Genomic DNA, 45,428 nt, shown 5'->3' with positions numbered 1-45,428 from the left:
CCGATGAGCTGTCCCGGCCGGGTTACTGGGTCGACCATGTGCGGCGTCCGGTGCTGTTCGCCGATGCGGTGGTCGAGCTGGAGCGGCAGGGTGCTTCCATGCTGCTGGAGGTGGGGCCGGATGCGGTGCTGACCGCGATGGCCGCCGACTCCGTGACCGACGCGGTCGCGGTGCCGCTGCTGCGCCGCGATCTGCCCGAGCCGCGGGCGCTGTGGGCCGGGCTGGGTCGCCTGCTCGCCCGTGGCGTGCCGGTCGCGCTCGCCACGGCGTACGAGGGCGGCGGCGCTCGCCCCGTGGACCTGCCCACCTACGCCTTCCAGCACGAGCGGTACTGGCTGCTGCCCCCGGCGGGCAGCGGTGACGTGGCCGCGGCCGGTCTCGGCGCGGCCCGCCACCCGCTGCTCGGCGCGACCGTCGAACTCGCCGAGGGCGACACCGTCGTGCTGACCGGCCGCGTCTCCACGCAGACCCATCCCTGGCTGGCGGACCACGCCATCCTCGACACGGTGCTGGTTCCCGGCACGGCCCTGCTGGAACTGGCCACCCGCGCCGGTGACCAGGTCGCCTGCCCCCACGTCGTCGAGCTGACGCTGGCCACGCCGCTCGTGCTGACCGGCGCCGACGCGGTGCAGCTGCAGGTGGTCGTGGGTGCGGCCGATCCGGACGGGCTACGCGAGCTGACGATCCACTCCCGCGCCGACGAGGACCGGCCCTGGACCCGCCACGCCGCCGGCCTGCTCGGCCGGTCGGCCTCGACGACGCCCGCCGGCCTGGGTGTTTGGCCGCCCGCGGGCGCCCGGGAGATCCCGGTCGACGGCCTCTACGAGCGGCTGGTCACGCAGGGCCACGGCTACGGGCCCGCCTTCCAGGGCCTGCGCCGCGTATACCGCGACGGCGCGACCGTCTACGCCGAGGTCGCGCTGCCCGAGGCGGTACGCCCCGACGCGGCCCGGTTCGTGCTGCACCCGGCGCTGCTCGACGCGGCGCTGCACCCGCTGCTGCGCGGGGTGGCCGGCGGCGACCTGCCCGGCGGGCTGCCGTTCTCCTGGTCCGGCGTGACCGTGCACCAGGGCGGCGCGGCGGCGCTGCGGGTCCGGCTGACGCTGTCCGGCCCGGACACGGTGGCCCTGGACGCCTTCGACGAGACCGGCGCACCGGTCGCCACGGTGGACTCGCTGCTGTCCCGGCAGGTGTCGGCCGACGCGCTGCGCGGCGCGGGCAGGACCCTCCACGACCATCTCTACCGGCTGGACTGGGTGCCGGTGCACGCCGACGCGACCCGTGCCGAGTGGACTGAACTCGCGGACGTTCCCGCCACCGGCCCGGTGCCCGCCACGGTGCTGACCGAACTGGCCTCGCCCGCGGACGGACCGGAACCCGAGCGCGTGCACGAAGCCGTCCGGCAGGCGCTCGACCTGGTGCAGCGCTGGCTCGGCGACGACCGTCACGCGGACTCGCGGCTCGTGGTGCGTACCCGGGACGCGGTCGGCCAGACTCCGGACCCGGCCATGGCGGCGGCGCTCGGCCTGCTGCGCACCGCACAGACCGAGAACCCGGGCCGGTTCGTCCTGGTGGACGGCGACGGCGACCTCGCCGCGGCGCTGGCCACCGGTGAACCTCAGCTCGTCCTGCGCGACGGGCAGGTGCTGGCCGGGCGGCTGGTCCGGGTCGAGTCCGAGCCGGCGGCGTCACCCGCCACCTGGCCGGCCGACGGCACGGTCCTGATCACCGGGGCGACCGGCGGGCTCGGCGCGCTGCTGGCCCGGCATCTGGTCACCGCGCACGGGGTACGCCACCTGCTGCTCACCAGCCGCCGCGGCCTCGACGCGCCCGGCGCGGAGCAGCTGCGCGCCGACCTGATCACGCTCGGCGCGCAGGTCACCGTGGCGGCCTGCGACAGCGCCGATCGCGACGCCCTCGCGCAGCTGCTGGCCGGCATCGACCCGGCGGTCCCGCTGCGGGCCGTCGTGCACACCGCGGGCGTGCTCGACGACGCCGTGGCCGCGGGCATGACCGCCGAGCAGCTCGACCGGGTGCTGCGGCCGAAGGTCGACGGCGCGTGGCACCTGCACGACCTCACCCGCGACGCCGACCTCGACCGGTTCGTCCTGTACTCGTCGTCGGCGGGCGTGTTCGGCGGCCCCGGGCAGGCCAACTACGCCGCCGCCAACGCCTACCTGGATGCGCTGGCGCTGGGGCGTCGCGCCGCCGGCCTGCCCGCGGCCTCGATCGCCTGGGGCCTGTGGGCGCAGGACGGCGGCATCACCGCGGACCTGTCCGGCAACGACCTCGCCCGGATCGCCCGCGCCGGCATGTCGCCGCTGCGCGAGGAGGAGGGCCTGTGGCTGTTCGACACCGTGCTCGCCGAGGGGCACGCCGCCGTGCTGCCGATGCGGCTGGAGCTGTCCGCGCTGCGTGCCATGAGCGACCTGCCCGTGCTGCTGACCGGCCTGGTGCGCCGCACCTCGCGGCGCACCGCCGCCGGTCGTGGGCAGGGCGGCTCGGTCGCGCTGCGTGAGCGGCTGGCGGGCCTGTCCGCGACCGACCGCGCCAAGGTCCTGCTCGACCTGGTACGCGGCCAGGTCGCCGCGGTGCTCGGGCATGCCGGTGCCGACACGGTCGATGCGGGCAAGGCGTTCAGGGACGTCGGGTTCGACTCGCTGACCGCCGTCGAGCTGCGCAACCAGCTCAACGCGGTCACCGGGCTGCGGCTGCCCGCCGCGCTGATCTTCGACTACCCGTCGCCGCAGGCCATCGCGGACCTGCTGGACACCGAACTGGGCGGCGCGGCTGCGACGGCGACACCGGTCGTGGTCACGGCCGTGGCGGACGACGACCCCATCGTCATCACCGGCATGGCCTGCCGCCTGCCCGGCGGCGTCGAGAGCCCCGAGCAGCTGTGGGAACTGGTCGCGCGCGGCGGGGACGCGGTGGGCGACTTCCCCGCCGACCGCGGCTGGGACGTCGAGGCCGTGTACGACCCCGACCCGGACGCGGCCGGCAAGAGCTACACCCGGCAGGGCGGCTTCGTCACCGGCATCGACCGGTTCGACGCGGGCCTGTTCGGCATCTCGCCGCGCGAGGCGCTGAGCATGGACCCCCAGCAGCGGCTGCTGCTGGAGACCGCCTGGGAGAGCTTCGAGAGCGCCGGGGTCGACCCGCAGGCGGCCCGGGGCGGCCAGACCGGCGTGTTCGTCGGCGTCAGCAGCCAGGACCACGCCACGATCCTGGCCCGGGTGCCCGGCTTCGAAGGCCAGCTGCTGTCCGGCAGCGCGAACAGCGTCGCCTCCGGGCGGATCGCGTACCACCTGGGCCTGACCGGTCCCGCGATCACCCTGGACACGGCCTGCTCGTCGTCGCTGGTGGCGATGCATCTGGCCGCGCAGGCGCTGCGCAACGGCGAATGCGACATGGCGCTGGCCGGCGGCGCGCTGGTGATGTCCACGCCGACGTTGTTCGTCGAGTTCAGCCGCCAGCGCGGGCTGGCCCCGGACGGGCGCTGCAAGGCGTTCTCGGCCGCGGCCGACGGCACCGGCTGGGCCGAGGGCGTGGCGATGCTGCTGCTCGAACGCGAGTCCGACGCTCGCGCCCGTGGTCACGAGATCCTCGCCGTGCTGCGGGGTTCCGCCGTCAACCAGGACGGCGCGTCCAACGGGCTGATGGCCCCGAACGGCCCGTCACAGCAGCGCGTGATCCGGCAGGCGCTCGCCTCGGCGGGGCTGTCCCCGGCGGACGTGGACGCCGTCGAGGCGCACGGCACCGGCACCAGGCTCGGCGACCCGATCGAGGCGGAGGCGATCCTGGCGACGTACGGGCGGGAACGGCCTGCCGACCGGCCGCTGCTGCTCGGGTCGGTGAAGTCGAACCTCGGCCACACCCAGCACGCGGCAGGTGCGGCCGGCGTCATCAAGATGATCATGGCGATGCGGCACGGGATGCTGCCGCGGACCCTGCATGTCGACGAGGTGTCACCGCACATCGACTGGTCCGGCGGCACCGTGGAGCTGCTGCGCGCCGCCCGCCCGTGGCCTGATGCCGGTGCGCCCCGCCGGGCGGCGGTGTCGTCGTTCGGCGTGAGCGGCACCAACGCCCACGTGATCCTGGAGCAGCCCGCACCCGCCGCACCGCCGCAGCCGCCCACGTCCGACAGCCGACCGGTGCCGTGGGTCGTGTCCGGACGGACCGGAGCGGCGCTGCGGGACCAGGCGGCACGCCTGCTCACGGCGGTCGGGGACCACAAAATCGCTGACGTGGCACTCTCGCTGACCTCCCGGACCGTGTTCGAGCACCGTGCGGTGGTCGTCGGCGGGGATCGTGACGAGCTACTGCCCGGCCTGCGAGCGGTCGCGGACGGCACCGCCGGTGGCGCCGTCGGCAAGGGTGCTCTGGCGCTGCTGTTCACGGGTCAGGGTGCGCAGCGGGCCGGCATGGGCTTAGGTCTTTACGAGGCTTTCCCGGTGTATGCGGGCGCGTTCGACGAGGTGTGCGCTGTCCTGGATCCGCTGTTGGGCCGGTCGCTGCGGGACGCGATCGCGTCCGGGGACGGTCTGGACCAGACCGGTCTGACGCAGCCCGCATTGTTCGCGGTGGAGGTGGCGCTGTTCCGTCTCGCGGGGTCGTTGGGTGTGACGCCCGACTTCGTGGCGGGGCATTCGATCGGTGAGATCGCGGCGGCGCATGTGGCCGGGGTGCTGTCACTGGCGGATGCGGCGACGCTGGTGGCTGCGCGGGGCCGGTTGATGCAGGCGCTGCCTGCCGGTGGGTCGATGGTCGCGGTGCGTGCTTCGCGGGAACAGGTCACGGCTGCGCTGGACGGGCTGGTGGAGCCGTTCTCGGGCCGGGCCGGTATCGCGGCGGTGAACGGTCCGGCCTCGGTGGTGATCTCGGGTGATGAGCAGGCCGTGGACGCTGTCGTGGCGGCGTTGGGTGTGAATGGTCGCCGGTTGTCGGTCAGTCATGCGTTCCATTCGCCGTTGATGGAGCCGATGCTCGAAGAGTTCGCGAAGGTGGTGTCGGGGTTGCGGTTCGAGCCGCCGAGGATCGCGTTCGTGTCCACGGTGACCGGTGGGCTGGTGGGTGCCAGCGAGTTGTCCCGTCCGGGTTACTGGGTCGACCATGTGCGGCGTCCGGTGCTGTTCGCCGATGCGGTGGTGGAGCTGGAGCGGCAGGGTGCTTCCACGCTGCTGGAGGTGGGGCCGGATGCGGTGCTGACCGCGATGGCCGCCGACTCCGTGACCGACGCGGTCGCGGTGCCGCTGCTGCGGCGGGACCGGGCGGAGGAGCACAGCCTGCTGACCGCGCTGGGCGAGGTCTTCGTGCGCGGCGCGGCGGCCGTCGACTGGGTCGCCGTGCTGCGGGGCCGGGGGCGGCGGGCGCCGCTGCCCACGTACGCGTTCCAGCACGAGAGCTACTGGCTCACCGCGCCGGCGGGTGCGGGCGACGCGGCGGCGATCGGGCTCGGCGACGCCGACCACCCGCTGCTCGGCGCGACGGTCGAGCTCGCGGGCGGTGGTCTGGTGCTCGCCGGCAGGCTGTCGCCCGCGACCCAGCCGTGGCTGAACGACCACGCGGTGATGGGCGCCGTGCTGCTGCCGGGCACCGCGTTCGTCGAGCTGGCGCTGCGGGCCGCCCGGGAGGCGGGCTGCCCGCGCATCGAGGAGCTGACCCTGGTCGCGCCGCTGGCGCTGCCGTCCAGCGGCGGGGTGCGGGTGCAGGTCACCGTGTCCGAACGCGACGACAAGGGGCGGCGTACCGTCGAGATCCACTCGCGGCCGGACGGCGACCCGGACGCGGCCTGGTCGCAGCACGCCGCCGGGGTGCTCACCGAGACTCCCGCCGTGCCCGAGGCGGCCGGCGCGGCGTGGCCGCCACCGGAGGTCACCGAGCTGGACGTCTCCGGCGTCTACGACGACCTGGCCGGGCAGGGCTACCGGTACGGCCCGGCTTTCCAGGGCATGCGCCGGGTCTGGCAGCGCGACCGCGAGCTGTACGTCGAGGTCGAACTCCCCGAGGCGCAGCGGGCCGCGGCGGCCCGGTGCATGGTGCACCCGGCGCTGCTCGACGCGGCCCTGCACGCGCTGCTGCCGGGGGTGACCGCCGAGTCGACCACGCCCGGCCTGCCGTTCTCCTGGAACGGCGTGACGCTGCACCGGCCCGGCGTGACCGCCCTGCGCGGCCGCCTGACCCGGCACCGTGCGGAGGCGGGCCTCGACACGGTGCGCCTGGAGCTGACCGACGAGTACGGCACCCCCGTGGTCTCGGTCGAGTCGATGCTGTCCCGCCCGTTCCCGGCCGAGGCGCTCGCCGCCACGCCGCACGACGCGCTGTATCGCGTCGACTGGACCGAGGCGCCCCCGGCGCAGACCGTGGCGGACTGGGCGGTGCTCGGCGACGCCGAGTTCGCGGCGGCACTCCCGGGCACGCGCTACAGCGGACTGTCCGAACTGGCCGACGCCGGCACGCCGGTGCCCGCGCACGTGCTCGTGCCCGTGGCGGCGGACCCGGCGGCAGACGTCGCCGAGCAGGCCCGCGCGGCCGCCCACGAGGTGCTCGACCTGGCCCAGCGCTGGCTGCGCGAACCCCGTTTCGCCGACTCCCGCCTGGTCCTGCTGACCCGCGGGGCCGTCGCGGCGGGCGACGACGTCGCGACCGACCTGCCGTACGCCGCCGCGCGCGGGCTGCTGCTGTCGGCCGCGACCGAGAACCCCGGCCGCTTCGCCGTCGTCGACCTGGACGGGGACGGCCGTTCGGCAGCGGCGCTGCCGGTCGCGCTCGGCTCCGGCGAGACCGACCTCGCCGTACGCGAGGGCAGGGTGCTCACCCCGCGCCTGGCCGCCGCCCCGCGCCGCGAACCGGCCGCGCTCGGCTGGGATCCGGCAGGCACCGTGCTGGTCACGGGCGCGACCGGCGGACTGGGCGCGCTGCTCGCCCGGCACCTCGTCACCCGGCACGGGGTCCGGCGGCTGCTGCTGGTCAGCAGGCGCGGCCCGGCGGCCCCCGGCGCCGGCGAGCTGCGCGACGAGCTCACCCGCCAGGGAGCCGAGGTGGAGATCACGGCCTGCGACGTGTCCGACCGCGACCAGGTCGCGCGGCTCATCGCGGCCGTGCCGGCCGACCGGCCGCTGACCGCCGTCCTGCACACCGCGGGTGTGCTCGACGACAGCATGCTCACCGCGATGACGCCGGAGCAGGTCGACGGCGTGCTGCGGCCGAAGACCGACGCCGCCTGGCACCTGCACGAGCTGACCCGGGACCGGGAGCTGGCGGCGTTCGTCCTCTACTCCTCGGTGTCCGGCCTGCTCGGGCCGCCGGGGCAGGCCAACTACGCGGCCGGCAACGCGTTCCTCAACGCGCTCGCCGCGCAGCGCCGCGCCGCCGGGCTGCCCGGCGTCTCGCTGGCCTGGGGCCTGTGGGCGCAGGAGGGCGGCATGATCGCCCAGCTCGACGAGGCCGACCGCAGGCGGGTCGCCCGTGGCGGCGTCGTGCCGATGAGCGAGGACGAGGGCATGGCCCTGTTCGACGCCGCCGTGGTCCGCGACGACAGCCTGCTCGCGCCGGTGCGCTTCGACACCGCCGCGCTGCGGGCCCTCGGCGGCGGCCTGCCCGGGGTGCTGCGCGGCCTGGTACGGGTCCGCGCCCAGGCGTCCGCCGCCCCGGCCGTGCCGCTGGCGCAGCGGCTCGCCGGGCTGGACGCCGAGCAGCGCGACCGGCTGCTGTCCGATCTGGTCCGCGCCGAGATCGCCGCCGTGCTCGGGCACAGCGGCCGGGACGCGATCGACCCCGACCGGCCCTTCACCGAGCTGGGGTTCGACTCCCTGGCCGCGGTCGAGCTGCGCAACCGGCTCGGTTCGGCCGCCGGGCTGCGCCTGCCCGCCACGCTGGTGTTCGACTACCCGACCGCGGGCGCCGTGGCCGGTTACCTGTCGGCCGAGCTGCCCTCGGCGGGCGCCACCGCTTCGGGCTCGTTCGAGCAGGAGCTGGCCCGCCTGGAGGCGGGGCTGGCGGCGCTGGCCCGCGACGCGGACGCCGCCGCACCGGTCGCGCAGCGGCTGGAGCGGATGCTGGTCGGCCTGCGCGGCACCGCCGTGTCGACCGCGGGGGCGGACTCCGAGCACGATCTGCAGACGGTTCCGCTGGACCGGCTGCTCGACATCATCGACACCGAGTTCGAGCTGTAGGGGCCTGACGTGAGCCAGCACGACACCGAGAAGATCGCCGACTACCTGCGCAAGGTGACGGTGGACCTGCGCCGGGCCCGCCAGCGCATCCAGGAGCTGGAGCAGGTCGAGCCCATCGCCGTCGTCGGGATGGCCTGCCGCTACCCCGGCGGGGTCGCCTCCGCCGACGGGCTGTGGGACCTGGTCACCGCGGGCGGTGACGCCGTCTCGGACTTCCCCGTGAACCGGGGCTGGCCGACCGGCCTGTACGACGCCGACCCGGACAGTCCCGGGCGCACGTACTGCACCCGAGGCGGCTTCCTGCACGACGCCGACGCGTTCGACCCCGCCTTCTTCGGCATCTCGCCGCGCGAGGCGCTGGGCATGGACCCGCAGCAGCGGCTGCTGCTGGAGACCGTCTGGGAGACGTACGAGCACGCGGGCATCGACCCGGCGTCGGTGCGCGGCTCGGAGACGGGCGTGTTCATGGGCGTCATGTACTACGACTACGCCCCGCCGCTGCGCCAGATCCCGGCCGAGCTGGAAGGCGTGCTGATGACCGGCAACGCCGCCAGCGTCGTCTCGGGGCGCATCGCGTACAACTTCGGGCTGACCGGGCCGACCGCGACCGTGGACACGGCGTGCTCGTCGTCGCTGGTGGCGCTGCATCTGGCGGTCAAGGCGCTGCGCGACGGCGAGTGCACGGCGGCGCTGGCGGGCGGGGTCGCGGTGATGCACACCCCGGCGACCTTCGTGGAGTTCAGCCGCCAGCGCGGCCTGGCCGCCGACGGCCGGTGCAAGTCGTTCGCCGCCGAGGCCGACGGCGTCGGCTGGTCCGAGGGCGTGGGCGTGCTGCTGCTGGAACGCCTGTCGGACGCGCGTCGCCTCGGACATCCGGTGCTCGCGGTGGTACGCGGTTCGGCGGTCAACCAGGACGGGGCGTCAAACGGGCTCACCGCGCCGAACGGGCCGTCGCAGCAGCGGGTGATCCGCCGGGCGCTGTCCTCGGCGGGACTGTCCACCTCGGACGTGGACCTGGTCGAGGCGCACGGCACCGGGACGCGGCTCGGCGACCCGATCGAGGCGGAGGCGCTGCTGGCGACGTACGGGCAGGGGCGGGCCGAGGGCAGCCCGCTGTGGCTCGGCTCGTTGAAGTCGAACATCGGGCACGCGCAGGCGGCCGCCGGTGTCGGCGGTGTGATCAAGATGGTGCAGGCGATGCGGCACGGGATCATGCCGCGCACGCTGCACGTCGCCAACCCGTCGCCGTTCGTGGACTGGTCGGCGGGCGCGGTCGAGCTGCTGACCGAGGCGCGCCCGTGGCCCGAGCTGGACCGGCCCCGCCGCGCGGCGGTGTCGTCGTTCGGCGTCAGCGGCACGAACGCCCACGTCATCCTCGAACAGGCCCCGGACACCGAGCCCGCACCGCAGGCCGAGCCGGACCGGGGCGGACGACCTGCCCGGTCCGAAGGGACGCCGGTGCCGGCCGTTCTGTCGTCGACGTCCGAGCACACACCCGCGGCACTTCGCGACCACGCACGGGAGCCGGCGGTGCTGCCGCTGGTGCTGTCCGCGCGCACTCCCGCCGCGTTGCGTGCCCAGGCCGCGCGCCTGCTGCCGCTGACCGGCCCGGACGGTCCCGAGCCGGTGGATGTCGGCTTCTCGCTGCTCGCGTCCCGGGCCGCGTTCGAGCACCGTGCCGTCGTGGCCGGTCGCGACCGGGCCGAACTCGCCGCGGGCCTGGACGTGCTCGCCCGTGGCGGGGCACCGCTGACCGCTCCGGCTCGTGGCGCGCTGGGCATGCTGTTCACGGGCCAGGGGGCGCAGCGCACGGGCATGGGCTCCGGCCTGTACGAGGCCTTCCCGAGCTACGCGGCCGCGTTCGACGACGTCTGCGCCGTGCTGGATCCGCTGCTGGGGTACAGCCTGCGCGAGGCGATCGAGAACGGCGACCGGCTGCAGGAGACCGGCCTGACGCAGCCCGCGCTGTTCGCGGTCGAGGTGGCGCTGTTCCGCCTGGCCGAGTCCCTGGGTGTGACGCCCGGTTTCGTGGCCGGGCACTCGATCGGCGAGATCGCCGCGGCGCACGTCGCCGGGGTGCTGTCCCTGGCCGACGCGGCGACGCTGGTCGCGGCGCGCGGACGGCTGATGCAGGCCCTGCCCGCCGGTGGCGCGATGGTCGCGGTGCGCGCCTCCCGCGAGCAGGTCGAGCAGGCCCTCGCCGGGCTCGGCCAGGAGCACGCCGGGCAGGTGAGTGTGGCGGCCGTGAACGGCCCCGCCTCGGTCGTGATCTCCGGTGCCGAGCCGGCCGTGGACGCCGTCGTCACCGCTCTCGGCGTGGCCGGCAGGCGGCTGCAGGTCAGCCACGCGTTCCACTCGCCGCTGATGGACCCGATGCTGGCGGAGTTCGAGCGGGTCGTCGCCGGGCTGACGTTCCACCCGCCCACGGTGCCGTTCGTGTCGACCGTGACCGGCGAGCCCGTGCAGCCCGGTCAGTTGACCCGGCCGGACTACTGGGTCGAGCACGTACGCCGCCCGGTGCGGTTCGCCGACGCGGTCACCGCGCTGGCGGAGGCGGGCGTGTCGACGCTGCTGGAGATCGGGCCGGACGCCGTGCTCACCGCGATGGCGGCGGAGTCCCTGCCGGACCACGTCCTGGCGGTCGCCGCCCAGCGCCGCGACCGCGACGAGGCGGTCACCCTCCTCGAAGCGCTCGGCGCCGTGTACGCGCGCGGCCACGCCGTGAACTGGCCCGCCCTGTTCGCCGGGACCGGTGCGCGGCGTGTGGACCTGCCGAGTTACGCCTTCCAGCACGAGCGTTTCTGGCTCGTGCCCGCCACCGGGTCCGGCGACGTGGCCGGGGCGGGTCTCGACGCGGCCGGGCACACGCTGCTCGGCGCGGCGGTGCCCCTAGCCGACGGCGGCGGCCTGGTGCTCACGGGCCGGCTGACCCGCCAGACCCTGGGCGACGTCCTGGCCGCCGAGCCGGCCGTGCCCGGCGCGGTCCTGCTGGAGCTGGCACTGCGCGCCGCCGACCAGGTCGGCTGCGGCCGGGTCGCCGAGCTGACGCTGGACGGGCCGCTGCCGACCCCGACCGGGGAGCAGTCGCTGCGGCTGCAGGTCGTCGTGTCCGGCCCCGACGCCGACGCGCGCCGTGCCGTCACCGTGCACGCCCGCCGCGAGGACGTCGACACCGGCTGGACCAGGTACGCCCACGGCGTGCTCGCCCCGGGCCAGGCCGTCGCCGAGCCGGTCGCCGGCGATCCCGTCGAGGTCGCCCTGCCCGATGCGGCGCAGGCGGGATTCCTGCTGCATCCGGCCCTGGCCGAGCAGGCGCTGCGGAACGCGCCCACGGACCCGGATGTGGTGCCGGTGCGCTGGACCGACGTGACCGTGTACGCCACGGGCGCGGCGCGGCTGCAGGTGCACGCCGCGCCGGTCGACGGCGGGCACCGCGTCGTCGCCCTCGACCCGGCCGGGCAGCAGGTCGCCGTGTTCGGCACGGTGGGCTACGCGTCCCGGGCCTCCTGGCAGGGCGTTTCCGCCTCGGCCGACTCGCTGTTCACCCTGGACTGGGTCCCGGTGGAGACACCGGACGAGCCGGTGGACCTGACCGGGTGGGCCGTGCTCACGACCGGCGGCGACGCCTCGGATCTGGCCTGGCAGCTGGGCATCCGGTCGGTGCCGGACCTGGCCGGCCCGGACCCCGCGCCGCAGGTGGTGCTGGTCGAGCTGTTCCCGGACACCGGCCTCGCGATGCCGCAGCGGGTGCGGGCGACCACCGGCAGGGCTCTGGAACTGGCCCAGACCTGGCTGGCCGAGCCGCGGTTCGCGGCGTCGCGGCTGGCCGTCATCACCCGAGGGGCGACCGGGCCGGCGGCCGCGCCGGACCTCGCCGCCGCCTGGGGACTGCTGCGCACCGCGCAGAGCGAGCATCCCGACCGGTTCGTGCTGGTCGACCTCGATGCCGAGAGCACCTCGGCCGCGCTGACCCCCGCGGCGCTGACAGCAGGCGAACCGCAGCTCGCGGTACGCCAGGGGCGGCTGTCAGCCCCGCGGCTCAGCTGGGCGGCCGGGGACCCGGCCCCGGTGGCGTTCGTGCCGGAAGGGACGGTCCTGGTCACGGGCGCCACCGGGGCACTGGGCGGGCTGATCGCCCGGCACCTGGTAAGTAGGCACGGCGTGCGCAGCCTGCTGCTGGTGAGCCGCCGCGGCCCGGGCGCACCGGGCGCGGCCGAACTGGAGCAGGAGCTGACCGCGCTCGGCGCGCGGGTGCGCACCGTCGCGGCCGACGTGTCAGACCGCGCGGCGCTGGCCGCCGCACTCGACGCCGTGCCCGCCGAGCACCCGCTGACCGCCGTCGTGCACGCGGCCGGGGTGCTCGACGACGGCCTGCTCGTCGCGCAGACCGCGCAGCGCCTGGACACCGTGCTGAGGGCCAAGGCCGACGCCGCCTGGCACCTGCACGAACTCACCCGCGATCGGGGACTGTCGGCGTTCGTGCTGTTCTCCTCGGTGGCGGGCCTGCTCGGCGGGGCCGGGCAGGCCGGCTACGCCGCCGCGAACGCGTTCCTCGACGCGCTGGCCGCGCACCGGCACGCCGCGGGCCTGCCCGCGCAGTCGCTGGCGTGGGGCATGTGGGCGCAGGCGGGGGCGATGACCGCCGACCTGTCCGAGGCGGACCTGCGCCGGCTGGCCCGCGCGGGCATCGCGCCGCTCGACGCGGACCAGGGCCTGGGGCTGCTCGACGCGGCACTGGGCCGGGCGGACGCGCTGCTGGCGCCCGTACGCCTGGACCTGCGTGCCCTGCACGGCCAGGACCGGTCCGCGGTGCCGCCGCTGCTGCGCGGCCTGGTCCGCACCGCCACCCGGCGCACGGCGGCCCACGGCGTCGGCGTGCCGCTGGCCGAGCAGGTCGCCGCGCTGCCCGGAGCGGAGGCGTCGCGGCTGCTCACCGACCTCGTCCGCACCGAGGTCGCGGTGGTGCTGGGCCACCCCGGCCCGGCGGCCGTCGACCCCGACCGGGCCTTCCGCGAGATCGGCTTCGACTCGCTGGCCTCGGTGGACCTGCGCAACCGGCTCGCCGCCGCGACCGGCCTCACCCTGCCCGCCGCGCTGGTGTTCGACCAGCCCACCCCGACCCTGCTCGCCGGGTACCTGCTCGGGGAACTGGCTCCCGAAACGGCGGCGACCGTGGACCCGCTGGAGGCCGCCGTACGCGAGTTGCTGGCCACCGTGCCGATGGCGCGGCTGCGCCAGTCCGGGCTGCTGGACCTGCTGCTGCGGCTCGGCGAACCCGACGGCGGGGACGCGCCCGCCGAAGCCGGGTCGATCGACGAGATGGACGTCGACAGCCTGCTGCGGCTGGCCGGCGAGAGCGCGGCCCGCTGATGGCGGCCTCGGTGGAGCAGCTCGTCGAAGGGCTGCGCGCGGCGCTGAAGGAGAACGAGCGCCTGCGGCAGCAGAACCAGAGCCTCGTCGACGCCACGGCCGAGCCGATCGCGATCGTCGGCATGGCCTGCCGGTTCCCCGGCGGGGTGGCCTCGCCGGAGGACCTGTGGCGGCTGGTCGCCGCGGGCGAGGACGCCATCGGCCCGTTCCCGCAGGACCGGGGCTGGCCCGAGGACCTGTACGACCCGGACCCGGGCCGGTCCGGTCACACATACGCGCGCACCGGCGGCTTCCTCGACGGCGCGGACACCTTCGACGCCGCCTTCTTCGGCATCTCGCCGCGCGAGGCGCTGGGCATGGACCCGCAGCAGCGGCTGCTGCTCGAAGTCACCTGGGAGACCCTGGAACGGGCCGGGCTCGACCCGGCCGCGCTGCGCGGCTCCGACACGGGCGTGTTCGTCGGCGGCAACGGCCAGGACTACCCGCTGCTGCTGGCGCAGGACCCGCGACCCGTCGAAGGCCTGCTCATCACCGGCAACGCGGCCAGCGTCGCGTCCGGGCGGATCTCGTACACGTTCGGCTTCACCGGCCCGGCGGTCAGCCTGGACACCGCCTGCTCGTCGTCGCTGGTGGCGCTGCACCTGGCGGCGCAGGCGCTGCGCGCGGGGGAGTGCTCGCTGGCGCTGGCGGGCGGGGTCACGGTGATGTCCACGCCGTTCGGCTTCGTCGAGTTCGCCCGGCAGCGCGGCCTGGCCCCGGACGGGCGGTGCAAGGCGTTCGCGGCCGGGGCCGACGGCACCGGCTGGGCCGAGGGCATCGGGATGCTGCTGGTCGAGCGGCTGTCCGACGCCCGCCGCCACGGGCACGAGGTGCTGGCGGTGGTACGCGGGTCGGCGGTCAACTCCGACGGCGCGTCCAACGGGCTCACCGCCCCGAACGGGCCGTCCCAGCAGCGGGTCATCCGGCAGGCGCTGGCCGCGGCGCGGGTGGCCCCGGCCGAGGTGGACCTGGTGGAGGCGCACGGCACCGGCACCGTGCTCGGCGACCCGATCGAGGCCGACGCGCTGCTCGCGACGTACGGCGCGGACCGGACCGAGCCGCTGTGGCTGGGGTCGGTGAAGTCCAATCTGGGGCACACGCAGGCGGCCGCGGGCGTGGCCGGAGTGATCAAGACGGTGCTGGCGCTGCGGCACGGCGAGCTGCCGCCGACCCTGCACGTCGACGCGCCCACCCCGCACGTGGACTGGAGTTCCGGCGCGGTGCGGCTGCTCACCGAGGCCCGGCCGTGGCCGCGCGGCGACCGGCCCCGCCGGGCGGGCGTGTCCGCGTTCGGGATCAGTGGCACCAACGCCCACGTCATCCTGGAGGAGGCCCCCGCGTCGCCGCCCGTGGCATCGCCGCAGGCGCCCGCGGTGGTGCCGTGGCCGCTGTCGGCGCGTACGCCCGAGGCGCTGCGGGCGCAGGCGGCGCGCCTGCACGAGGCCGTCGCGGCGGGCGCCGACCCGGTCGCGGTCGGCTGGTCGCTGGCCCACACCCGGGCCCGGCTCGACCACCGCGCGGTCGTGTCCGGCACCGGGCACGAGCACCTGCTCGACGGGCTGGCCCGGCTCGCCCGGGGTGAGACCGGCCCCGGCGCGGCCGCCGGGCAGCGCGGTGCGGGCCGGGTGGCGGTGCTGTTCACCGGCCAGGGCGCGCAGCGCGTACGGATGGGCCTGGACCTCGCGGCCGCGTTCCCGGCGTACCGCGACGCCTTCGACCAGGTGTGTTCCGCCCTCGACCCGCTGCTGCCACGGCCGCTGCGCGAGGTCGTCGCATCCGGGACCGGGCTCGGGGAGACCGGGTTCGCCCAGCCGGCCCTGTTCGCGGTCGAGACGGCGCTGTTCCGGCTGCTGGAGTCCTGGGGCGTGCGCCCGGCCGTGCTGGCCGGGCACTCCGTCGGCGAGATCGCCGCCGCGCACGTGGCCGGGGTGCTGCCGCTGCCGGACGCGGCGCGCCTGGTCGCCGCGCGGGGCACGCTGATGCAGGCGCTGCCGGCGGGCGGGGCGATGGTCGCCGTGCGCGCCCCCGAGGAGGAGGTCCTGCCGCTGGTGGCGGCGCACGCCGCGACGGTCGCGATCGCCGCGGTCAACGGGCCGTCCTCGGTGGTGGTCAGCGGCGCGCAGGACGCGGTCGAGCAGATCACGGCCGAGCTGCGCGAACGCGGTCGCCGCACCCGGCGGCTGGAGGTCAGCCACGCGTTCCACTCACCGCTGATGGAGCCGATGCTCGAGGGGTTCCGCGCGGTCGTGGAGTCGCTCGCCTTCGCCGAGCCCCGGATCCCGATCGTGTCCACGGTGACCGGCGCGCTGACCGGCCCCGGCGAGCTGGCCGACCCCGCGTACTGGGTCGGGCAGGTCCGGCAGCGGGTCCGGTTCGCCGACGCCGCGGCCGCGCTGCACGCCACGGGCGTGGACCTGTTCGTCGAGGCCGGACCGGACGGCGTCCTGTCGGCGCTGCTGCCCGAATGCCTCGGCGGCACCGCCGCGCCGGCCGTGCCGATGCTGCGCCGCGACCGCCCCGAACCGCCGGCCGCGGTAGCGGCGTTCGCCGAGGTCGCGGTCCGCGCCGACGTGGACTGGTCCGCGTTCTTCCCGGACCCGGCTCGCACCACGCTGCCGACCTACGCCTTCCAGCGCCGCCGCCACTGGCCGGTTCGCGGCCTGCCCGGCGTGCGGCGGCAACTCGAAGAACCTTCGCCGGGCGCGGAACGCGGCGCGGCGTCCCCGGATGCTGAGACCGGCACGTCGGCGTGGGCGCAGTCGCCGGAATCCGGGGCGGCTCCGGCTGCGCGGCTCGCCGGTCGAAGCCGTGACGAGCTGTGGCAGCTCGTCGTGGGGGCGGCCGCAGCGGTGCTGGGACACCTGGACGGGGAACTGGACGAGTCCGTGCCGCTCACCGGGCTGGGGCTCACCTCGCTGTCCGCCGTGGAGCTGCGCGACCGCCTGCATGCCGCGACCGGGCTGGCCCTGCCCGCAGCGGCGATGTTCGACAACGCCACCGTGCGCACGCTGACCGAGCAGCTCGCGTCAGCGGCCGTCCAGGCGGCGTCCGGGCCGACCGTCGCGGCAGGGGGGTCGCTGGTGGAGGCGTTCCGGCGGGCGTGCCTGGCGGGCCGGGTCGGTGCGGGCATGGAGCTGCTCGCCGAGGCGGCCGCCGCCCGGCCGTGGTCGGACAAGCCGGTCGTCGGTGATCCGGTGCCGCTGGCCGAGGGACCGGCCGGGCCCGCGCTGGTGTGCCTGCCGTCGTTCGTCGCCCCGGCCAGCCCGGTGCAGTTCGCCCGCCTCGCCCGCGGCCTGCGCGGCGTACGCCCGGTGTCGGCGCTGCCGCTGCCCGGCTACCTGCCGGGCGAGGACCTGGCCGCCGACGTGCCGTCGCTGGTCGCCGCGCTCGCCGACCGGGTGCCCGAGGACGGGGCGCTGCTGGTCGGGTACTCGTCCGGCGGCTGGCTGGCGCACGCCGTCGCCGCCGAGCTCGCCGACCGCGGCCGGGCCTGTGCGGGCGTGGTGCTGCTGGACACCTTCCCGCCCGGCGCGCCCGAACTGGCCGCGCTGCAGGACGTGCTGTTCCAGGACCTGGCCGCCCGGCCCGAGGTGGTGGCGCTGGTCGACGACGACAAGCTCGCCGCGATGGGCCACTACCTGCGGCTGTTCCAGGACTGGCGGCCGGACCCGTCGCCGGCGCCCACCCTGCTGCTGCGCGCCGAACGGATCCTGGCCGGGCCGGCGGAGCGCACCGCGTGGCCCGTGCCGCACGTCGCGGTCACGACCGCGGGAGATCACCGCTCGCTCGTCGAGGAGCACGCATCGGCGGCGGCGCAGGCCGTCGAGCTTTGGCTCACGTCCCGGGGCTGAACCCCCTTGTCGAGAAAGGACCACACCGTGACCTACGCACCACAGGCCGACGACGTCGACCTGCTCAGCTGGAGCTTCGTGCAGGACCCCTACACGACGTACGCCCGGCTGCGCCAGGACGGCCCGGTCACCCGGCAGGTAGTCAAAACCCTGGCCACCGAGCTGAACGCCTGGGTGGTGACCAGCCACGAGCACAGCCGCGCCCTGCTGGCCGATCCGCGGCTGTCGAAGGACTCGGTGGCGCTGCCCGGCGTGGTCAACCGCCACTCGGTCGACGGCAGCCAGTCGGCCACCGAGCAGCCCAAGAGCATGCTGTTCAGCGATCCGCCGGACCACACCCGGCTGCGCCGGCTGCTGGGCAAGGCGTTCACCATGCGCCGCGTCGAGCAGATGCGCCCGTGGATCGTACGGCAGGTCGACGAGCTGCTCGACGGCGTCCGGCCGGGGGAGGAGTTCGACCTGGTCGACCGGATCGCGCTGGCGCTGCCGATCTACGTCATCGGCAACCTGCTGGGCGTGCCCGAGGAGCGCTTCGCCGACTTCAAGGTCTGGAGCAGCGCCCTGGCCAGCGTCGACATCACCGCGGAGGAGAAGCAGCAGGCGCTGGGCGCGGCGTTCCAGTACCTGCGCGAGCTGATCGCGAGCAAGGCCGCCGAACCGGCCGACGACATGATCTCCGCGCTGATCCAGGCGACCGACGACGGCGTACGCCTCGAACCGGCCGAGCTGATGTCGACGGTCTTCCTGGTGATGAACGCCGGCTACGAGACCACCGCCAACATGATCAGCAGCGGGATGCTGGCCCTGCTCACCCACCCGGACCAGCAGGAGCTGCTGCGCGCGGACCCGTCGCTGCTGCCCGGCGCGATCGAGGAGTTCCTGCGGTTCGAGAGCCCGCTGAACCTGTCCACGATCCGGTTCAGCACCGCCGACATCGCGGTCGGCGACGTCGTCATCCCCGCCGGGGAGATCGTCTTCGTGGCGTTCCCGGCCGCCAACCGCGACCCGGCGCAGTACGACGACCCGGACCGGTTGCGCGTCGACCGGCGGGCCGCCTCGCACCTGTCGTTCGGGCACGGCATCCACCACTGCGTGGGCGCGCCGCTGGCCCGCCTCGAAGGCGAGATCGTCTTCCGGGCGCTGCTGGAGCGGTTCGCGCAGTGGCAGCTCGCCGTCCCGGTCGAGCACCTGACCTGGCGCTACACCGCGCAGTTCCGCGGCCTGGAGCGGCTGCCGGTCGTCCTGAAGTGACCCATCCACCGCAACGAGCAGGGAGACACAGCATGTCCAACAAAGACGTGGTCGCGGGATTCTTCGCGGCGGGCGAGGCCGACGACGTGGCGGCCGCGATCGCGCACTTCGCCGAGGACGGGGTGTGGATCGCCGCCGAGGGGCCCGAACCCGGCACGACCTACCGCAAGCCCGCCATGTCCGAGCTGCTGACCAAGCTCATCACCGTACGCAAGGAGTACGAGGCGAAGGGCGTGAAGATCGCGTACGGCGACCTCGTCGAGGCGGGCGACAAGGTGTACCTGGAGATCGTGATCAGCCTGGACGGCAAGGTGCTCGACCGCTCGGTCGACGTGTTCACCGTCGTCGACGGCCGGATCGCCGTCAAGGACGTCTACCGGAAGGCGTGAGTAGGCTCCATGACCGTGGCACAGACCCCTGACGCCGAGCGCTGGGTGCGCCGGTTCCACCCCGCCGACGGCGCTCCCGTGCGGCTGGTGTGCTTCCCGCACGCGGGCGGCTCGGCCAGCTTCTACTTCCCGGTGTCGCGTGAGCTCGCCCCGGCGGTGGACGTGCTGGCCGTGCAGTATCCGGGACGCCAGGACCGGCGGGCCGAACCGCCGCTGACCAGCATCGAAGACCTCGCCGACCGGCTGGCGGAGGTGCTGGCGCCCGGGGTGGACCGGCCGGTGGTGTTCTTCGGCCACAGCATGGGCGCGGTGGTGGCGTTCGAGACCGCGCTGCGGTTCGAGGCCGCCGGGCATCCGGTGCGGGCCCTGGTCGCCTCGGGGCGGCGGGCGCCGTCCCGGGTGCGGCACGAGAACGTGCACCAGCGCTCCGACGAGGGCATCGTCACCGAGCTGCGACTGCTCAGCGGCACCGAGGGGGACCTGCTCGGCGACGACGAGGTGGTCCGGATGATCCTGCCCGCGCTGCGCGCCGACTACCAGGCGGTGGAGACCTACCGCTGCGATCCGGGGCGGCGGATCACCGCGCCGATCCTGGCGCTGGTGGGTGACGCCGACCCGCGGGTGGACGTGGCCGAGGTGGAGTCCTGGGCGGGGCACACCGTCGGGGGGTTCCGGCTGCGGGTGCTGCCCGGCGGGCACTTCTACCTGACCGGCCAGCAGGCCGCTGTGCTGGGAGAACTGCGCACGGTCACCTCGGTCGCACGCAGCGCCGTGGACACGGCGGCGTGAGGTCCGCGCCGGGCGGGCGTCCGCCCGGCGCGGACCCGCCCGGACCTGAAAATTCCATAGTTGTCGATGTCCAATCCGGACTCCGAGCCACGCCGAATCGTTGTACCGAGTGAGAAAGTCGGCAGTTGGTGGTCCAGGTAGGCGGCCCGACGGTAAGTTCGTCGCGGTGGCAACGGGGCCTTTCTTTCTGGACACGGTTCGGTAACAGGTGGACAGTACCCTTCGATGTGTCAGGTTCGTTGCTGTGCACACGAGGCGCTGGGGGGCGCCGGGTACGGGCCACGACGGGGGAGGACGAACATGAGCGCTGCCGTGCATCTATCCGGTTATCGACAGCTGGTGTCCGCGCTGGCGCGGGCGCGCGACGGCGCGGGCCAGGTGCTCCTGCTCGACGGGCCCACCGCCGGCGGCAAGACGTACCTGCTCGACCTGCTCGTCCAGCTCGCCCGCGACGAAGGCGACCTGGTGCTCACCGCGGTGTGCTCCAAGTTCGACCGGACCGATCACCTGGCCGTGCCGCGCCAGCTGTTCGGCTCGCTGGGGCAGGCGGTCGAGCCCGCGCTCAGCGACGCCGACACGCTCGTCGGCAGGCTGACCGCGCTGGCCGGCACGAGCGCGGTGGTGGTGGCCGTCGACGACCTGCGCCACGCCGACCCGGCTTCGCAGCGTTTCGTCAAGCAGCTGGCCGCGAGCCTGGCCGGGCAGCCGATACTGCTGGTCAGCGCCGACCGGGCGCGCCCGGCCGCCGGGGTGCCCGGCCTGTGGGCCGACCTCGTCGACCAGGCGCACGTGCAGCGGCTCGAACTCGGGCCGCTCACCTCGTGCGAGGTCGTCCGGACGGCCTGGCACGGCTTCGGCCTGACCCTCGGCGAGGCGTTCGCGCAGCGCCTGGCCGCCCTCACCAACGGCAGCGCGCCGCTGGCGCACGCGCTGCTGGCCGACCACCTCGCCCGCTACGGCCGGCGCGTGCCCGACGGTGTCGACCCGGTCGGCGGCCGCGCCTACCGGCAGGCCGTGCTCGACTGCCTGCACGCCCTCGACCCGGAGGACCGCGACGTCGCCGAAGCGGTCGCCGTGATCGGCTCGCTGGGCGCCGTCGACATGGTGTCGCAGGTGGCCGGCGGGCTGCCCGCGGAGGGCGCGATCGCCGAGCTGACCGCCTGCGGCCTGCTCGACGCCACCGGGTTCCGGACCCGCGCCGCGCACGAGGCGGTGCTGCACAACATGTCGGCCAGCCGGCGGGCGGCGCTCAGCCGAGTGGTCGTCGAGCTGCTCGTGCCGGCCGGGGCGAGCCCGGACGACGTGGCCTCGTGGCTGGCCGCCGTGGAGAACCTCGACCCGATCAGCGAGGCCGCGCCCCCGCAGCCGCAGCGGCGGGTCAGCGCCAGCCGCTTCGTGCCGGTGCGCGTGCTGCAGATGCTCGGCGACGGCTCGGCGGGCAACCTCGACTTCGCCGGCGACGGCCGCAGCCGCCGGCACTGGCACGTCGGCGCGGGGGAGCAGCCGCGCACCGCCGAGCCGCGCTCGCTGTGGCACGCCACCGAGACCGTCACCGAGCTGGAGCAGGAGATCGCCGGCCTGCCGCCGGGCACCTTCGCCGTCGCCGACCTGCGGGCCCGCCAGCTGCTCATCGGCTGCGACTACCCGAGCCTGCTGCCGTCGGCGCTGGCCCGGGTGCAGGCCGACAGCCGCCGGCTGACCGAGCACTCGCCGCGCTTCGCCGCGGTGCACTCGCTCAGCCGGGTGCTGGGCGGCCACGACACGCAGCCCGCGCTGGAGGACGCGCACGCGGCGCTGACCGCGCTGGAGCGCGGCCGGGAGAACTCCCGCGCCGTGGTCAGCGCGCTGGCCACCCTGCTGCACGAGAACCAGTTCGAGCCGGCCGCGGCCTGGTGCGAGCGCTTCGCCTCGATCGCGCGGGCCGAAGGCGACGTCGCCGCGGTCGCCGAGCTGCTGGCGCTGCAGGCGCAGATCACCATGCGGCGCGGCGAAACCGGCAAGGCGATCGCCCAGGCCGAGCACGCGCTGGAGCTGATGGCGCCCGAGCAGTGGGGGATCCGGCTCGGCATGCCGCTGTCCACGCTGCTGCTGGGCACCACGGCCGTCGGCGACCACGAGGCGGGGGTGCGCTACTTCCGGCACCGCCTGCCCGAGCCCATGTTCGACAGCCGGTACGGCCTGCACTACCTCTACGCGCGGGGCCACTTCTACCTGGCCGCGGGCGAGCACCTGTTCGCGCTCGCCGACTACCTGCGCTGCGGGCGGCTGATGACGCTGTGGCGGGTCGACTCGCAGGAGCTGGCGCGGTGGCAGCTCGGCGTGGCCGCGGCGTACATGGCGATGAACGACTACGACAAGGCGGTCAGCACCATCGCCGAGGCGCTGCCGCGGCGGTCGGACGATCCGCTCGACGCCGAGCACGCCCGCAAGTGCGAGTCCATCTTCGAGTCGCTGCTGACCTCGGCCGGCACTCCCGGGCTGCTGTCCACGATCGAGCACCTGTGCCGCAACGTGTTCACCCGGACGGAGACCGAGCCGGTCGCCAAGTACAAGATCGTCGACCGGTATGCCGACTGCCTGGACCGGCTCACCCTGGCCGAGCGCCAGGTGGCGGTGCTGGCCGCGAAGGGCTCCACGAACCGGGCCATCGCCCGGGAGCTGTCGATCACCGTCAGCACGGTGGAGCAGCACCTGACCCGCGCGTACCGCAAGCTGCAGGTGGTCGGTCGTAATGAGCTGCGGGTCCGGCTCGGCTGAGCGTGGTGGGGCGGCCAGGATGACGCCCGCCCCACCGCGCCGTCACTCAGTCCGCGACCGCGACGCGGGTGCGGTGGTGCCGCGGGTTGTCGATCTCGTCGACGATGGCGACCGCCAGGTCCGCGTAGGACAGGTGGCTGGTGCCGTCCTCCTTGGCCAGCAGCTGGTCGCCGCCGGTGCGGTAGGCGCCCGTGCGCTCGGCCTGGTCCAGCACCATGGGCGGGGTCAGCACGACCCAGTCCAGCTCGGTGTCGGCGCCGCGCAGCGTGTCCAGGCCCGCGGTGTGGCCCTGCGCGAACTCCTTGTACGCCTCCGGGAAGTCCGGCGTGTCCAGCATGCGCACGCCCGGCGCGACCTCCAGGTTGGAGACCATGCCGATCACGACGGCCCGGCCCACGCCCGCCTTCGGCAGCCCCTCCAGGAACGCGTTGGCCGCGCCCACGAAGAAGTCGCCGGGGGCGCTCTGCGGGTCGTACGCGGCGTTCACGGCGGCGTCGTGCCCGGCGGCCAGGCCCGCCACCGAGGACGCGTCGCGCACGTCGCCCGCGACCGCGGTGACGCCCAGGTCCGCGTACTTGGCCGGGTCGCGGACCACGGCCGTCACCTCGTGGCCGCGCTTGACGGCCTCGTCGACGACGGCACGGCCGGCCTTGCCACCGGCACCGAACACAATAATCCTGCTCATATGCAGACCTTCCCCCTAGTATCGGTGTATCCCGATCTTTGTGGCCGAGTCTAGAACGGAAGGTACTTGTTACCGCAAGGGTACCTAAGTACCCTTTGGATAGTGACCACGTCATTGGACCCTGAGATGTTCGATCCGGCCTGCCCGTCCAGCGCGATGCCGATCCGCATCGGCGACAAGTGGGCCGGCCTGATCATCTGCTGTCTGGAGGACGGCCCCCGGCGCTTCACCGAGATCCAGGTCCCGCTGCGCGGCGTGACCGCGAAGGTGCTCGCCCAGACCCTGCGCGGCATGGAACGCGACGGAATGATCACCCGTACGGCGTACCCGGAGATCCCGCCCAGGGTCGTCTACGAGCTCACCGACCTGGGGCGCACCCTGCTGGAACCGATCGCCGCCTGCCGCGAGTGGGCCAAGGAACACCTGCCCACGATCCTCGCCGCCCGCGAGGAGTGGGAGAAGGCCGCCGCGAACGCGGCCTGAGACCGCATGTCCACACGGCACGGGACAGCGCCGTCCCGCGCCGTGCGCTGCCGCCCGCCCGAAACCCCCGCACGAGGTGACGATGCATTCCGGCACGCTCTACGCCATCAGCGACCTGCACGTGGGCTACGCCGAGAACCGCGCGCTGCTCGACGGGCTGCGGCCCACCTCGCCGCAGGACTGGCTCATCGTCGCCGGTGACGTCGGCGAGATGTTCGACGACGTGCTCGCCGTGCTGGCCGGGCTCCGCGAGCGGTTCGCCAAGGTGATCTGGGCGCCCGGCAACCACGAGCTGTGGACCCCGCGGCAGGATCCGGTGCAGACCCGCGGCGAACACCGCTACCTCGACCTGGTGCGGCGGTGCCGGCAGCTCGACGTGCTGACCCCCGAGGACGACTACGCCATATGGGAGGGGGCAGGCGGCCCGGTCGCCGTCGCACCCCTGTTCGTGCTGTACGACTACTCGTTCCGGATGCCCGGCATGCTGACCAAGGCGATGGCGCTGCAGCACGCGTACGACACCGGGATCGTGTGCGCCGACGAGATGCTGCTGCACCCCGACCCGTACGCCAGCCGCGAGGACTGGTGCCGGGCCCGGGTCGAGCACACCCGTGCCCGGCTCGACGCGGTCGACCCGGCGCTGCCGACGATCCTGGTCAACCACTTCCCGCTGGTCCGGCAGCCGACCGACGTGCTGTGGCACCCGCAGTTCGCGCAGTGGTGCGGCACCGAGCTGACCGCCGACTGGCACGTGCGCTACCGCGCCGCGGCCGCCGTCTACGGCCACCTGCACATCCCGCGCCTGACCTGGTACGACGGCGTGCCGTTCCAGGAGGTGTCGCTGGGCTACCCGCGTGAGTGGAAGGCCCGGTCGGCCCCGCCCGCGATGCTGCGCCCGGTGCAGTGGGCCGGGGTGCCCGCATGATGGCCCCGCTGCTGCCCGCCGCCGCCACGGTGGTGGAGGCGTTCGGCGACACCGTGCCCGCACCGCTGTTCCCGGAGGAGGAGCAGCTGGTGGCACGCGCGGTGGACAAGCGACGCGCCGAGTTCGCGACCGCCCGCCGCTGCGCCCGCGAGGCGCTGGCCCAGCACGGCTTCGCGCCCGCGCCGCTGCTCACCGGCGAACGCGGGCAGCCGCTGTGGCCCGCCGGGACGGTCGGCAGCATCACGCACTGCGCCGGCTACCGCGCCGCCGTCGTGGCCCGCGCCGCCGATCTCGGGTCGGTCGGGGTCGACGCCGAGCCGCACCACCCGCTGCCCGACGGGGTGCTGGACACGATCGCGCTGCCCGCCGAACTGGCCCGGCTGCGTACGCTGGCCGCCGCCCACCCCGGGGTCTGCTGGGACCGGGTGCTCTTCAGCGCCAAGGAGTCGGTCTACAAGGCATGGTTCCCGCTGGCCCTGCGGTGGCTCGACTTCACCGAGGCCGACCTCGCCTTCGATCCCGACACGGGCACGTTCAGCGCCACCGTGCTGGTCGACGCGCCCCGGTACGGCGACGGCCCGCTGTCGCGATTCGACGGCCGCTTCGCCGCCTCCGCCGGCCTCGTCGTCACCGCCGTGACCGTGCCCGCCCGGCCGTGACGCCGCCCGGCGGCACCGCGGCCGCGCGCCGGGCTGCGCGAATACTCGGCTGCGGGTGAGACCGGCACACGTCTAGGGTGCGGTGCGGGAAACGGCACCGGCCCACCGGCCGGCGGATCGGAGATGAGCACACCATGACCAGTCGACTGTCCGCACTCTGCTGCAACGCGCTCGATCCGCTGCCCCTCGCGCGGTTCTGGGCAGGGGTGCTGGGCAGGCAGCTCGTCGACGATCCACACGACGGCGTCGTGCTCCTGCCCGATGACGACACCGCGTTCCGGCTCCGGTTCGTGCCGAGCACCGAGCCGAAGATCGGCCAGAACCGCGCGCACTTCGACCTCACCAGCGAGTCCTTGGACGCCCAGCGGCAGACCGTGGCCAGGGCGCTCGAACTCGGCGGCCGGCACATCGACGTGGGCCAGGGTCCGGACGCCGACCACGTGGTGCTCGCCGACCCCGAGGGCAACGAGTTCTGCGTCATCGAGCCGGGCAACAACTTCCTCGCCGGCTGCGGGCGCATCGGCGCGCTGTCCGGCGACGGCATGCCGGAGGTCGGCTACTTCTGGAGCGCGGCGCTCGGCTGGCCGCTGGTCTGGGACCAGGACGAGGAGACCGCGATCCAGGCGCCGTACGGCGGGTCGAAGATCACGTGGGGCGGTCCGCCGCTGATGCCGAAGACGGGCCCGGACCGGCTGTACTTCGACCTCGCCCCACCGGCCGGCGGCGATCAGCAGGCGGAGATCGACCGGTTGCTGGCCCTCGGCGCGACCCTGCTCGACAGCGGGCGCGACGACGCCGGCCGGGTGATGATGGCCGCCCCGGGCGGCAACGAGTTCTGCTTGCTAATACCCCGGTAGCACGCCCGTCCGCGCCTGTCGCAGGCGTCCTTTAGGGTCTGGGCGGATCATGGACGACGGGCGTGGACGGCAGGGGTGGGCGATGTTCGAGCAGTCGGGCGGCACGCTGGCGACGATGGCGCTGGTCCACCGGGCCCGCCGGGCGGGGGCAGCCGGCGACCGCGCCGCCCTGCGGACCACGGCCGGGGACCTGCTGGCCCAGCTGGAGTCCGCGAGCGCCGCAGACCTGCCGAAAGCCGATCAGCAGGAGCTGGACCGGCTGTACGACACGGCGTTCCCGCTCACCGACCCGGCCGACCCCGCCGACGTGCTCGACGCGCCCTGGCCGACCACGGCGCGGCGGGCCGCGCTGCTGGACCTGCTCGGTGGGCAGCAGCGCCCCGACGGCCGCATCGACGCGCTCGTCGTCGCCGCGCTCGACGCCGGTGACGTCAAACTGCTGCGCGTCATCGCGCTCACCCCGCTCGGCGGGATCTGCGCCGCCTCGCGCGCACTGCTGCTGGACGCGCTACAGGCGGCCGGGGAACTGGACGACGAGGTCGTCGAGCGGTTCGCCGCCGACGCGGACGCGGTCCGCAAGCTGGTCCGCCGCGGTGATCCCGTCGTCGCCGCGGCCACCGGCGACCGGTTCCGGCCCGCCCTGCACGACCTGATGTGGCAGCTGGCCTGCGCGCCGGACGTCGACGAGGACCGGCTGCTGGCGCTGCCCGTGCCGCGCGGGCTGCGGTTCGTGCGGTGGGCGCTCGACTTCACCGGCAACTGGCGGGTTGCCCGGCACCTGGGCGCGGCCGCGCTGACCTCGGCCGAGCGGGCCGAGCTGATCGACCTGCTGCGCGACGCGCCCGTGGAGCGGCAGGAGCGGGCGTTCACGCTGCGCCTGGCGGCCGGGGACGCGCATGCGCTGCTGCCGCTGCTCGGCCTGGGCGGTGCCGAGCGCCTGCTGCGTCTGATCCAGACGGGCCAGGCGCCGAGCCGCGTGGTGCGCAACGACCGGGCGGCGATCCTCGCCGCGGCGGCCGAGGCGGGCGGCGCGGACGTGGCCCGGCTGCTGAAACTGGTGCCCAACGACGTGGTCGCGGCGGCGCTCGGCCTGCGCCGTGGAGCGATCATGACGCGGGTGGCCAAGGACTCGCCGGTGGGCCTCACGGCGTACGGGATGCTGCCGCCGTCCGACGGCGAGACCGTGCTGGACCGCTGGGTGGCGCTGCGTGAGGTGCACCGGCGCGGCATGGAGTTCTCCGCCGAGCGGCGGCGCCAGCACGCGGTCGCCCTGGACGTCGCGCTGGAGCACCTGGCCCAGGTCGGCGGGTATGCCGACGCCGCCGCGCTGGACGCCGCGGGGGAGGCGTACTCGCCCACACCGGTCCCGCCGCCGCTGGTCGTCGGGCCGTACACGGCTGCCGTCGGGTTCGCCGGGGGCGAGCCGGCGGTCGTCGCGAGCAAGGGCGGCCGCGTGCTGAAGTCGCTGCCCAAGGCCGTACGTGAGGACCCGGGCATCGCGGCGCTGCGCGAGCAGCACGAACTGGTGCGCGGCCACGCCTCGCGGTTGCGCGCCCGGCTGCACCGGCTCGTCACCACCGGCGCGCCCGTGCCGCCCGCGGAGCTGGCGCGACTGCGCGCCACCGTGTACGGTGCCGGGCTGCTGTCGCTGCTGTTGTGGCAGGACCAGGACGGGCGGTTCGGGCTGCTCGACGATGTGGACGCCACCGGTCCGGTCACCGCGGCGCATCCTGCCGCCCTGGCCGCGGCGGGGCTGCTGGGGAGCTGGCAGGCGGAGGCCGCCCGGCGCAGGCTCTGCCAGCCGGTGCCGCAGCTGTTCCGCGAGTGGTACGCGCCGACGCCCGAAGAGCAGGCCGGTGCCGCGACCCGCTTCACCGGTCGCGTGATCGACGGCGGCGCGGCGGCCCGGGAACTGGCCTCTCGCGGCTGGTCGCTGCACGACACCGCATCGCCGACCGCGACCAGGCGCCTGGGTGAGCACACTGTGGTAATGCACGCCGACACTGCGGGCTACTGGGCGGCAGGCGACGTCGGCTTCAGCCGCCTGGAGTTCCGCGACGGCGACGCCGCCGTGCCCGCCGACCGGGTGCCCCCGGTGGTGTTCTCGGAGGCGGTACGCGATCTCGACCGGGCCGCCCAGGCCGGACGCCGCAGCGTCGGCGACTACTCGACGGGCCTGGCGCGATCCCGTGCCGAGCTGCTGACCGCCGTGCTCGGTGACGGCGTCCCGGACCGGATCACCCGGCACGGCGACACCGTCGTGGTCGACGGCTCGCGTGCCGTGTACCGGCTGCACCTGGGCACCGATGCCGTCACGATCGGCGACCGCAGGGGGCCGGGCGACCTGTCGTACGGCTTCGGCGACACGCCGCACCCGGCGCTGTTCCAGCCCGTCGAGCGCGCCGACCACGCGACCCTGCGCCTGCTCACCAGGATCCTGCTGCTGGCCGAGGACGAGAAGATCACCGACGAGTGGACTTTGGAGAAGCTGGGCCTGCTGCCGCACCAGATCGTGCAGGCCTGCAGCACGTGTGGCAGCCAGCATCTCTGGGACTGACGTCCCACGCAGGGGGTGATGTGGCTCGCTTCCTTTGGTAACGATAGTTGTGGTCGGCTCACCCTGTACCAGGGAGAACAACGCACAGTCACCAGTGGACCACGAATCACGGTTTGTGACCGGGGACGCCGTGTGGCTAGTTTGTTCAAGTCTCACTTGACGTTCGGACACCTACGCCCGGCGGACCTCGCCGGCCGGTGGTGGAGATGACGGGGAGCACACGTGCAGTATCGGCCGGAAGTTGTCCGCGAAGGCGACCGTTACCGGGGTCGACGACGGGCAGACGTCCCGTCCCGGCGCAGGTACACCGCAGTGCTGGCGACGGCGGCGGCAGGAGCGGGAGTCGTCGCGTTCGCCACGGGCGCCACGGTCGACGACGCCAAGGGCGAGGCCGCCGACAACGCGGTCACCGCGTACGTCCAGGCCGGTGCCACCAGCGACCGCGCGCAGGCCGCGGACCGCGCCGACCGTGCCGAGCGGACCACCGAGACCACCGCCGCCCCCGGCGACACCTGGAAGCTGCCGCTGCACGAATACGACCTGGTCGCCGGCTACACCGGGGCGGGCCACTCGCGCCACGGCCTGGACCTCGCCGGGCTGCCCGAGGGCACGCCGTTCGCGGCGATGCGGGCCGGCACCGTGGTGCAGGCCGGCTGGAACGGCGCGTTCGGCAACTCGGTCATCATCGACCACGGCGACGGCGCGCAGACCGTGTACGCCCACGCCAGCCAGGTCCTCGTCAAGCGCGGGCAGAAGGTCGAGGCCGGCGAGGCGATCGCGCTGCTCGGCAACTCCGGCCTGTCCCGCGGCGTGCACCTGCACCTGGAGCTGTACGTCGACGGCGTGCTGCAGGACCCGCTGTCGTGGTTCAAGGAGCGCGGCGTCGACTTCGAGCTGGAGATCGAGGCGCTGCCCAGCTGACCGGGCCCGCGCCGTCAGGCCGCGAGTTTCGCCAGCAGTTCCCTCATCCGGCCGATCTCGATCTGCTGGTCGGCGTTGACGTCGCGGGCGAGCCGGTCGCTGGCCGGTTCCATGCCGCCACCCGCCTGGTAGAGCTGATCGACCATGGTGACCGCGCCCTGGTGATGCCGGATCATGTAGTCGAGGAAGAGCCGGTCGAAGGCCGGGCCCTCGGCTGCGGCCAGGCGGGTCAGGTCGCTCTGGTCGAGCATGCCGGGCATCAGCTCGCCGTGGCCGACGTGATTCGCGTGCGGTGACGGCAGTGCTTCGCGGCGGTCCACCAGCCACCGCTCCATCAGCGCGACCTCGTCCTGCTGCGAGATCTTGATCCGCTCGGCGAGCTGGGCGATCTCGGCGCTCCGGCTGCGCCCGGCGACCAGCGCCGTCATCTCCAGCGCCTGCCGGTGGTGCGGGATCATCTTGGTCATGAAGGCGGTGTCCGCCGCGTTGTGCGGCGGCGCGGACAGCCCCGCGACGTCCGCGGGGGACAGCGTGCGCGCGGACTGGCCGGGCGCGCCCGGCTGGACGACCCGAAGGGTCGGCGCGGCGGTGACCGGGGCGGTGTCGTCGCCCGGCAGCATGACGATCAGGGCCACCGCGACACCGGTCACGACGGCGGCGGCCACGGCGGCGATGGCGAGGCGGCGGGAGCCGAGCATGGTCAAGACGGTAGCCGATGTGTGGCCGTACGGCGACCGTCCGCAGTGGCCGGAGCGGTCAGCCGCCGTACGGCCGGGTGATGATCTCGAGGTTGTGCCCGTCGAGGTCGTCCCAGTAGAGGCCGCGGCCGCCGTCGTTGTGGTTGATCTCGTCCGGGCGGCTGTGGAACGGGTCGGCCCAGAACGTCAGGCCGCGGTCGCGGATGCGGGTCCAGATCTGGTCGAACTCGTCCTCGGTCACCAGGAACGCGTAGTGCTGGGTGCGGATCGGACCGTCGGCGCGCACGACGTCGAGCGATACGCCGTTGGCCAGGGCGACCACCCGGAACGGGCCGTAGGTCGCGGCCGGCGCGAGGCCCAGCAGGTCGACGAGGAAGTCCGCGCTCCGGTCGCGGTCGGTGGCCATGACGATGGTGTGATTGAGCTGTACGGGCATGACGTCCATCTTGCCCGAAACGCCGAGGGGGCGGCCCACCGAAACCGGCGAACCGCCCCTGTGACTCTTCGCGCCGTGCTCAGTCGAGCGAGGCGCACTGGCCCCCGGTGGGGCCGTTGACCGTGTTGGCACCACCGAGGTTGATCGGCGCGGGGGAGTTGCCCGAGCAGGAGAGCGGACCGTTGATCGTGCTGTCAGCGATGATCGGCTCGACGCCGGGCGTGCTGCCGCCCGACAGCGAGACCGGCCCGTGCACGGTCGTGTCGACGACCGCCACGCTGCCCGTCGCACCGGAGACGGACACCGGTCCGCGTACGGTGCTGTGGTAGAGGTGCACCGCGGCCGCCGACGACGCCGACACGGCGCCGGAGATCGTCGAGTCGATCGCGAGCAGCGTCGCGCCCCTGCGGACCGCGACCGGGCCGTTGACCGTCGCGCCGTCGAGGCAGGTCACGCCCAAGACCGTCAGCGGGCCGTTGTGGCGGCCGTCGATGGTCGTGGTGCAGGTGCGGGCCAGCTGGTCGAAGCGCGCCCGCGCCACCGCGAAGCTCGGCGCCCAGGTGATCGGAGTCTGGTGCTGGGCGTTGAACTCGGGCAGCTGGACCTGCCGGGCCGCGGCGATCTCCGCCTCGGTCAGGTGGACGCTCGGCTTGAGCCCGAACACGTCGAGGCCACGCGCGATCTCACTGCCGTAGACCGCGCCGTTGTACCAGTACGCGGACCACATGCCGCCCAGCACGAGGCCGGTGGCCGAGATCGGGCCGCGGTCGAAGAACGCGATCTCCTTCGGGTGTGCCGAGTCGGTGTAGTCGACCAGCGAGATGCCGCCCTGGTACCAGGCCTGGGCCATGATGTCGCGGCCGGGCACCGGGATCAGCGAGCCGTTGTGCGCGACGCAGTTCTCGGTCAGCGTCTGGGGCACCGGCAGCTTGTAGTAGCTGCGGAACTCCATCTTGCCGTCGACGATGTCAAAAACCGCGTTCGCGCCCCAGCTGGCCTGGTCGGTCGGGCGGCACCGGGCCCCCGTGCCGCCGCCCCACTCGTCGGTGAAGATGACCTTCCTGCCGTCGTTGGTCAGGGTCGCGGAGTGCCAGTACGCGAAGTTGGGGTCGGCGACCTCGTCCAGGCGCACCGGGTGGGCGGGGTCGGAGATGTCGATCAGGATGCCGTTGCCCTCGCAGGCGCCGGCGGCAAGTCCCAGGGCCGGGTAGGCGGTGATGTCGTGGCAGGCGTCGGTGATGGGGGTGGGACCCCAGTTCGCGCCGGACGGGTGCGTCGGGGCCGGCGGCGCGTTCTGCAGCCCGTCGACCGCTCCGGTGTCCGGGTCGGCGAACAGCCGCGGACCGCTGACGACGGCCGCCGCGGCGGGGTCGGCGACCGGGACCTTGATGACGTCGATGCGCCAGCGCGACGGGTCCTCGCCGCTCGCCGGGTTGTTGTTGCAGCCCGCCATCGTGGCCACGGGGCGCACGCCGGCGGTGCCGGACACGTACACGTACACGTTGGCCGGGTCGTCGGGGTCGGTCACCACGGAGTGGGTGTGCGAGCCGCGGCAGAGCTGGACCGCGGCGACCTGGGTCGGCGTGGTGATGTCGCTGATGTCGAACACGCGCACGCCCTGGAAGCGCTCGCCGACGGTCGGGTTGGTGCCGCAGTCGACCCGGGCGCGGCTCTCCTCGACCGACATGAACAGCAGGTCGCCGTGGACCGACACGTCGCCCTGCCCGCCCGGGCAGACGACGCTGGTCACGACCGACGGGGCCGCCGGGTCGGCGATGTCGACGACGTTGAACCCGTTGAAGTTGCCCATGATCGCGTAGTGGCCGGTGAAGGCGAGGTCCGACGTGACGAACCCGAAGTCGCCGGGGTTCGCGGGGTTGACGAAGCCCGGTGGCTTGTCGAGGTGGGCGAGGTGTTCGAGGTTGCTCAGCGCCGACTGCGCGTCGAGCCAGCCCGCGCCGAGGCCGATGCGGGGGTCCGGGTCGTCGGCGTGTGCGACGCCGGGGGTTAGCCCGGCGATGAGTAGGGCGGCCGCGCCTGCGGCCAGCGCGCTGCGGATGGTGCGTCGCGGAGTGGACGGCATGTGTCGCGCCTCTCTTGTGGAGGAAGCTCAACCAGGGCACGGCAGGTAATGAGCGGCAAGGTCACCGCACCTCACCGGACGGTATCGAAGGAGGGCGATCAGGGCAAGAGGCCCGGCCGCCGACGGGAACCGGCTGCACTACGCTGCGCCTCACTCAGGAAGTGGCAGGGCGCATCTCGGCGGGGGGACTGCGGTGGAACCGGAGATCATCGAGTTGGGCGACACGTGGACGGCGACGGAGGCCCACCCCGGCAGGGCCCGGCCGCCCCGTCTCCTCAGGCCGGTGGCCGCGGCGGTCGCGCTGCTGCTCACGGGCGCGCTGGGGGCCGCCGCACCGGTGACGCCGCTGCTCACCCAGGTCGCCGAGCTGACCCTGGACGGCGCCGACGGAGTGCTCCCCGGCGCCGTCGACCCGGTGCGGGATCTGGTGCTGGTACACGGCGGTGCGGGACTGTCGGCGTACGAGCTGGCCGACGGCTCGCTGCGCTGGCGGCTGCCGCCGTCCTCGGGCCGGGGACGCGGCGTCCAGGTCACGTCGCAGGCGTCCGACGTGCTGCTGGTCAACGAGGACTTCCCGGACGGCGGCACGTCCTCGTCCGCCGTGGACGTGCGCACCGGGGCCGTGCGCTGGACCACCGGGCAGTATGTCTGGGCCCTCGGCGAGTACGCGCTGGAGAGCCCGCCCGTCGAGGTGCGCGCCGAACCCGAGTCGTCCGGCGGCGGGTCGCCCCTGCGCGAGCCGATGACCATGACGGTGCGGGAGCTGAGCACCGGCCGGGTGCGGTGGGTCCTGCGGGGCGCGCCGTTCGCCGCGATCGACGAGACGGCACCGGAGGCGTGGTCGGTCGATGAACGGGGTGAGTTCACCGTGCACGACCTCCGCGACGGCCGCCTGCTGCGCACCGGCCGGGTCGCGTTCCCGCCCGGCAGCCCGGAGATGGCGGCGGTGTACGGCGGGATGCTCGTGCTGTCCGCGCGCCTGCCCACCGGCCAGTACCTGGAGACCCGGTACGACACCCGGACCCTGCGCGAGCTGTCGGTGACCTCCTCGCCGCTGCGCTTCCCGTGCGGCGGTCACCTGTGCGAGGTCGGCGACGTCGGCGGGGTGCGGACACCCCTGGCGGTGCTGGACCGCGACACCCTGGCGGTGCGCCACCGCCTCGAACCGAACATGAACCTGTTGCCGAGCGCCCAGGGCGCGATCACGGTCCAGATGGCGGGGGAGGGGTCGCTGGGCGCGAACGCCGACCGGCTGATCGATCTGGCCGACGGCACGACGCTGCTGGACCTGACGGGATGGGGCGCGCAGCTGGCGTTCGACGGGAGCCTGGACGCGCTGCTGATGCGACGGGTGCCCGACGGGGTCCAGGTCGCCCGGATCGAGGACGGCCGGGTCCGGCTGCTGGGCACGCTGCCGGCCTCGCTGCAGCGCTGCTTCCACACCCGGCAGCGGATCGCGTGTGTGTACGACGGCGACCGGCTGGGCGTCTGGAGCGTCGCCGCGACTGCCTGAGTCAACACTTTCGATGTGCCGTCGCGCCGGGCGGCGGAGCGCGTTGCCGCCGCTCCTCACGATCATCTAGGGTGCCACGGTGCCATCCACTTTGTCCGGACGGCACCGTGCCAGTGTGAATCGTCGAGGAGTCCTCCGCATGCGCCGTACCGCCGTCTCCGTGCTGCTCGCCCTCACCCTGGCTGGCGCGGCAGCCTGCAGCGACGATGCCGAGCCGCAGGCGGCGCCCACCTCGGCCGCCCCGGCGAGCAGCGCCACCGCGAACCCGGTGACGAGCCTCGCGTTCGCCTGCGAGGCCGCCGACGGCCTGTACGCCACGCTGAACAAGCAGACACAGGCACACATCCAGCGCGGCTTCGCGGCGGAGAAGCGCGGCGACACGGCGACGGTGGCCAAGGAGCTGGCGGCGCTGGACCCGGTGTTCCTCGCCGTGTCGGCGAAGTTCGGCGAGGCCGCGGACCGGGTGGCCGACGACGAGGTGAAGCTGGCGCTGAACGACCTGGCCGACGCGGCGTCGACGGCGGCCTCGTTCACCACGTTCGCCGAGTTCGGCGCGATGCAGCAGCTGACCGTCTCCGGCGAACTGGTCCTGATCCGCAAGTGCCGGTACTCCGGATACCAGATGGTCAACCTGGTCTGACCGCTGCCGCTCGGGGCCGTCATTTCGCCGGATGAGGTGCGCGGTGGTTTCACCCGATATAACATTGAAAGTTAAAGCAGGAGTGGGAGGGGGCGAATAATGCAGATTATTTCGGTCAGTCCCATTGACTGGGCGATCGACATGATGGACGGTGCGAAAACCGTCGAGGACGTCCAGACCGCTCTGCGATGCAGCGGGCGGGCCGCGGTGCAGGCTCAGGGTGTGACCGTCGTGCAGCTCGAGGACGGCCAGTGCCACTACCTGTGCGAGGACGCGATGAGCCCGCTCTGGCAGGGGCAGCGCTTCCCTGCCACGTCGTGCATCAGCGGATGGGCGATGCTGCACGACCAGACCGTGGCCATTCCCGACATCCGCGCCGACGACCGTATCCCGCAGGCCGCGTACCGCCCGACGTTCGTCCGCAGTCTGCTCATGGTCCCTATCCGGGTCGGCGGTGTGCCCGTCGGCGCGATCGGGGCCTACTGGGCGGACCTGCACCAGGCGACCGCGGAGGAGAAGGCCGTGCTGGAGCGGCTCGCGGAGGCGGCGGGTCGGGCGCTGGCCAGGCTGTCGTCGCCCGTCGGCCGGACGGGCGCAGACCGCGCCCTGGCCGTCTGAGGCCGGAACCGGACTCCCCGCGGCGGCGCGGATGACCGCCTACGAGCCAGACGTGTCCTCTCCGCCGCGTGAGCGGGCCGACGCGGACAGGGTGCTGCGCGACGTCGCGGCCGAACTGGCCGTGGCCGCGGGCGCCGAGGACGTGGTCGAGGCGCTGGACCGGGCCGTCACCCGGCTCGTTCCGGCCGGCTCGCCGCACGAGTTGCGCATTCTGCTGCCGGAGGACCCGGCCGGGTCCGCCGGTCGGCTGCCGGGCCGGGACGAAGCCGCGGGGCTGGTGCTGATCGAGGTGGACACGCCCCGGTCGGGTCAGGTCGGCATCCTGCTGATCGACCGGGCCACCGCGGCGGTTGCGCACCTGCGACCGGCGCTGGAGGTCATGTCGGCACAGGCCGCGCTGGCGATCGAGAGGATACGGCTGGCCGCGGAGGTGAGCCGCTACCGCAGCTTCCGCGAGATCGAAGCGCTGATGGAGCAGACCCGCGACGTGGTGCTGATCATCGATGAGGACGGCTGCATCCAGTACGCGAGCCCGTCGGCGCGCCACGTGTTCGGGACTTCTGCGCTGCTGCATGCCAAGCTGCTCGACTTCATCGACGCCGCGCAGCGGCCGGCGGCCGAGTTCCTCCTGCGGCACGTGCGCTCCGGCCGAGCCGGTGCGGTGGAGAGCCGCGCCGACTGGACCGTCCAGGCGCTGGACGGCAGGACCCCGGTGGTCGAGGTCGCCTGCCGGGAGTTGTGCCCGGCGGGCCCGGCCCGCGACCTGGCACTCACCCTGCACGACGTGACCGCGCAGCGGCGGCTCGAACACGACCTGACCGAGCGCATGTTCCACGACGCCGTGACCGGCCTGCCCAACCGGGTGCTGTTCGCGGAGCGCACCGAGCACGCGGTCGCCGCCGACGGAGGCCTCACCGCGGTGCTGCTCGTCGACCTCGACGACTTCGGGGCCGTCAACGACAGCTTCGGGCACGCCGTCGGCGACGAGGTCCTCCACCTGATGAGCGAGCGGCTGCGCGACGTCGTCGGCGACCACGGGGTCGCCGCCCGGTACGGCGGCGACCAGTTCGCCGCGCTGATCCAGGACGCCGACACCGCGGCAGACGTCGAACGCGTCGCGGCCCGGCTCTGCCGATCACTGGCCGAGCCGATGCGGACCAGCGGCGGAACGGTCGTCGTCTGCTCGGCGAGCATCGGGGCGGCCATGAGCGCGCCGGGCGGCAGCGCGCACGAACTGCTGCGCAACGCGAATCTGGCACTGCGCACCGCCAAGTCCGCCGGCACGGGGCAGTGGCGCAGGTACGAGCCGTCGATGACCGACCAGGTGCGGCAGTCGGAACTGCGCGCGGCCCTGGGCGCGGCCATCGACGGCGAGGCGCTGCTGCTGGAGTACCAGCCGATCGTGGCGCTGCGTACGGGCCGTACCGTCGGCTTCGAGGCCCTGCTGCGGTGGCAGCATCCGACCTGGGGCCGGCTCCTGCCGGGAGAGTTCATCGAGGTCGCCGAGGAGTCGGGACTCATCGTTCCGATCGGCGAGTGGGTGCTCGGGGCGGCGATGCGGGCCGCGGGCCGGTGGCGCGACGCGGGGCAGGCGCGCGCCCCGTACGTGAGCGTCAACGTCTCGGCCCAGCAGTTCCGGTCGGACGGCTTCGTCGACACCGTCGTGCGCCTGCTCGCGCAGACCGGGCTGCGCGCGCACGGGCTGGTCCTGGAGATAACGGAGAGCCTGCTCCTGCGCGACGACGACAAGGTGTGGCACGCGCTCGAACTGCTCCGGGCCAGGGGGGTCCGGGTCGCCATCGACGACTTCGGCACCGGCTACTCCGCGCTGGGCTACCTGCGGCAGATCCCGTTGGACATCGTCAAGCTGGACCGGCTGTTCGTCCGCGGGCTGACCACCTCCCGCCGGCAGCGGGACCTGGTCGAGGGCATCGTCACGCTGACCCGGGCGTTGAGCCTGGACGTCGTGGCGGAGGGCATCGAGACCGAGCACCAGCGCCAGGCCTGCCTCGCCACGGGCTGCACGTACGGCCAGGGCTACCTCTTCGCCGTGCCGATGCCGGAAACGGACACCGTCAGCTGGCTCGCCGAGGCGCATCGCGCTCCGCCGCCCTAGCATTATCCGGTTTCATCATTAAGTTCCCATTTGTTCGGAGTCGAGCGCTGGGGCATCCTGGGGACGATGGTCGCGGTTCGGAGGCGGTCTCGAATGTTCACCGACGCAAGCTCCGGCACTGCGGCCGGCGAGGATTCCGGCCTGCGCAAGCGCGCCAGAGTGTGGATCTGGTACGTCGGCGTGTCGCTGGCACTGCTGGCGGCGTACGCGGCGACGGCCGGCCACGGCTTGACGCAGGCGATCATATTCACCGGTTCGAGCCTGGCCGCCGTCGTGGCGATCCTGGTCGGCATCCATCTGAACCGGCCCACCAGCCCCGAGGCGTGGTATCTACTGGCCGCCGGGCAGGCCGCCTACGTGGTCGGCAACGTTGGCTGGTACGTCGCGGCGGCCGCGCAAGGCAGGCCGACCGCGTTCCCGTCGCCCGCGGTGGACGTCTTCCTGGCCTCATACGTGCTCAGCGGGCTGGCGCTGCTGCAGCTCATCCGGGCCCGGCGGGCCGGCGGGGACTGGTCGGCGCTGCTCGACGCCCTGATAGTCACCATCGCGTTCACCAGCGCCAACTTCGTACTGGTCGTCGCGCCCCTGCTCGGTGCGTCGCAGTTGTCCTGGCACGGCCAGCTGCTGGCGGGGGTCTACCCGTTCCTGGACATGATCTTCCTTGCTCTGGCGACCAGGCTCTTCTTCGGTGCGGGCAGTTCACGGCGCGCGCTGGCGCCGCTCGCGGCGTGGGCAGCCGCCCTGCTCCTGGCGGACCTGGCCTACGGCCTCCGGCAGGTGCGGGGTGTCACCGGCGACGGCGACTGGCCGTTCTACGGCTACCTGCTGTCGTTCCTCTTCGTGGGCGTGGCCGCGCTCCACCCGACGATGCGCAACGTGACCGCGCACCGGGAGCGGGCCGACGAGGCCGGCCGCGCGCGGCTGGTCGCGCTCGGCCTCTGCGGGCTGGCCGTGCCGGCGCTGGTGGTGGACTCGGTCCGGCACGGGGAGCAGATCGAGCCCGTCGTGCTCGCGTGCGCCTCGGCGGTCATGTTCGTCCTGCTCATGCTGCGCGTGGGCGACCTGCTCGCCAAGATCGTTGCCGCGGCCCGGCGCGAGCAGGGCCGGCTCCAGCAGTTTCTCGAGGCGATCCCCATCGGGGTGGACGTCCGGGATGCCGGGACCGGCCGGTCGGTGTACGCCAACCAGGTGGCCGGCCGGATTCTCGGCTACGACCCCGGGCGGGTCCACTCACCGGCCGAGCTGCCCCACCTGTACACCAGCGGCACGGGCGAGCCCTACCCCCCGGAACAGCTGCCGGTGTCCCAGGCCCGGCAGGGCCACGTCGCCGCCGTCGAGGACATGGAGGTCGACCGGGAGGCCCAGCGCCGGCAGCTGCGGGTGGTGGCGACGCCGATCCGAGACGGCGCGCAGGTCAGCTACGTGCTGACCGCCTTCACCGACATCACCGACGAGCGTCGGATGGCCGAAGAGCTGCGCCAGCTCGCGGTGATCGACGAGCTCACCGGTGTCAACAACCGCCGGGGTTTCCTGCTCGCCGCACGCCAGGAGCTGGCCCTGGCCGAGCAGGCCCGTCGACCCGGGGTGCTGCTGTTCGTCGATCTCGACGGACTCAAGATCATCAACGACAGCTACGGCCACGGCGTCGGCGACCACGCTCTGGAAAGCACCTCCAAGCTGCTGCAGGCCAACATCCGCCGCCGTGACGTGCTGGGGCGCATCGGCGGCGACGAGTTCTGCGTGCTGCTGACCGAGGCGGGCCGGGACGCCGACGTCGACCTGTGGGCCGGCCGGCTGCGCGAGCAGGTGACCCGGCACAACGAGACGAGCCGCCAGCCCTACCGGCTCGCGCTCACGGTCGGGGCGACGTTCATCGACCAGGACGCCCCGAACACGATCGAGGACCTGATCGCCCGCGCCGACGCGGCCATGTACCAGGCCCGGGAGCGGTACAACGGCCGGGACTTCCAGGGGCCCGTGCGCATCCTGCGGCTGATCCAGGACACGCGGCCGACCGGAACCCCGTGACCTGCGTACCGGCTACGGCGTGGTGGGCGCGTGCCCGGCCGCCTTGTCCGTCCACATCTGCTGGATCTGCTCCAGGGTGCGGCCCTTGGTCTCCGGCTGCCGCCGCCAGACGAAGACGAAGGTGATCAGGCACATGGCGGCGAACAGGAAGAACGCGCCGGACTCGCCGATCCGGTCCACCAGGGTCAGGAAGAATCGGGTCACCAGCCACGCCGCGCCCCAGTTCGCGGCGGTCGCGACGGCCACCCCGCGGCCGCGGACGAAACCCGGGTAGATCTCGTTGATGACCGTCCACACCACGGGCCCCAGCGAGAAGGCGAAGCTGGCGATGAAGACCACCATCGCCACGAGCAGGATCACCCCGGCGTCGCTGGGGGTGTTCGCGGTCGCCCCGGTGGCGGCCGTGGCGATCCTGTCCAGGTAGCGGAAGCAGAAGGCCATCACCAGCAGGGAGAGGCCCATGCCGATGAGGCCGGCGAACATCAGCGGCCGCCGGCCGAGCCGGTCGACGTACGCGACGGCGATGAGGGTGGCCAGGACGTTGACCACGCCGATCGACCACGTCGTGGCGGCCGTCTGCTGCTGCGGGGTGCTGAATCCGGCGGCCGCGAAGATCTTGTCGGAGTAGTAGATCACCGCGTTGATCCCGGTGAACTGCTGGAAGATCGCCAGGCCGACGCCGAGCACGAGCGGGGCCCGCCATCTGCGGGAGAAGACCTCGCCCCACGACGCCTGCGCGGTGCCCAGGCTCGCCTTGATGTCGCTCAGGTTCGCCTCGACGTCCTCGTCGGGGCGCACCTTGCCGATCGCGTCCACGGCCTTGTCCCGCTGCCCGGTCTTCATGTACCACACCATGGAGTCCGGCAGCGGGAACATGGCCAGGATCAGCAGCACCCCGGGCACGACCGACAGGCCGAGCATGAGCCGCCACTGGCTGCCCGAGGACAGCAACTCGTCGATGATGTCGGCGATCAGGATGCCGAAGGTGATCGCCAGCTGGTACATGGACACGAACCGGCCGCGCAGCCGGGTGGGCGCCATCTCGGCCGCGTACAGCGGAGCGGCCAGCGACGCGACCCCGACGCCGAACCCGACCACCAGCCGCCCGACCACCATGACGCCGGTGCCCGGGGCCAGCGCTTCGATGAGCGCGCCGATGGTGAACAGGACCGCGGCCCAGATCACGGTGACCCGCCGGCCGAGCTTCTCCGCCATGACACCGGCGACCAGCGCGCCGAACAGCGCGCCCAGCGTCACCCAGCTCGTGATGATCTCGATGACGAACGTGCTCGGGTGGAACGACTGCTCGATGCCGTTGAGCGCGCCGCCGATGACACCCTGGTCGTATCCGAACAGCAGGCCGGCGAGCATGACCACCGCGCCGACGAAGACCAGCCACTTGGTGATCCGATGCGGCGTGCCTGCCTCCGGTGTCGCCGTCATCGCGGAGCCCTTGCGGCATTTGCCAGCATGTCGCCAGTTTATGGTGATAAGTCATCGAGCAGACGTATTTCGCGGCGAAGCCCTCCTGCCCGGCGTTCACCCTGGCGGCCTTACCGGAAGGTAAGGCCGGCCTGTCCCGCCGGTCCGCAAGTGTCACCTCGCGGCCATATCGCCGGTCATCGACCAGCCGACATATTTGTTCTCGACAGCCGGCGTCCGCCGGCTCGACGAGAGACTGAGGCAGAAGACGATGAGCGCGATGAGCAAGCTGCGGGTCCCGGCCGTCTCGGCCGCGATCGCGCTGGCGCTGACCGGCTGCGTCCCGGGCTCCGGCGGCGGGCAGGCGGACCCCTCCCGGCCGGCCGCCGCTTCCGGCAGCCCCGCGGCGGCGGCGCCGACAGAGATCCAGATCAACAAGTCCTACTGGTACACCGGGTTCAAGGTGACCCTGGGCGCGGCGCGCCTCGTCGCGTCGTCCGCCGGCGGAAAGGCGGTGACGATCGAGGGCGTCTTCCAGAACCTCAGCCCCGAGCACCCGCGCGAGCCGGCGTCGGACGTCCTGCTGACCGTCGGTGACCGCACCTACGCCGAACCGGACCATCAGCTGGAGCAACTGCCCGAGGTGCCGGCGCAGCGCAGCCAACCCGGCACGTACGCCTTCGCCGTCGACGAGCACTTCGTGCTGGCCGACGCGGTGCTCGTGGTCGGCAGGCCGGCGGACCGGCAGGCGGCGATCCCCTTCACCGGCCCGGACGGGCTCGTCGCGCTGGAGCCCAAGCCGGTGTCGATCACCGGTAAGGTGCTGCGGGAGAAGAGCGGCAAGGTGTACCTGACGGTGTCCGCGGCGGAGGTGCGCGCCGACGAACCGCTCCTGCACGGCGAGGCCCCGACGGGCCAGGAGTTCGTTCGGCTGACCTTCTCCGCCACGAACGACACCGCCGCCGGGTTCGCCTGGGTCTTCGACCGCGACCTGCACCTTCGGCTTCCCGACGGCACCGTGATCGCCACCGCCGACAACTGCAGCCGCGCGCAGATATACCCCGCGCCGTACGCCACCGCCACCGGCGGGCTCGCCTGCTTCCTGGTGCCCTCCCCGGCGAGCGGCGAGTACCTGCTCACCTGGAACCGGTACGCGAAGGGTGCGCTGCGCGTGCCGATCGATTGACGGTCGTTAGAATGCCGGCGATGACGTTGGACGCCGGCCGCGGTGACGGGACACAGTGGACCGGCGCGCCCGCGCCGGTCCTGCATCCTGGCGATCCGCGGCAGGTGGGCCGGGTGCGGCTGCTCGGGCGGCTCGGCGCGGGCGGCATGGGCGTGGTGTTCCTGGGCCGGGACGACACCGGCCGGCAGGTGGCCGTCAAGGTCATCCGAGCGGACTACGCCCGCGACCGGCGGTTCCGGGCCCGGTTCGCCGCCGAGGCCGCCGCCGCCCGCCGGGTCGCGCGCTTCTGCACGGCGCAGGTCCTCGACGCCGGCGCCGACGGCGACGTCGCCTACCTGGTCACCGAGTACATCGACGGCCCCACGCTCACCGCCGCGATCGGCGCCGACGGGCCGATGCGCGGCTCCACCCTGGACAGCCTGGCGATCGGCATCGCCGCCGCGCTCAACGGCATCCACGCCGCCGGGGTCGTGCACCGCGACCTCAAGCCCGGCAACGTGCTGCTGTCCCGGGTCGGGCCGAAGGTCATCGACTTCGGCATCGCCCGCGCGCCGGACGGCCTGGCGAGCCTCACCGAGTCCGGTGACCTCGTCGGCACCCCGGCCTACATGGCACCCGAGCAGTTCCGCGGCACGGCGAGCACGGCCACCGACGTCTTCAGCTGGGGCGCGGTCGTCACCTTCGCCGCGACCGGCCGCCTCCCGTTCGGGACCGGCACGCCGTACGAGCTGATGCACCGCATCACGGCCGAGGCGCCTGACCTCGGCGGGCTGGAGCAGCCGCTGCGCGGGCTCGTCAGCCGCGCGCTCGACAAGGACCCGGGCCGGCGTCCGACCGCCCGGGACCTGCTGCTCGCCCTCGTCGGCGACGTCGCCGACCCGATCGACGCCAGCACGCAGCTCCTGTCGACGAAGTGGACGCCCCCGCCCGCGGCCGCCACCCGGGTCGGCCCCGCGCCGACCAGGCTCGACGACGGCGGCCCGGCGGGACCGCTGCTCGGCCGGCCCCTGGTCGAGCGGGCGGCGGCCGGACGGTCCCGGCGCACACCGGCGCTGCTGGCGACCGCCGCGGTGGCCGTCGCGGCCGTCGCGGCGGTGGCACTGCGCGGCTCGCTGGGCGCTGATCCCGCCGACGGCCGCCTCGGCGCCACGCCCGCCACCTCGACCGGCCGGTTGCCGTCCGCCCCGGGCGGCCCGGCGGCGTCGCCGTCCGCGCGGCCGCAGGCGGCGGCGTCGTCCGGTTCGGGCACCGAGCAGGCTCCCCGGCCGATCAGTCTTGGTGAACGGGTCCCCGAGCAGGGCAGCCTGTCCGTCGGCATAGGCGAGACGACCCGCTACCGGCTGCACCTCGCCACCGCGCGCAGCGTCTACCTGACCGGTCACGAGTGCAACGATCTGGTGCCCTGGCAGCTGTCCCGGGCGGACGGCACCGCCGTCGTGTCCGCCAAGCTCGCCTGCCGGCAGTTCGGGCCGTACACCCTCCCGGCAGGCGACTACGACCTGCGCATCGGGGGGCGCGGTGTCGGCGGGAAGTACGCCCTGACGGTGACAGGAGGGTGAACGGCATGACAGCCCACCTGGAGATGTGGGGACCGGCGGGAGTGTCGATGATCCCGCTCGGCGGCGACCGGATCACCCTCGGCAGCTCCGACTCCAACGACGTCGCCGTGCCCGCCGACCGCATCATGTCGCGGCTGCACGCCGTCTTCGAGCACTATCCGGCCGGCTGGTGCGTACGCGACCTCGGCTCCCGCAACGGGACCTTCGTCAACGGCCGGCGCATCTGGCAGGAGCACGCCCTGGCCGACGGCGACGAGATCCGCGCGGGCGCGTCCCGCTTCGTGCTGAGGTCGGGCCGGGTGCCCGCCGGGCAGGTCACCGAGGCGGGCGCCGCGCCGCCGGAACTCACCGGCCGCGAACGCGACGTGCTCGTCCAGCTGTGCCGGCCGCTGCTGGACGGCGCGCTGTTCACCGAGCCCGCGTCCAGCCGCGAGATCGCCGCCGCGCTCGTCGTCACCGAGGCCGCGGTCAAGCAGCACCTGCTGCGCCTGTACGAGAAGTTCGGCATCTCCGGCGAGGGGGAGAAACGGCGCGTACGCCTGGCCAACGAGGCGATGGCCCGCAACGCGATCACCCGCACCGACCTCGGCTGAACCGGGGTCGCCGGAGCAGCGGGGGCCACCCGGGCTCCCGGTGCCACGTTAGGGTGGGCGATGCCCTTCACCGGAGGCCACCCGGCCGCTGTCCTGGCCCTCGCCCGTTGGGGGCTGCCAGGTTCGGCGCTCGTGATCGGCGCCATCACCCCCGATCTGCCGATGATGCTGCCGTTCCCCGAGGTCGTCCACTTCGGACATACCCCGTGGGGCCTGGTCACCTCGGACCTGGTGCTCGGCACGATCGTCTTCGTCCTGTGGCAGTCGGTGTTCGCTCCGGTGGCGCTCGCCGTCGCGCCGCACACCATCGCCGCCCGCGTTCCGCGCGACGCTCCCCGGGGACTCGCCTTCCACCGCGCGTCGTGGGACCGGGCCGCCCGCGTGCTCGTCGCGATCCTGATCGGCGCGGCGACCCACCTCCTCTGGGACGGCATCACCCACGACTGGATGTGGGGACCGCAGTACGTGCCGTGGCTGGCGGCTCGGCACGGCTCGCTGCTGGGCTGGGAGTGGGCGCAGCGGGTCAGCGACGTCACCGGGACCGCGATCGTCGCCGGGTGGATCGTCGCCTGGTGGCGTCGTGCACCCGTACGCGCGGACGCCGTCGTGCTGCCGCTGCGGCTGCGGGTGCTGGCCTGGTCGGTGATCCTGGTCCCGGCCGCGGCCGGGTTCCAGTACGGGCTGCTCACGAACTCCCTGTTCGCCGCGTTCGCCTGGGGTGCCGGGCCGGGCACCGGGGGCCTGCTCGCCGTCACCGCGGTCTGGTGGTCGCGTTCACGGCGAACGGGTGACCCGGGCGTCGCCACGGCTTGACCCGCCGCGACCG

26 protein-coding genes and 1 pseudogene are annotated in these 45,428 nt (G+C 74.0%); 22 read left to right on the top strand and 5 right to left on the bottom strand.

Annotation, left to right across the window (positions count from 1 at the left end; all coding sequences use genetic code 11):
* The first annotated feature begins 38 nt into the window (after nt 1–38).
* The 7 genes and pseudogenes from Cco03nite_RS07895 to Cco03nite_RS07865 all read left to right on the top strand — a co-directional run bounded on the left by Cco03nite_RS07895 (nt 39) and on the right by Cco03nite_RS07865 (nt 22,623).
* The gene (locus Cco03nite_RS07895; protein WP_203690422.1) at nt 39–8,177 is read left to right on the top strand and encodes a type I polyketide synthase; all 8,139 of its coding nucleotides are present in this window, start codon (nt 39–41) and stop codon (nt 8,175–8,177) included.
* Nucleotides 8,178–8,186: 9 nt separating this feature from the next.
* Nucleotides 8,187–13,547 (top strand): type I polyketide synthase, encoded by a 5,361-nt coding sequence (locus Cco03nite_RS07890; RefSeq protein ID WP_203690420.1) that lies wholly within the window; start codon nt 8,187–8,189, stop codon nt 13,545–13,547.
* Nucleotides 13,547–17,389 (top strand): annotated as a pseudogene (locus Cco03nite_RS07885) (type I polyketide synthase); the annotation flags it as partial. The gene Cco03nite_RS07890 and the pseudogene Cco03nite_RS07885, both read left to right, overlap by 1 nt.
* Nucleotides 17,390–17,464: 75 nt before the next feature.
* Nucleotides 17,465–18,688, top strand: coding sequence for a cytochrome P450 family protein (locus Cco03nite_RS07880; protein ID WP_203690410.1), 1,224 nt, complete (start codon nt 17,465–17,467; stop codon nt 18,686–18,688).
* 32 nt (nt 18,689–18,720) lie between these two features.
* Nucleotides 18,721–19,077 (top strand): nuclear transport factor 2 family protein, encoded by a 357-nt coding sequence (locus Cco03nite_RS07875; protein WP_203690408.1) that lies wholly within the window; start codon nt 18,721–18,723, stop codon nt 19,075–19,077.
* A gap of 9 nt (nt 19,078–19,086) precedes the next feature.
* A complete protein-coding gene (locus Cco03nite_RS07870; protein ID WP_203690406.1) occupies nt 19,087–19,866 on the top strand; it encodes a thioesterase II family protein in 780 nt (259 codons plus the stop codon).
* 300 nt (nt 19,867–20,166) lie between these two features.
* Complete coding sequence (locus tag Cco03nite_RS07865) at nt 20,167–22,623, top strand: helix-turn-helix transcriptional regulator (protein WP_203690404.1); 2,457 nt, start codon at nt 20,167–20,169, stop codon at nt 22,621–22,623.
* 46 nt (nt 22,624–22,669) lie between these two features.
* On the opposite strand, the gene Cco03nite_RS07860 is transcribed toward Cco03nite_RS07865, so the two are convergent.
* On the bottom strand, nt 22,670–23,308 hold the full coding sequence (locus Cco03nite_RS07860) for an NAD(P)-dependent oxidoreductase (RefSeq protein WP_203690402.1): 639 nt from the start codon (nt 23,306–23,308) through the stop codon (nt 22,670–22,672).
* Between the two features lie 102 nt (nt 23,309–23,410).
* On the opposite strand from Cco03nite_RS07860, the gene Cco03nite_RS07855 reads away from it, so the two are divergent.
* From Cco03nite_RS07855 to Cco03nite_RS07830, 6 genes are all read left to right on the top strand, one after another.
* Entirely contained in the window at nt 23,411–23,791 is a 381-nt protein-coding gene (locus Cco03nite_RS07855; protein WP_239167195.1) for a winged helix-turn-helix transcriptional regulator, read from the top strand.
* A gap of 82 nt (nt 23,792–23,873) precedes the next feature.
* The gene (locus tag Cco03nite_RS07850; RefSeq protein ID WP_203690400.1) at nt 23,874–24,716 is read left to right on the top strand and encodes a metallophosphoesterase family protein; all 843 of its coding nucleotides are present in this window, start codon (nt 23,874–23,876) and stop codon (nt 24,714–24,716) included.
* Nucleotides 24,713–25,375, top strand: coding sequence for a 4'-phosphopantetheinyl transferase family protein (locus Cco03nite_RS07845; protein WP_203690398.1), 663 nt, complete (start codon nt 24,713–24,715; stop codon nt 25,373–25,375). Before Cco03nite_RS07850 ends, Cco03nite_RS07845 begins: the two co-directional genes overlap by 4 nt.
* 134 nt (nt 25,376–25,509) lie before the next feature.
* Nucleotides 25,510–26,232, top strand: coding sequence for a VOC family protein (locus tag Cco03nite_RS07840; protein ID WP_203690392.1), 723 nt, complete (start codon nt 25,510–25,512; stop codon nt 26,230–26,232).
* A gap of 82 nt (nt 26,233–26,314) precedes the next feature.
* Entirely contained in the window at nt 26,315–28,789 is a 2,475-nt protein-coding gene (locus Cco03nite_RS07835) for a DUF4132 domain-containing protein (RefSeq protein ID WP_203690390.1), read from the top strand.
* A gap of 312 nt (nt 28,790–29,101) precedes the next feature.
* Complete coding sequence (locus Cco03nite_RS07830; protein ID WP_203690388.1) at nt 29,102–29,710, top strand: M23 family metallopeptidase; 609 nt, start codon at nt 29,102–29,104, stop codon at nt 29,708–29,710.
* A 14-nt stretch (nt 29,711–29,724) separates the two neighbouring features.
* On the opposite strand, the gene Cco03nite_RS07825 is transcribed toward Cco03nite_RS07830, so the two are convergent.
* The 3 genes from Cco03nite_RS07825 to Cco03nite_RS07815 form a co-directional block, all read right to left on the bottom strand.
* Nucleotides 29,725–30,408 carry a DUF305 domain-containing protein gene (locus tag Cco03nite_RS07825; RefSeq protein ID WP_203690387.1) on the bottom strand — a complete coding sequence of 228 codons (684 nt, stop codon included), beginning with the start codon at nt 30,406–30,408 and terminating at the stop codon, nt 29,725–29,727.
* A gap of 58 nt (nt 30,409–30,466) precedes the next feature.
* Entirely contained in the window at nt 30,467–30,844 is a 378-nt protein-coding gene (locus tag Cco03nite_RS07820; RefSeq protein WP_203690385.1) for a VOC family protein, read from the bottom strand.
* Nucleotides 30,845–30,923: 79 nt separating this feature from the next.
* On the bottom strand, nt 30,924–32,927 hold the full coding sequence (locus Cco03nite_RS07815) for an LVIVD repeat-containing protein (RefSeq protein WP_203690383.1): 2,004 nt from the start codon (nt 32,925–32,927) through the stop codon (nt 30,924–30,926).
* A gap of 283 nt (nt 32,928–33,210) precedes the next feature.
* On the opposite strand from Cco03nite_RS07815, the gene Cco03nite_RS07810 reads away from it, so the two are divergent.
* The 5 genes from Cco03nite_RS07810 to Cco03nite_RS07790 all read left to right on the top strand — a co-directional run bounded on the left by Cco03nite_RS07810 (nt 33,211) and on the right by Cco03nite_RS07790 (nt 39,842).
* Nucleotides 33,211–34,440 carry a hypothetical protein gene (locus Cco03nite_RS07810; RefSeq protein ID WP_203690381.1) on the top strand — a complete coding sequence of 410 codons (1,230 nt, stop codon included), beginning with the start codon at nt 33,211–33,213 and terminating at the stop codon, nt 34,438–34,440.
* Nucleotides 34,441–34,579: 139 nt separating this feature from the next.
* Nucleotides 34,580–35,080, top strand: coding sequence for a hypothetical protein (locus tag Cco03nite_RS07805; RefSeq protein WP_203690379.1), 501 nt, complete (start codon nt 34,580–34,582; stop codon nt 35,078–35,080).
* A gap of 99 nt (nt 35,081–35,179) precedes the next feature.
* Nucleotides 35,180–35,698 (top strand): GAF domain-containing protein, encoded by a 519-nt coding sequence (locus tag Cco03nite_RS07800; RefSeq protein ID WP_308440653.1) that lies wholly within the window; start codon nt 35,180–35,182, stop codon nt 35,696–35,698.
* Between the two features lie 52 nt (nt 35,699–35,750).
* Nucleotides 35,751–37,814, top strand: coding sequence for a putative bifunctional diguanylate cyclase/phosphodiesterase (locus Cco03nite_RS07795; RefSeq protein ID WP_203690370.1), 2,064 nt, complete (start codon nt 35,751–35,753; stop codon nt 37,812–37,814).
* A 93-nt stretch (nt 37,815–37,907) separates the two neighbouring features.
* Nucleotides 37,908–39,842, top strand: coding sequence for a sensor domain-containing diguanylate cyclase (locus tag Cco03nite_RS07790; RefSeq protein WP_203690368.1), 1,935 nt, complete (start codon nt 37,908–37,910; stop codon nt 39,840–39,842).
* Nucleotides 39,843–39,854: 12 nt separating this feature from the next.
* Here the strand turns inward: Cco03nite_RS07790 and Cco03nite_RS07785 are convergent, their stop codons facing one another.
* The gene (locus tag Cco03nite_RS07785; protein WP_203690360.1) at nt 39,855–41,285 is read right to left on the bottom strand and encodes a sugar porter family MFS transporter; all 1,431 of its coding nucleotides are present in this window, start codon (nt 41,283–41,285) and stop codon (nt 39,855–39,857) included.
* A 259-nt stretch (nt 41,286–41,544) separates the two neighbouring features.
* Between Cco03nite_RS07785 and Cco03nite_RS07780 the strand changes: the two genes are divergently transcribed.
* The 4 genes from Cco03nite_RS07780 to Cco03nite_RS07765 are packed head-to-tail and all read left to right on the top strand — an operon-like array spanning nt 41,545 to nt 45,415.
* The gene (locus tag Cco03nite_RS07780; protein WP_203690358.1) at nt 41,545–42,450 is read left to right on the top strand and encodes a hypothetical protein; all 906 of its coding nucleotides are present in this window, start codon (nt 41,545–41,547) and stop codon (nt 42,448–42,450) included.
* A gap of 20 nt (nt 42,451–42,470) precedes the next feature.
* A complete protein-coding gene (locus Cco03nite_RS07775; RefSeq protein ID WP_203690356.1) occupies nt 42,471–44,009 on the top strand; it encodes a serine/threonine-protein kinase in 1,539 nt (512 codons plus the stop codon).
* A 5-nt stretch (nt 44,010–44,014) separates the two neighbouring features.
* On the top strand, nt 44,015–44,602 hold the full coding sequence (locus tag Cco03nite_RS07770) for an FHA domain-containing protein (protein ID WP_203690348.1): 588 nt from the start codon (nt 44,015–44,017) through the stop codon (nt 44,600–44,602).
* Between the two features lie 60 nt (nt 44,603–44,662).
* Nucleotides 44,663–45,415, top strand: a complete 753-nt coding sequence (locus tag Cco03nite_RS07765; protein ID WP_203690339.1) for a DUF4184 family protein — start codon at nt 44,663–44,665, stop codon at nt 45,413–45,415.
* Nucleotides 45,416–45,428: the final 13 nt, after the last annotated feature.

This window comes from Catellatospora coxensis (assembly GCF_016862635.1).
In the GTDB taxonomy this organism is placed as follows: domain Bacteria; phylum Actinomycetota; class Actinomycetes; order Mycobacteriales; family Micromonosporaceae; genus Catellatospora; species Catellatospora coxensis.
This window is presented reverse-complemented; position numbering and strand designations above follow the sequence as displayed.

Excerpts from the sequence above, each read along its gene's own strand:
- Cco03nite_RS07875 (WP_203690408.1), top strand. The coding sequence starts at position 18,721 with ATGTCCAACAAAGACGTGGTCGCGGGATTCTTCGCGGCGGGCGAGGCC.
- Cco03nite_RS07860 (WP_203690402.1), bottom strand. The coding sequence starts at position 23,308 with ATGAGCAGGATTATTGTGTTCGGTGCCGGTGGCAAGGCCGGCCGTGCC.
- Cco03nite_RS07825 (WP_203690387.1), bottom strand. The coding sequence starts at position 30,408 with ATGCTCGGCTCCCGCCGCCTCGCCATCGCCGCCGTGGCCGCCGCCGTC.
- Cco03nite_RS07770 (WP_203690348.1), top strand. The coding sequence starts at position 44,015 with ATGACAGCCCACCTGGAGATGTGGGGACCGGCGGGAGTGTCGATGATC.
- Cco03nite_RS07775 (WP_203690356.1), top strand. The coding sequence starts at position 42,471 with ATGACGTTGGACGCCGGCCGCGGTGACGGGACACAGTGGACCGGCGCG.
- Cco03nite_RS07870 (WP_203690406.1), top strand. The coding sequence starts at position 19,087 with ATGACCGTGGCACAGACCCCTGACGCCGAGCGCTGGGTGCGCCGGTTC.
- Cco03nite_RS07780 (WP_203690358.1), top strand. The coding sequence starts at position 41,545 with ATGAGCAAGCTGCGGGTCCCGGCCGTCTCGGCCGCGATCGCGCTGGCG.
- Cco03nite_RS07865 (WP_203690404.1), top strand. The coding sequence starts at position 20,167 with ATGAGCGCTGCCGTGCATCTATCCGGTTATCGACAGCTGGTGTCCGCG.
- Cco03nite_RS07835 (WP_203690390.1), top strand. The coding sequence starts at position 26,315 with ATGTTCGAGCAGTCGGGCGGCACGCTGGCGACGATGGCGCTGGTCCAC.
- Cco03nite_RS07820 (WP_203690385.1), bottom strand. The coding sequence starts at position 30,844 with ATGCCCGTACAGCTCAATCACACCATCGTCATGGCCACCGACCGCGAC.
- Cco03nite_RS07840 (WP_203690392.1), top strand. The coding sequence starts at position 25,510 with ATGACCAGTCGACTGTCCGCACTCTGCTGCAACGCGCTCGATCCGCTG.
- Cco03nite_RS07805 (WP_203690379.1), top strand. The coding sequence starts at position 34,580 with ATGCGCCGTACCGCCGTCTCCGTGCTGCTCGCCCTCACCCTGGCTGGC.
- Cco03nite_RS07800 (WP_308440653.1), top strand. The coding sequence starts at position 35,180 with ATGCAGATTATTTCGGTCAGTCCCATTGACTGGGCGATCGACATGATG.
- Cco03nite_RS07790 (WP_203690368.1), top strand. The coding sequence starts at position 37,908 with ATGTTCACCGACGCAAGCTCCGGCACTGCGGCCGGCGAGGATTCCGGC.
- Cco03nite_RS07785 (WP_203690360.1), bottom strand. The coding sequence starts at position 41,285 with ATGACGGCGACACCGGAGGCAGGCACGCCGCATCGGATCACCAAGTGG.
- Cco03nite_RS07850 (WP_203690400.1), top strand. The coding sequence starts at position 23,874 with ATGCATTCCGGCACGCTCTACGCCATCAGCGACCTGCACGTGGGCTAC.
- Cco03nite_RS07765 (WP_203690339.1), top strand. The coding sequence starts at position 44,663 with ATGCCCTTCACCGGAGGCCACCCGGCCGCTGTCCTGGCCCTCGCCCGT.
- Cco03nite_RS07845 (WP_203690398.1), top strand. The coding sequence starts at position 24,713 with ATGATGGCCCCGCTGCTGCCCGCCGCCGCCACGGTGGTGGAGGCGTTC.
- Cco03nite_RS07815 (WP_203690383.1), bottom strand. The coding sequence starts at position 32,927 with ATGCCGTCCACTCCGCGACGCACCATCCGCAGCGCGCTGGCCGCAGGC.